A 55,261-nucleotide genomic window follows, 5' to 3' on the forward strand; every position below is an offset into this window, starting at 1 on the left:
CCGCTGAACGGCGGCGCGCTTTCCGACAGCACGGGAATACATATGATCAGCGTATTCGATATCTTTAAAATCGGCATTGGCCCTTCCAGCTCCCATACCGTTGGGCCGATGAAAGCGGGCAAACAATTCACTGACGACCTGATCGCGCGCGGCCTGCTGGCCGAGGTGAGCAAAGTGGTCGTCGACGTCTACGGCTCCCTCTCCCTGACCGGTAAAGGCCACCATACCGATATCGCGATTATCATGGGGCTTGCCGGCAACCTGCCGGACACCGTCGACATCGACGCTATCCCTGGCTTTATTCAGGACGTTAACACCCATGGTCGCCTGATGCTGGCCAACGGCCAGCACGAAGTGGACTTCCCGGTCGATCAGTGCATGAATTTCCATGCCGACAACCTGTCGCTGCATGAGAACGGCATGCGCATCACCGCCCTGGCCGGCGACCAGGCGCTCTACAGCCAGACGTACTACTCCATCGGCGGCGGCTTTATCGTCGATGAAGCGCACTTCGGCCAGACTACCGACGCGCCGGTGGCCGTCCCTTATCCTTATAAAAACGCCGCCGACCTGCAGCGTCACTGCCGCGAAACCGGGCTGTCGCTCTCCGGCCTGATGATGCAGAACGAACTGGCGCTGCACAGTAAAGAGGCGCTGGAGCAACACTTCGCCGCGGTGTGGGAAGTGATGAGCGCCGGTATTGAGCGCGGCATCACCACCGAAGGCGTCCTGCCGGGCAAACTGCGCGTTCCGCGCCGGGCTGCCGCGCTGCGCCGCATGCTGGTGAGCCAGGACACCACCAACAGCGACCCGATGGCGGTGGTCGACTGGATCAATATGTTCGCCCTCGCGGTGAACGAAGAGAACGCCGCCGGCGGCCGGGTGGTGACGGCGCCGACCAACGGCGCCTGCGGTATCGTGCCGGCAGTACTGGCCTATTACGACAAGTTTATCCGCAAGGTGAACAGCAACTCCCTGGCGCGCTATATGCTGGTGGCCAGCGCGATTGGTTCGCTCTATAAGATGAACGCCTCGATCTCCGGCGCCGAAGTGGGCTGCCAGGGTGAAGTGGGCGTCGCCTGCTCGATGGCGGCGGCCGGTCTGGCTGAACTGCTGGGCGGCAGCCCGGGCCAGGTGTGCATCGCGGCAGAGATCGCCATGGAGCATAACCTCGGTCTGACCTGCGACCCTGTCGCCGGCCAGGTGCAGGTGCCGTGCATCGAACGCAACGCTATCGCCGCCGTGAAAGCGGTCAACGCCGCGCGAATGGCGCTGCGCCGGACCAGCGAGCCGCGCGTCTGCCTCGATAAAGTCATTGAGACCATGTACGAAACCGGCAAAGACATGAACGCCAAGTACCGGGAAACCTCTCGCGGGGGGCTGGCGATGAAGATTGTCGCCTGCGATTAACCTGCTGGCCCGCCGCGCGTCGCCGCGGCGGGCTCTCCCCCCATTTTTGTTATATCAATTAAAATTTAGTTATTTAATGGTTATAAGCGCTGTTTGTTACCTTACGCAAAACGCTAAGGAGAACAGACAATGTCCAACCGATTCCGCCCCGCGTGGCTGCTGGTCCTCGCCGCCCTTTCCGCCTCCGCGCTGGCCAAAGCGCCGGAGACCGTCAACATCGGCTATCAAAAGGCGAACATCTTCGCGCTGCTGAAATATCGCGGCACCCTGGATGAAAGCCTGAAAAAACAGGGTATTGCCGTACGCTGGGTCGAATTCCCCGCCGGGCCGCAAATGCTTGAGGGGCTCAACGTCGGCAGTATCGATCTGGCCGCGACCGGCGATGCGCCTCCGGCCTTTGCCCAGGCGGCGCAAGCCGATCTGGTCTACCTTGCCCACTCCCCCGCTAACCCGAAAACGGAAGCCATTGTGGTGCCTGAACAGTCGGCAATCCACAGCGTGGCCGACCTGAAAGGCAAGCGCGTGGGGCTGAACAAGGGGTCTGACGTCAACTACCTGCTGGTCGCCGCGCTGGAAAAAGCGGGCCTCAGCTATAAAGACATCACCCCGGTCTATCTTCCGCCAGCGGACGCCCGCGCCGCTTTCCAGCGCGGGGCGATTGATGCGTGGGTGATCTGGGATCCGTTCCTCGCGGAAGTGGAAACCAACGCGAAAGCCCGACAAATACGCAACGCCGAGGGGCTGGTGCCGCACTACACCTTCTATCTCGCCAGCCGCAAGTTTGCGGATACCTACCCGGAGACGGCAAAACAGGTGGTGGATGAGCTGGGTAAACTCAGCGCGTGGGCGAACAGCCATCAGGACGAGGCCGCTGGCCTCCTGTCGACCTCAACCGGGCTGGATAAAGCCATCTGGCTGAAGACCCTGGCCCGCCTGCCCTACGGCGCCGAACGCATGACGCCGGCGGTGTATAACGAACAGCAGGCGCTGGCGGATACCTTTACGCGCATCGGCCTGCTGCCGGTGAAAGTCGACGTGCGCAGCGCCACCTGGTCGCTGGATAAACCTTAGTTTTCCCGGCGGCGGGAGGCATAGCCCCCCGTCGCCGACGGGCTTACCCCACCGTTTTCTCACCATTGCCAATCTGCCAGATAAAGGTCGGCGCTTCACCGTTCACCAGCCAGTTTCCGATATTGCGCGCCTTGTAAATCACCGGATTATGCGAGGCGACCGTCCGCGCATTACGCCAGTGACGGTCCAGCGCCAGTCGGCTTCGCGTATCCGACGCCCCAAGGGCATTGAACAGCTCCGTCGCTGCCCGCGGGATCCAGTCGCTGGCGATCACCTGCGCCTGCGCCGCTTCCACTTCCGCCAGCTGGTTACGCCGGGCAATCAACGCTTCGTCGTCGCTGACGTGCGCCACATAGGCCTGCTGCAGCGATTCCGCGGCCTGGAGGACCGCGGCCCGGGTCGCCCATGCCCAGCTGCTGATCTGCCCAACCACCTGCAGAACCTGGGCGTCATCGCGCGGTACGGCGGCGTTGCCGTGGCTGTACATCCGGGAGCGGTGTTTGACGCCCTGTGCGGCATCCCGCTCAACCGCCAGGCCAATGCCCGCGAGGGTCGCCAGCAGCACATGCTGGTAGAACGCGGTTTGATAGCGAAAGCGCTGGGCAAAATCGTAGACGTGGTCGGCTTCCACCCGGGCGCCGGTGAAGCGGGTGGTCCCGCTGCCGGTCAGCCGCTGGCCAAAGCCATCCCAGTCGTCTTCCCGCGCCACGCCGGGCTGTTGGGTGCTGACCAGGGCGATCACATCGCCACCGGTATCACTGCGCCGGGCAAACACATCGATCCAGTCGGCGTACAGCGCGCCAGTGCTGTAGAACTTCTCGCCGTCGAGTCGCCAGCCGTCCTCTGCCGGCGTCACCCGGGTGTTCACCTCCCCCAGCTTAACCGCGCCGATCTCCGTCCAGCCGCTGCCCACCAGCTCGCCGTCGAGGAAGCGACGAAACCAGCGGTCGCGCCCGGCGGAATCCGGCTGATTAAGCTGATCTTCCACAAAGGCAAAGTGCGCGCGCAGGGCCTGCGGCAGGTTAGAGTCCGCTTGCGCCAGCTCAATCAGCAGCGCGCTGAGCTGCGGCAGCGAAGCGCCCCAGCCGCCCTTCTCACGAGGAATACGCAGCGTGCCGAAGCCCGCCTCCTTTAGCCAGCGGATCGGCTCCTCGGGCAGAATGCGCTGCTGTTCGCGCTCCGCGGCGCCCTGGGCGATGCGGGTGAAAATCGGGCGGAAGGCGGCTGCCAGCGCGTCATAATCGGTGCCTGTGGAGAGCAAGGTCATTGTCGGTTCCTTATTCATTGATTGCGTCAATATCTTCTCGCGTCGGTTCATGACGGACCGCCAGCAGGAAGAAAATAGGAATAATGGCGGCAAGCGAGACCACCCAGAACATCTGCGTGCCGAGGGAGGCCTGCAGCAGCGGCAGAATAAACAACGCCAGCGCGCTGCCGATCCCGGAGAGTGCCCGGCTGAAACCGACCCCGGTGGCGCGAATGGCGGTGGGATAGGAGAGCGCCGGGTAGATCATCAGCTGCGCCCCCGGGCCAAACCCTTCGGCGAACAGCCACAGCCCCAGCATCGCGATAGCCAGCACGATACCTGCCGTCGCGTGCGGTTGCCCCACCAGCGCCAGCACAATCAGCGCCACAAACTGCAGGGCGAAGCCGGCTATCGCCACATGACGCGAAGGATATTTCCACGCCAGATGCATACCGAGCAGCCCACCGGTAAAAGCAAACAGGGCGTTCAGCCCCAGCGATGCCGAAATAGTTTCGAAGACGCCGGCCCCGAGGAACTGGGCAAGAATTGACGGCAGGAAAAAGGCAATCGCCGTGTACTCGAAGGAGATACAGATATTCATCACCCCGGCGACGATAGTCCGCTCGCGGTAGGGTTTTTCGAACAGCACGCGGAAGCTCACTTTCGGCGCCGGCGCCGGCTTCGCCGCCGGGACCTCATGGGCATGGATCCCCCAGGAGTCGCGTAAGATTCGCACCGCGGAGGTCAGATCGCCCTGGTTCGCCGCCCACAGCGGGGATTCGTTCATAAACCGGCTGCGGATGGCGATAATCAGCAGCGCCGGCACGGCGCCGAACAACAGGGAGGCGCGCCACAGCCAGTCCAGATGCTCCTGCGGCAGCAGAAAATAGAGGCCGAAGATAATGAGAAAGCAGACGGTCGAGGCGGCGTACCACATCGGGCACCACGCCGCGAGGCGAGCCGCTTTGTTGCCTTTGCCGGCAAAGCGGGAAAACTCGGCCAGATAGGACATCGCCACCGGCAGGTCGATGCCGACGCCGATGCCCATCAGGAAGCGGGCGCCAATCAACACCCAGACGTTCGGCGCCAGCCCGGCGGCGATAGCCGAAATAACAAAAAAGAACATATCGGCCATAAACACCGAATAGCGACCATATTTATCGGTCAGCCAACCGCCGATGATATTGCCGACGATGGTCCCGACCATAATGGAGGAGGTCACCAGGCCGGTCAGCAGCGGCGAGAGCCGAAATTCACGCACGACGTCATCAATACCGTAAGAGAGCGTGGTTAAGTCATAGGCGTCGAGAAAAACGCCGCCCAGCGCGAGGAACACAATCATCCGCGCATATTTCGCCTGTTCCCTGCCGGAATTAATTAGCCGCGCCACATCCCCGACGCTACTGACCGGTACCGAAGCGATACCGGGATTATCCACTGGTAATGTACTCATTTTTTCACCTTATTATTTTGTGCAGGTCATCAGCGGTTATAAACCTCGAGCGGCGACAATCAAAACAACAAATCATGCTATTAAAATCAACATAATCAATAAGTTAATTTAAAACACCAGCACAAAAAGGACGCGCTTTCGCGCATCCTCAAGGGAAATAAATAACAACGAAAATAGACGTCGTGCAGGACGATTATTCCGCCGATACCGGAACTAATACATCTTTTACCAGCGGGTCATCGGTGGTTTTTAACCACGTCTGGATCCGCGGGTCAGAAAAAGCCTGTTTTAATTTGACGATATTTTCCTGCGATAAATACGGCGTACCAATCACTAATTGCGAAGCAAAGGTACGCGGCGCCGGCGGGAATAATATGCCTTTCTCACGCGGTACTTTCCCGGCGTCAAATTGCGAGACATAGCCGATGGCGGCATCCACCGAATTTAACGCCCGCGGCATGGTCAGCAGATCCAGCTCTTTAAAGACAAACTGATGCGGGTTGCCGACAATATTTTTCAGCTTCGCCGTGCGCGGCTCCACCGCCGGGTCGAGTGAGATCAACCCAATGCGCTGCAGCAGCCACAGAGCCTGCCCCTGATTGGCGCCGTCGTCAGGCACGACGATGGTCGCGCCATTGGGCAACGCCTGTACCGACGAGAAGCGGTCGGAATAGATGCCGAACGCCCACTGGAACACCGGCACCGTAGTCGACAACGCAAAGCCGTTGGCGTCCACCACCTGCTTGAGCCACCACTGATGCTGATAGATCGTCCCGGCATACTGTCCTTCCGCTACCGCGCGGTCAGCTTGTACCGGATCCTGCACCCCCACCGCCTCCAGCTTCAGGCCGTAATCGGGCGCAATATGCTGATTAATATACTCAATGATCCGCTGCTCGCCGGCCATCGCCGGCTCGTAGTGAATTTTTAACGTGCTGCCGAAGACCACCTGCTGGCTTTGGGTATGCCCCCGCCACCACCAGAAAGCGATGGCGAGCAGGATAATCACCGCCAGCGCCGCCAGCCAGGGCCAGCGCCGTGCTTTACGTAACTCAAATTGCTCTGTTGTCATACAAGGTTCCCCTGCGTGTGGCGTAAACGGTTGACCAGGCGGTCACCCAAAAATTGAATCAACTGGATCGTGGCGATCAGGGCAACGATCGTCGCGATCATGATGTGGTTGTCGAAGCGCTGATAGCCGTACACCACGGCCAGGTAGCCGATGCCCCCGGCGCCGATGGTCCCGGCGATAGCCGAATACTCAATCATCGAGACCAGGTTTAGCGTCACCGCCGCCACCAGCGCGGGCAAGGCTTCACTGAGCTGCGCGCTAGCAATGATTTGCCAGCGCGACCCACCGCAAACGACGCCCACCGCGGTGACCTCCGCCGGCAGCTCGCGCAGCGCGTTCTCCACCAGACGGCCAAAGAACGGGACGCCGGCGGCAATCATCGGCACCACCGCGGCGGGGATGCCAATCGTGGTTCCGGTCAGCCAGTAAGTGAACGGGATAATGGCGGCCATCAGCACCAGAAACGGCAGCGAACGTCCCATGTTGACCACCCAGTTCAGTAGCCGGTACAGCAACGCGTGCGGAAATAACCCCCGCGGCGAGGCGTTAAACAACACTACCCCCACCAGTCCTCCCAGAGTGACGACAAACAGCATGACAATGGCCACCATCAGCAGGTTTCGCCATAGGCGGGGAGCAGCAGCGAAGGAATTTCGCCCCAGGGGGTGTCCTGGCTGATGACTGTCGGTTTCATACCGCCTCCCTGAGCAACGGCGCGCTGTCGAGGATCTCCGCCGTCATGCCGAGCTGCGCCAACAGGTCCTGCAGTCGCGCGGGCGACAGGCGTTCGCCCTGAAAGCGCACTCCGGCCTGCAGGCGACCGGCCAGCCGACCGTTAATCACCTCGACGTGGCCGCCAAGGAGATCGATCTGCAGCGCCCACTGCTGGCTCAGGCGGCTGATCCAGTCGGTAGCCACCGGTACATCCCAGCGGTAGCTCAGACGCAGCAGCAGATCGCTGTGGGCCGCTGCCGCCGGCGTCAGCGGCAACAGCTGCTGGCCAAGCAGAGAATCGGGACGCGCCAGCAGATCTTCGATCCGCCCGTACTGGACGATCGTCCCGTCGTGGATCTCCGCCACCGCATCCGCCGCCGTGCGCACGGCGTCCATTTCATGGGTGATCAGGACGATCGCCAGCTGGTACTCGTCGCGCAGTCGCTTGAGCAGGGCCAGCACCGAGGCCGTGGCCTGAGGATCGAGCCCAGAGGTGGCTTCATCCGCCAGCAGAACCGACGGGCGCAGCGCCAGGGCGCGGGCAATGCCGATCCGCTGGCGCTGGCCGCCCGAAAGCTGGGACGGCCAGGCATCTGCTTTGTGGCTAAGGCCGACGCTCTCCAGCAGCTCGCCAACCCGCGCCTGAATATCCCGCTCCACCACGCCAAGCCACGCCAGCGGCAGGGCGATATTCTGCCAGGCGGTCCGGCGGCTCAGCAGTGCGGAGGACTGGAATACGGTGCCAATCGCCCGCCGCTCCCGGCGCAGCGCCTCGCCGGACAGCGCCGACAGATCCTGGCCGTTGATACGAATGCTGCCGCTGTCCGGGCGCTCCAGCAGGCTGATGCAGCGCGCGAGAGTTGATTTACCGGCGCCGCTCGGCCCCACCACCGCGGTGATGGAGCGTTCAGGTACCTGCAGCGACAGCCCTTTCAGCACCGCGCTGAGCCGGCCATCCGCCGTGCGGTAGCTTTTATGCAGGTCATCGATAGCGATCATGTCACCTTCTCCTCTACCGAGGCCGCCGTGCGCGCATCGCGACGGTAGCTGACACCGGGGTGAGGCGCGGCCAGACGCGGACCGGCGCCGAATAGTTTTTCGCGCAGGGTCCCCTCGCGGTACTCTTGCTTAAAGACGCCGCGCTTTTGCAGCTCAGGCACCAGCAGCTCAACGACGTCGCGGAAGGTTTCGTGAGTGACGGCATAGGCGAGATTAAAGCCATCGACGTCCGTCTCTTCGACCCAGGACTGCAGTTCGTCGGCCACGGTTTGCGCGCTGCCGACCACCAGCGGACCGAAGCCGCCGATCCCCGCCCAATCGGCCAGGGCCTGCACCGTCCACTGCCGGTTCGGGTCCGCAGTGGAAAAGGCCTCCACCGCCGACTGAATAGCGTTGGTGTGCAGGTACTTCAGCACCTGATCCGGCTGATACTGGCCGAAATCGATCCCCGTCCAGCCGGAGAGCAGCGCCAGCGCGCCTTCATAGCTGACGTACTGCTTATATTCCTGCCACTTCGCCTGCGCCTCGCGGTCGGTGTCGCCGACAATCACCGTCTGCAGGTTAAAGATCAGAATGCTGTGCGGATCGCGCCCCGCCTCAGCCGCCCGGCGGCGAATATCCGCCACCGTCTTCTTCAGCAGCACCTTCGACGGCGCAGCCACGAAGACGCATTCAGCATGGCCGGCGGCGAACTGTTTGCCGCGGCTGGACGCTCCCGCCTGATAGAGCACCGGCGTGCGCTGCGGGGATGGCTCGCAGAGGTGGATCCCCGGCACGGAAAAGAACTGTCCCTGATGGTTAATGGGATGGATTTTCCGCGGATCGCTGAAGATCTTGCGCTCTCTGTCGCGCAGCACCGCCCCGTCCTCCCAGCTTCCCTCCAGCAGTTTGTAGATCACCTGCAAATACTCATCGGCATAGTCATAGCGGGTGTCGTGGTCGGTCTGGGTTTGCTGGCCGATATTGCGCGCCCCGCTCTCCAGATAGGAGGTGACGATGTTCCAGCCCACCCGCCCTTTGGTCAGATGGTCGAGCGTCGACAGACGACGGGCGAAGGGATAAGGATGCTCAAACGACAGCGAAGCGGTCAGGCCGAAGCCCAGATGCTCCGTCACCAGCGCCATCGGGGTGATCAGGGCCAGCGGATCGTTGACCGGGACCTGCGTCGCCTGGCGGATCGCCGCGTCGCCGCTGCCGTTCAGCACGTCGTAGACGCCAAGCACGTCAGCGATAAACAGTCCGTCGAACTTGCCGCGCTCCAGCAGTCGCGCCAGATCCACCCAGTACTCCAGATCTTTATACTGCCAGGAGCGATCCCGGGGATGCGCCCACAGGCCCGGCGACTGATGGCCGACGCAGTTCATATCGAAAGCGTTAAGACGAATTTCACGTTGTGATGACATAGCAATCTCCATAGCGCGGCCCGTCGCCGGGGCGCACGCGGCAAAATGAATCAGGGAAAAGAAAGAGAGGAATTCAGTACGCAGGACATCGGGAGTCCTGCGGGATCCCGAGCGTGAGTAACGCTTGCGCCGCCACGTCAGCGGCATGGTCGGCTACCTGCGGCAGGCCCATCAGTTCGCCAAAACGCCCGCGGGCGGCGGGACCGGCCACCAGCACCGGCGGCGCCTCAACGTACGGCTCAGCCACTGCCCGGGAACGGCTGTCCACCTCCAGGCCCATGCCGAGGGCATCGGCGCGAATAAGGCCGCGGCGGGCAAGGTCCTGTAAAAATGGCTGGCTGTCGGTCAGGTCGCGGTGCGCGGGTCCGGTCGTCAGGATCAGGTGATCGACCCTCAGCGTCTGCACGCCGCCGCCGCGCCGCGCCAGCGTCAGCCGCAGCGTCTCGCCTTCGCCGCTCATCGACAGTAGCCTGGCCGCCTGAACCTGCAGACAGCCCGTGCGCTGGCGCGCCTCCAGCACCTCGGCGACCTGCGGCGCCACGCGGTAGCGGTGGACATCCCAGTAATGGCGCAGATGGCGCAGAAAACGCTGGCGATCGGAGTCGCTGAGCGCCTGCCAGATCCGCTGCCCCTGTTGGCGGACCGCATCCAGCACCACCTGCCAGCTCAGCCCCTGCTGCGCCGCATACGCCACGTCGAGGCGGATCTGGCGCAGGCGCTGACGCAGGCTGCCCTGCTGATAGTCGCCAGGCCAGGCTGCTCCCGCGCCGCTGAGGTTGCCGCGCGATAGCAGGCCGTGGCGCGAAAAGGCGACGATACTGCCGCGGTGGCCCAACCGGTCCAGCGTCGCGACCGTATCGGCCATGGTTAATCCGGTGCCCATCACCGCCACCCGGGCGTGCGGGGCGATGGCGTCGAGCGCGCCGGGCTGCCACGGGTTGGCAATCAGCGCCGGATGGTGCCGCCAGGCTTCGGCCTCCGCCGGCAGCGAAGGCGGTGGATGACTGATCGCCAGTACCAGCAGGTCGGCCTTAAGCTGCAGGCCGCCGTCGGTGGTCACCGTCCCCTGATGAAAAGCGAGCGCCCGATCGCGCAGGTGGCGCAGCCGTCCGCCGCTGGCTGCCACTGTGTCAGCAAAACGTTGTGCCACATAGCGACCAAACTGGCCGCGCTGAGGATAGACGGAACCGTCCGGGCGCAGCGCCTGCGCATCGGCGGCAAAGGCAGGCTGACGTCGGTACCAGCGATCGAAGGCGCCCTCTTCATCACCGGTCAGCTGCATACGGGCGGCCGGGACGTTAATCCGGTGCGTCGGCTCCGCGGTGGAGTAGGCCACCCCGGCGCCGGGAGTCTGGCGCGGCTCCAGCAGCGTCACGCGCACCCCGTTCGGCGCCAGGCGCAGCAGCTCAATCGCCACCGCCGCGCCGCTGAAGCCGCCGCCGATAATCACGATATGCGGTTCTGCACTCATCGCAGCCCTCCTCCGGTATGCTGTCTCATGGTCGCGCTCCGGGCCATCAGCTGGCGCTGACCTGGCGCACCGGGCGCTTATCACCGCCGATGGTTTCGCCAAAGGGACCGGTGTTCACGCTGCGCGCCTTCGACGAGGCCGCGTTTTCCAGCGGCAGCAGAGGCATCACCAGCTCAGCAAAGCGGTGCGCCTCTTCCAGATGCGGATAGCCGGAAAAGATAAAGTTGCTGATGCCGAGCGCCTGATATTCGCGGATACGTTCCGCCACCTGCTGCGGATTACCCACCAGCGCGGTTCCGGCGCCGCCGCGCACCAGCCCGACGCCGGCCCACAGATTAGGGGCAATACGCAGATTATCGCGCGATCCCTGATGCAGAGCGCTCATCCGCGCCTGGCCGGCCGAGTCCATGCGGGCGAAGATCTTTTGCGCCTGGGCGATGGTGTCGTCGTCAAGATGGGCGATCAGCCGGTCGGCGGCGGCCCATGCCTCTTCTTCCGTTTCGCGCACGATGACGTGCAGACGAATGCCGTACTCGAGGGTGCGTCCGCGGGCCGCAGCGCGCTCGCGCACCACCGCCAGCTTCTCCGCCACCAGTTCCGGCGGTTCGCCCCACGTCAGATAACTGTCGATCTGTTCGGCCGCCACATCGATAGCTGCCTCAGAAGAGCCGCCGAAGTACAGCGGCGGGCCATTCTCCTGAACCGGCGGAAACAGCACCTCCGCCCCCTCGACATGAATATGCTCCCCGTGATAGTCCACTTTCTCCCCGCGCAGCAGGCGGGAGTAAACATCGAGAAATTCGCGAGTCACCTGGTAGCGTTCGCTGTGGCTGAGAAAAATGCCATCGCCTTTGTTTTCCACCGGGTCGCCGCCGGTGACGACGTTGATCAGCAGCCGCCCTTCCGATAAACGGTCGAGGGTGGCCGCCATCCGCGCCGCCAAAGTGGGCGGCTGCAGACCCGGTCTGACCGCCACCAGGTAGCGCAGACGGCGGGTCAACGGCGCCAGCGCCGAGGCCACCAGCCACGAATCCTCACAGCTTTTACCGGTGGGGATCAGCACGCCGTAATAGCCCAGGCTGTCGGCCGCCAGCGCCACCTGCTGCAGATAAGGTAAATCAACCGGACGTCCGCCCTCGGTAGTGCCCAGATAGCGGCCATCGCCATGGGTAGGTAAGAACCAGAAGACATTGATCTTGTCGGGAGCTTGCTGCGTCATTATCTATTTCCTATATAACCATATCCGATATTTATCGAAGAGATGTTTTAATTTAGTTATATGAGTGTTAGCGATAATCATGCCAATGGTGAATAAAAAATTAATTCTTTAAAATCAATGGACTGAAAAAGACTTCGCCGCGCCGCGCTGTTGCAAATCCCGCAGCCGCCGCGCATCCGCTGGCGCATTTGCAACAGCTGCCGACCTTTCCCCCTCTGGTTTCCGCCGCCGCCGCAGGATAAGTTCAGCAGGTCAACGACCGGAGGCCCGCCATGCTGAACCCAGAATCCCCTTCCACCGCGCCCGCGCTGATCGACCCGGCGTCGAAGGCTTTCCAGAGCCTGCTGGACAAGCTCGCGCCGACGGAGGCTACCGTGCTGATCGTGGGCGAAACCGGCACCGGCAAAGAGGTGGTGGCGCGCTATCTCCATCACCACAGCCCCCGCCGCCAGCAGCCGTTTCTGGCCGTTAACTGCGGCGCGCTGACTGAGAGTCTTGCCGAAGCCGAACTGTTCGGCCATGAGAAAGGCGCCTTCACCGGCGCGCAGCAGGGACAGCCCGGCTGGTTTGAAGCTGCGGAAGGGGGGACGCTGCTGCTGGACGAGATCGGCGAATTAAGCCTGCCGCTGCAGGTCAAGCTGTTGCGGGTGCTGCAGGAGCGCGAAATTACCCGCGTCGGCTCACGCAAAGCGATTAAAGTGAATGTCCGGGTGATTGCCGCCACCCACGTCGACCTGGCCCAGGCGATCCGCGAGCGCCGCTTTCGCGAGGATCTCTACTATCGGCTGAATATCGCGGTGGTGCCGCTGCCGCCGCTGCGCCAGCGTCGGCAGGATATCCCGCTGCTGGCGCACCACTTTTTATCGCTCTATGCCCGCCGGCTCGGCCGGCCAACCCTGCGTCTGGCGCCTGAGTCGCTGGCCCGGCTGATGGACTATGCGTGGCCGGGCAATATTCGCGAGCTGGAAAACACCCTGCACAACGCGGTGCTGCTCAGTAAAGAGGAGGAGATTAGCCCCGCCCAGCTGCGCCTGGCGACGCTCAACGACGCCCCGTCGCCGGCGAGCGATCATGAACTGGACGATTTTATTCGCCACCAGCTGGCGCTTCCCGGCGAGCCGCTGTGGCAGCGGGTGACCAGCGCCCTGATCCGCCACGCCATGGCGCATTGCGACGATAACCAGAGCCACGCGGCCGCGCTGTTGGGGATCAGTCGGCATACCTTGCGCACCCAGCTCGCTAACCTCGGGCTCATCAAAAGCCGTCGCCGTCCCCCTGCGCCGCCGCGGGCGTTCGCCAGCGCGGCCGGGGCCGATCGCGAACTGCGTATTGGCTACCAGCGCTTCGGCAGCCTCGGGATCCTGAAAGCCCGCCAGAGTCTGGAGACTGCCTTCGCCAGCCTCGGCGTCAACGTGCTATGGAGCGAGTTTCCCGCCGGACCGCAGCTCCTTCACGCCCTCGCCTGCAACGAGATCGACTTTGGCACCACCGGGGAAGCGCCGCCGGTGTTTGCCCAGGCCAACAACAGCGAACTGATGTACGTGGCGTGGGAGCCGCCGGCGCCGCGCAGCGTGGCGATGGTCGTCCCGCAGGAGAGCGACATCCGCCAGCTCAGCGATCTGCGCGGAAAACGCATCGCGCTCAATAAAGGGTCGAATGTCCACTGGCTGCTGCTGCAGATCCTCGAGGACGCCGGGCTGGGGCTGAACGACGTGCGGGTAGTCTATACCCCGCCGAAATACCCGCTGACCGCCAGCGACTACCTGGCGGTTGACGCCTGGATGATGTGGGACCCGCTGCTCAGCGACGCCGAACACACCGGCGAGCTGCGGGTGGTCGCCAGCGGCGAAGGACGGGTCAACAACCATCAGTTTTATCTTTCGCGACGGGACTACCTCGCTCAGCATGGCGATATCATGCGCCGTCTGCTGACGGAGCTGACCCACACCGGGCAGTTTATCGACTCGCATCGTGGCGAAGCGGCCCGCTTACTCTCAGCTGAGCTGGGGATTGACGCCCGGTCGCTACGCATCGCCCTCGCCCGCCGCAGCCATCGCCCGCGGCCGATGGATCTGTCGGTGATCCGCGCCCAGCAGACCATCGCCGATCGCTTTTATGCCCTCGGACTTATCGCCAAACCAGTCCCGGTGCGGGAGGCGGTGTGGTACGGCGAATCCGCGCCCGGCGTCATCAACCCGCTGATGGCGGTCAGTTAGCGAAATTTGCGCGTTATCTTCCTGATTGTTCAGGCGCAGATAGCCTCGATCCGATGGCGATGTTACCCTAAAGGCGCTGAGAATAAGGGGGTATCTGTGGCTGTTCATCTGTTAATCGTCGACGCGTTAAATCTGATCCGCCGTATCCACGCGGTACAGGGCTCGCCCTGCGTCGATACCTGCCTGCATGCGCTGGAGCAGCTGATCGTCCATAGTCAGCCCACCCACGCGGTGGCGGTGTTTGATGATGAGGATCGCGCCCACGGCTGGCGCCACCAGCGCCTGCCGGAGTACAAAGCCGGCCGCGCGCCGATGCCGGAGACTCTGGTCGCCGAGATGCCGGCGCTGCGGGCCGCCTTCGAGCTGCGGGGGATCCGCTGCTGGGCCTCGCCGGGCAGCGAAGCGGATGACCTCGCCGCCACCCTGGCGGTGAAGGTGGCCCAGGCGGGCCATCAGGCCACCATTGTCTCCACTGACAAAGGCTACTGCCAGCTGCTGTCGCCCACCATCCGCATCCGCGACTACTTTCAGAAGCGCTGGCTGGACGCCCCCTTCATCGCCAGCGAGTTCGGCGTCACCCCGGAGCAGCTGGCGGATTACTGGGGGCTGGCGGGGATCAGCAGCTCGAAGGTGCCGGGCGTAGCGGGCATTGGCCCCAAAAGCGCCGCCCAGCTGCTGAACGAGTTCCAGGACCTGGAGGGGCTGTATGCCCGCCTGGCCGAGGTCCCGGAAAAGTGGCGCAAAAAGCTGGCAACGCATCAGGAAATGGCCTTCACCTGCCGGGAAGTCGCCCGCCTGCAGACCGACCTACAGCTGGACGGCAATCTGCAGCAGCTGCGGCTGACGCGCTGACCCTACCCGAGCGCGGCGCCGGCGCGGCGGCACCGCCTGCTTCGGCCGGGCCGGCCCCTCACCAGGCCGCCTGATATAACCCGACGATATCGGCCAGGCTCGCCTCGCGCGGGTTGCCGCCGGTACACACATCCGCCAGCGCCGCCTGGGCCAGCGCCGGAATATCCTCTTTCCTGACGCCCACCTCGCGCAGATGGCCGGGAATACCGACATCGCGGTTGAGCTGGCAGACCGCCTCCACCGCCGCCAGGCGCGCGGCGGTCAGGCTTAACGCTTCCACCCTGACGCCCATCGCCCTGGCGATATCGCGATATTTTTCCCCGGTCGCCTCAGCATTAAAGCGCATCACGTGCGGCAGCAGGATGGCATTCGCCACACCGTGCGGCGTGTTGTAGAAAGCGCCGAGCGGATGCGCCATGCCGTGCACCAGGCCAAGCCCGACGTTGGAAAATCCCATCCCCGCCACATACTGGCCGAGCGCCATGGCTTCCCCCGCTCCGGCGTCTCCGGCAACCGAGCCGCGCAGCGCGCCGGCGATGATCTCGATGGCTTTGAGGTGCAGCGCATCGGTCAAAGCCCAGGCGCCGCGGGTGAGGTACCCTTCGATAGCGTGCGTCAGGGCGTCGACGCCGGTCGCCGCCTTCAGCGCCGGCGGCATGGCGTCCATCATATCGGCATCGATAAAGGCCACCTGCGGAATATCGTGCGGGTCGACGCAGACAAACTTACGCCGCTGTTCTTCATCGGTGATGACATAGTTAATCGTCACCTCCGCCGCGGTACCCGCGGTGGTCGGCACCGCGAAGATCGGCACGCTGGGCTGACGGGTGGGCGACAGCCCCTCCAGGCTGCGGACATCGGCGAACGCCGGGTTACGCTGAATAATACCGATCGCCTTACAGGTATCCTGCGGCGAACCGCCGCCGATGGCGATCAGGTAATCCGCCCCGCTGCGCTGAAAGGCCTGCAGCCCCTGCTGGACCACGGCGATGGTGGGATTGGGGATCACGTCGCTGAACATGTCCCATGCCAGCCCGGCGGCGTCCAGTTTGTCAGTGACTTTTGCCGCCACGCCGCACTGCGCGAGGGTGCTGTCGGTCACGATCAATGCCTTGCGATAACCGCGCCGCAGCACTTCATCGGTTAATGCGTTTATCGCCCCCCGGCCAAACCACGCCGTTTCGTTGAGGATCATTCGGTTTGCCATCGCGTCTCTCCTGTTAGCGTTGCGGCATCACTCTTCAATGCGTAATCCGTAGGTTTTGAACTTCTCCAGCACGATGGCGATCGCCTCGTCATCCAGCACCGGTACCGGGTCGGTAATCGCCAGCGTGCTGAGATAGAGCTGGGCCAGGACTTCCACTTCATGCGCCAGCCAGAGCGCTTTCTCCAGGCTGGCCTCGCAGGCGATCAGGCCATGATGCTGCAGCAGCGTGGCTTTGCGGTGCTTCAGCGCCACCGCGACATGCTCAGACAGTTCGCGGGTGCCGAAAGTGGCATAGGGCGCGCAGGGGATCGAATTCCCGCCCGCCGCGGCGATCATATAGTGGATGGCCGGAATGGGCCGGTTGAGGATCGACACCGCCGTACAATGCACAGCGTGATTGTGGACCACCGCCTGGGCATCGGGCCGCGTCTGGTAGGCCGCCTGATGGAAACGCCATTCGCTGGAGGGCAGTTTTCCCTGCTCATGCTGGCCGTCGGCATCAATAAAGACGATCTTGTCTTCCGTCAGTTTTTCATACGGGATGCCGGTGGGCGTGATCAGCATCCCCCCCTGATAGCGCACGCTGACATTGCCGGCGGTCCCCTGATTTAACCCCAGGCGGGTCATTTCCAGGCAGGTATCGATAATCTGCCGGGCCAGTCTGTTTCTTTCCATTGCTTTCCTCTTTTGGCGACTCATCATCCGTCAACGGCAGGGCAACGCAATTATTGTTGGCTACCGTGGGATAGGTTGAATAATGATCTCCATCTTCAGCCTGAATAATCACAGGGGAATTTTCATCGCCATATTTTGTGAACCACGTCAATTATTCCGCCCTAAAAAAAGGGATCAGACTGGTTAATCGACGATTTAAAATGCCCGTTCTTAAAAATATTCCATCAAGCGGGCATTTTATTTTCCTGTAACATTTGCCCGTTTTCCACGATATATATTCAATCGGTCATTAGCGTTGTGGTTTTGTGAATTTATTTTCTCAAACGGTCAGCGATTTTGAAAAATTAAAGTGACAATTATCACATAAAATGGTCCGCAGAGCGTTAAGTGTGACCCTCATCATATTAACAGGCGGTTTTTATTTGAAAATGAAGCCATGAGTTCCGCCGTGACTTTCATTTCACTCACCGGCGCGTCACCTGAGCTCACTTAATTTTGCGGTCTGCTGCAGCACCAGACTGCGCCCTGAATGCTGTTGTAACTGCTTCTGAACTGATGAGGACGCTATGGGAAACACAACGATACCAACGCAAAGTTACCGCGCCATGGAGAGCGGGCAGAGTAAGAGCTATATTATTCCTTTTGCTCTGCTGTGCTCCCTCTTTTTTCTGTGGGCCGTGGCCAATAATCTTAATGATATTTTATTACCGCAATTTCAACAGGCCTTTACGCTGACTAACTTTCAGGCCGGATTAATCCAGTCAGCTTTTTATTTTGGCTATTTTGTTATTCCCATCCCCGCCGGGATGCTGATGAAAAAATTCAGCTATAAAGCAGGCATTCTTACTGGTCTGTTTTTATATGCCTGCGGCGCCGCGCTGTTCTGGCCTGCCGCCGAAGTGATGAATTACACCCTCTTTCTGATTGGATTATTTATTATCGCCGCCGGGCTTGGCTGTCTGGAAACCGCGGCCAACCCGTTTGTCACCGTTCTCGGTCCGGAAAGCGGCGGTCACTTCCGTCTTAATCTGGCCCAGACCTTTAACTCATTTGGCGCCATTATCGCCGTGGTATTTGGCCAGAGCCTTATTTTGTCCAACGTGCCGCATCAGCCGCAGGAGGTGCTGGATAGCATGACCCCAGAACAGCTCGGCGCCTGGAAGCACAGCCTGGTCCTGTCGGTACAAACCCCCTATATGATTATCGTGGCCATCGTGCTGCTGGTCGCCCTGCTGATCGTCTGCACCCGCTTCCCGTCGCTGCAAAGCGATGACCACGGCGACAGCGCGCAGAGCACTTTTCTCGCCTCGCTGTCGCGCCTGATGCGCATCCGCCACTGGCGCTGGGCGGTTCTGGCCCAGTTCTGCTATGTCGGCGCGCAGACCGCCTGCTGGAGCTACCTGATTCGCTACGCTATCGAAGAGATCCCGGGCATGACGGCCGGTTTCGCCGCCAACTACCTCACCGGCACCATGGTCTGTTTCTTCATTGGCCGTTTCACCGGCACCTGGCTTATCCGCCGCTTCGCGCCGCATAACGTACTGGCTGTCTATGCGCTTATCGCCATGCTGCTCTGTTTGCTCTCCGCCTTCAGCGGCGGCCACGTCGGCCTGCTGGCCCTGACCCTGTGCAGCGCCTTTATGTCCATTCAGTACCCGACCATCTTCTCGTTGGGGATTAAGCAGCTGGGTCAGGACACCAAATATGGCTCGTCCTTTATCGTCATGACCATCATCGGCGGCGGGATCGTCACCCCGGTGATGGGCTTTGTCAGCGATGCCGCCGGCAATATCCCGACCGCTGAGCTGGTCCCGGCGCTGTGCTTCGCCATCATCTTTATTTTTGCCCGTTTCCGCTCGCAAGCGGCGACGAACTAAACCTGTTATCCGCATAACCTGAGGGATCTGTAATGAAAAAAATCAGCTTACCGAAGATCGGTATCCGCCCGGTAATCGATGGTCGTCGCATGGGGGTCCGCGAATCGCTGGAAGCGCAAACCATGAACATGGCGAAAGCCACCGCCGCGCTTATCAGCGAGAAGCTGCGCCATGCCTGCGGCGCCCGGGTGGAGTGCGTGATCGCCGATACCTGCATCGCCGGCATGGCCGAGTCGGCCGCCTGTGAAGAGAAATTCAGCAGCCAGAACGTTGGCGTCACCATCACCGTCACCCCCTGCTGGTGCTACGGCAGTGAAACCATCGACATGGATCCGCTGCGCCCGAAGGCCATCTGGGGCTTTAACGGCACCGAACGTCCGGGGGCGGTCTATCTGGCCGCCGCTCTGGCGGCCCACAGCCAGAAAGGGATCCCGGCGTTCTCCATCTACGGGCATGACGTGCAGGATGCCGATGACACCTCCATCCCGGCGGACGTCGAAGAAAAACTGTTGCGCTTCGCTCGCGCCGGCCTGGCCGTCGCCAGTATGAAGGGGAAAAGCTATCTGTCGCTGGGCGGCGTCTCAATGGGCATCGCCGGCTCCATCGTCGACCACAACTTCTTTGAATCCTGGCTCGGGATGAAGGTTCAGGCAGTCGACATGACGGAGCTGCGCCGGCGAATCGATCAGAAAATCTATGATGAAACCGAGCTGGAGATGGCGCTGGCGTGGGCGGATAAACATTTCCGCTACGGCGAAGATCAGAACGCCGAGCAGTATAAGCGCAATGAAACGCAGAGCCGCGCGGTGCTGAAAGAGAGCCTGCTGATGGCGATGTGCATCCGCGATATGATGCAGGGCAACGCGAAGCTCGCGGAAAAAGGGCTGGTGGAGGAGTCGCTGGGCTACAACGCCATCGCCGCCGGTTTCCAGGGCCAGCGCCACTGGACCGATCAATACCCCAATGGCGATACCGCCGAAGCGCTGCTCAACAGCTCTTTTGACTGGAACGGCGTGCGCGAGCCGTTCGTCGTCGCCACCGAAAACGACAGCCTCAACGGCGTGGCCATGCTGATGGGCCACCAGCTCACCGGCACTGCCCAGGTGTTTGCCGACGTGCGCACCTACTGGTCGCCGGACGCCGTTGAGCGCGTCACCGGGCAGCCGCTCACCGGCCGGGCGGAGCACGGCATTATTCACCTGATTAACTCCGGCTCCGCGGCGCTGGACGGCTCCTGCCAGCAGCGCGACGCGCAGGGCAACCCGACGATGAAACCTCACTGGGAGATTGAACAGAACGAGGCGGATGCCTGCCTCGCGGCCACCGAATGGTGCCCGGCGATCCATGAATACTTCCGCGGCGGCGGCTTCTCTTCCCGCTTCCTGACCGAAGGCGGCGTGCCGTTCACCATGACCCGGGTGAACATCATCAAAGGTCTGGGACCGGTGCTGCAAATTGCCGAAGGCTGGAGCGTGGCGCTGCCCAAAGCGATGCACGACCAGCTCGACGCCCGCACCAACTCCACCTGGCCCACCACCTGGTTTGCCCCGCGTCTGACCGGCAAGGGCCCGTTCAGCGATGTGTACTCGGTCATGGCCAACTGGGGCGCCAACCACGGCGTGCTGACCATCGGCCATGTCGGCGCGGATTTCATTACCCTCGCCGCCATGCTGCGCATTCCGGTCTGCATGCACAACGTGGAAGCGGCGAAAATCTACCGCCCCTCCGCCTGGGCCGCGCACGGCATGGACATCGAAGGCCAGGACTATCGCGCCTGCCAGAACTACGGGCCGCTGTATAAGCGTTAACAGGTGGGTTTAGCCCGGTGGTGCAGGCTTACCGGGCCTACAGACGCGCTGTTTGTAGGCCGGATAAGCGCCGCGCCATTCGGCAATGTTGTTTCGGGAGTCACTATGAAGCAAGACGTTATCCTGGTCCTCGACTGCGGCGCCACGAACGTGCGGGCGATGGCCGTTGACCGACAGGGGAACATTGTCGCCCGCGCCGCAACGGCAAACGCCAGCGACATCGCCGCCGAGCGCAGCGACTGGCACCAGTGGTCGCTGGAGGCCATTATGCAGCGCTTTGCCGATTGCTGTCGGCAGATCCACGACCCGCTGGCCTCCTGCACGGTACGCGGCATCGCCGTCACGACCTTTGGCGTCGATGGCGCGCTGGTGGATGAGCAGGGTGCGCTGCTGTATCCGATCATCAGCTGGAAATGCCCGCGCACCGCGGCGGTGATGGACACCATCAGCCGGTATATGCCCGCGCGCCAGCTGCAGCAAATCGCCGGCGTCGGCGCCTTTGCGTTCAACACCCTTTATAAGCTGATCTGGCTGAAAGAGAACCACCCGCAGCTGCTGGCGCAGGCCCATGCCTGGCTGTTCATTTCGTCGCTGATCAACCATCGGCTGACCGGGGAGTTCACCACCGACCTCACCATGGCGGGCACCAGCCAGATGCTCGATCTCCGGCAGCGCGATTTCAGCGCGCCGATCCTGCAGGCGACCGGCCTGCCGCGCCGCCTGTTCCCACGGCTGGTTGAAGCGGGCCAGCCGATCGGCGCCCTGCTGCCGAAGGCCGCTGCGCTGTTGGGCCTTCCCGTCGGGATCCCGGTTATCTCGGCCGGGCACGACACCCAGTTCGCCCTGTTTGGCGCCGGCGCCGGGCAGGATGAGCCGGTGCTCTCCTCCGGGACCTGGGAGATCCTGATGGTGCGCAGCGCGCAGGTCGACACCTCGCTGCTCGGCGACTACAGCGGCTCCACCTGCGAACTGGACAGCCAGCCGGGGCGCTATAACCCGGGGATGCAGTGGCTGGCCTCCGGCGTGCTCGAATGGGTGCGTAAGCTGCTGTGGAGCGCCGACACGCCGTGGCAAACTCTGATTGACGAAGCCCAGGCGATCCCGCCCGGCGCCGAGGGAGTCAGGATGCAGTGCGACCTGCTCGCCAGCCAGCACGCCGGCTGGCAGGGCGTCACGCTCAACACCACCCGCGGCCATTTTTACCGTGCCGCGCTGGAGGGGTTAAGCGACCAGCTGGCGCAGCATCTGCAAACCCTGGAAAACATCGGCCGCTTCCGGGCGAAAGAGCTGCTGCTGGTCGGCGGCGGCAGCCGCAACGCGCTGTGGAACCAGATCAAGGCCGACCGGCTGGGAATACCGATCAAAGTGCTCGACGATGCCGAAACCACGGTGGCCGGCGCGGCGATGTTTGGCTGGTATGGCGTGGGCGAGTTCTCTTCGCCGGAGCAGGCCAGGGCGCAGGTCGCGTACCGCTACCGCTATTTTTGGCCGCAAACTGAACCTGAATTCACAGAGGAAGCCTGAGATGCTCAAAACCATTTCCCCGCTGATATCGCCGGAACTGCTGAAAGTGCTGGCCGAAATGGGCCATGGGGATGAAATTATTTTTTCCGATGCCCACTTCCCGGCGCACAGCATGGGTCCGCAGGTGATCCGCGCCGACGGCCTGCGGGTCAGCGACCTGCTGCAGGCGATTATCCCGCTGTTTGAGTTAGACAGCTACGCGCCGCCGCTGGTGATGATGGCCGCCGTCGAAGGCGATGCCCTCGACCCGACGGTGGAACAGCGCTATCGGCAGGCGCTCTCGGCGCAGGCCCCCTGCCCGGACATCGTGCGGATTGACCGCTTCGCCTTCTACGAGCGGGCGCAAAAAGCCTTTGCGATCGTTATCACAGGAGAGTGCGCTAAGTACGGAAATATCCTTTTAAAAAAAGGAGTCACGCCGTAATCTCATGCCGGAGCGTCTGCCTGATGCAGACGCTCAATCAATGATGGGGTGAGAATAAATGAAAGCGGCCCGCCAGCAGGCGATCGTCGATCTCCTGATCAACCACAGCAGCCTGACCACCGAAACGTTGTCAAAACAGCTCAACGTCAGCAGGGAAACCATTCGCCGCGATCTCAGCGAGCTGCAGGCGCAGGGCAAAGTGCTGCGCAACCACGGCCGGGCCAAAGTGATCCACCAGCGCAGCCAGGACAGCGGCGACCCTTTCCACATGCGCCTGAAAAGCCATTACGCGCATAAAGCCGACATCGCCCGCGAAGCGCTGGCCTGGATTGACGAAGGCATGGTCATCGCCCTCGATGCCAGCTCCACCTGCTGGTACCTCGCCCGCCAGCTGCCGGACCGCCCGCTGCACGTTTTTACCAACAGCCAGCCCATCTGCCAGGAGCTGGCCAAACGCGACCAGATCGCCCTCACCTGCTCCGGCGGCACCCTGCAGCGGAAATATGGCTGCTACGTTAACCCGGCGCTGATTTCCCAGCTGAAATCGCTGGAGATCGATCTGTTTATTTTTTCCTGCGAAGGCATCGACCCGCAGGGCGCGCTGTGGGACTCCAATGCGTTCAATGCCGACTTCAAATCGATCCTGCTTAAGCGGGCGGCGCAGTCGCTGCTGCTGATCGATAAAAGTAAGTTCAACCGTTCCGGCGAGGCGAGAATTGGTCATCTGGATGACGTGACGCATATTGTGTCGGATGCGCCGCAGCCTTAAGCATGCGGCGAAGGCCGGAGGACAAGCACGCGTCTCCGGCCTGAGGGTGAGAGATTAACGCTCGTCGCGACGTCCGCCGACGGCGGCCCACAGGCGACGCACGTGAACGGTCACCTCTTCACGATCGTGATACAGCTGACGCGCCTGGATCTGGGCGTTAATGCCGTGCTCGTCCAGTTGGGCCTGAATGTAGGCCAGATTCTGCGACACCTCTTCGTAGCGCTTTTTCATCGGCAGCTTGAGGTTGAAGATGGTCTCCCGGCACCAGCCGTTGACCAGCCACTGCGCCATCAGCGCCGCCACTTTCGCCGGCTTCTCCACCATATCGCAGACCATCCACGAGATGTTGTTGCGGTTCGGACGATAGCGGAAACCGTCTTCGCGCAGCCAGGTCACCTGGCCGGTATCCATCAGGCTCTGGGCCATCGGACCGTTATCGACCGAAGAGACCCACATGTTGCGCTTCACCAGCTGATAGGTCCAGCCGCCCGGGCAGGCGCCAAGGTCGACGGCATACATGCCGTTCGCCAGGCGCTCGTCCCACTCGTCCGCCGGAATAAAGACGTGGAACGCCTCTTCCAGCTTGAGGGTGGAGCGGCTCGGGGCGTCGGACGGAAACTTCAGCCGCGGAATGCCCATATAGAACGGCGAGTTGTTGTTGCTGTACGAGTAGCCGGTATAGCAGCAGCCCGGGGCGATAAAGAACACATGCACCACCGGACGCTTCGGCGTTTCATAGCGGGTCAGGACGCCCGCTTCGCGCAGCGCCGCGCGCAGCGGCACGGTAAACTTGCGGCAGAACTTCATCAGCTCTTTGCTTTCGTTAGTGTCCGCCACCTCGACGCGCAGATCGCCGCCCTTCTCCACCACGCCCTGCAGCATGCCGACGATCGGCGTGATGCGATCCTCCGGCGGCAGGTCGCGCAGCAGTTCGCCGACCACAAACATCTGGCGGGCGAAGATCAGCGAGCTGAACGGCAGATCGCGCACCAGCTTCTCGCCATCATCCTGCTGATAGCCTTCAAAAATCACATAGCCAGAGTCTTCTTTGACCCGGGCAAAACCAAACACCTCAAGGCGGGCTGCCTTATCGGTAATTTCTGCTGCGCACTCTTTCTCAAACCCAGGGCGACAATAGAGGACAACCTTATTCATGAACAACGCCCTTACGTTTCAGACGAATTGCACCAATTAACATTAAAACCCAGCCGGCGAGGAAGCTCACGCCGCCCACCGGGGTCACGAACGCCCACAGGCGTAAATGAGAGAGCGCCAGGCAGTAGAGGCTGCCGCTGAACAGCACGGTCCCTAACGCCAGAAACACGCTGCTCCAGTAGAACCAGATACTGATCCGACGCTGCATCGCCACCGCCAGACCAAAAATCGCCAGGGTATGGAAGGCCTGATACTCCAGGCCGGTATGGATCCAGGCCATCTCCGCCGCGCCGAGCGATTGACTTAAGACATGCGCGCCGAAGGCACCCAGAGCCACAAAGATAAAGCCGCTAATCGCGGCGAATATCAGCATAAAACGGCTGGTCATGTTGTTACCCTACAAGTAATTATTGTTCATAACGAAAGCGGAATTTTTCTTGTTCACTTGCCGCTTTCGCCAGAATCCACTGCCGGAAAGCGGCTATTTTACCCAGTTCTGCCTGACTGTCATGGCAAACAAGGTAAAACGCATTCTTACTGACCAGAACATCATTAAACGGACACACCAGGCGACCGGCCTCAATTTCGGACTGGGCCATGACGTTGTTGGCCAGCGCCACGCCCTGCCCATGAATGGCCGCCTGCAGCACCATCGCGCTGTGGCTGAAAATCGGTCCCTGCTGCACATTAATATGGCTTAGACCCAGCTGGCGGGTATAAGTTTGCCAGTCGCGGCGGGACGCATCGTGAAGCAGCGTATGTTGCGCCAGATCGGCAGGCGTTTTCAATGCCTTGTCGCCGGTGAGCAGCAGCGGGGAACAGACCGGCAGCAGATACTCGGCGTACAGTTTTTCCACACGCAGGCCCGGCCAGTTGCCGCGACCGTAAAAAATCGCCACGTCGACATCGTCCGCCAGCTTATCCTCCTGACGGTCCACCGCCTGGATCCTGACGTCGATTCCCGGATAAGCTGAGTTAAAGCTTGTGAGTCTCGGCACCAGCCACTGGATGGCGAAACTTGGCAATAAACTGACCGTTAAGGCCCCTTTGGCGCTGCGCGCCTGCAGTTTACGCGTCGCTTCCGTCAGTTGCGAAAAAATCTCTTTAATATCCTGAAAATAGCTTTGCCCTTCTTCCGTTAACAGCAGCGAACGATTGCGCCGACGGAACAGCTTAAGGCCCAGAAAATCCTCGAGAGACTTGATTTGGTGGCTGACTGCGGCCTGCGTCACAAAAAGCTCATCGGCTGCCCGAGTGAAGCTGAGATGGCGTGCGGCTGCATCAAAAACACGTAATGCATTCAGAGGAGGTAATCGCTTCGACATGGTTATTCTGGCTTAGATGTTAACTCAATTTAACAAATAGGAAACAACGGTTAACCTATTAGTTTTTTTTATCTGAGCCATTATAAATTGTCCGTTGAGGTTCTACCAGCAAATACCTATAGTGGCGGCACTTCCTGAGCCGGAACGAGAAGCTTTTTTTGGAATGCGTGTTCCATCAAGCTTTTGGCTTACGGTTGTGATGTTGTGTTGTTGTGTTTGCAATTGGTCTGTCTTTGCAGACCCTGGTAGCAAGGCTACCCCTTTTCACTTCCTGTACATTTACCCTGTCTGTCCATAGTGATTTAATGTAGCACCGCAACGCGCGGTGCTTTTTTTTGCCTTTTTACTGCCTTACTCGTCCAGCTCACCCAGCTGTTTCACGTCAGAGCGATTGATCTGCTGTTTGTTGCCCCACGCGTCCTTATACGAGATCATGCCAGTATCATTATCGGTTTGCGGTTTCCCGTCGGTGACGATGGTCCGCCCATCATTGGTATGCATCACATAGTTAGAGGAACAGGCGCTCAGGCCCAGAGTCAGCATACAGGCAGAGATAATCGCAGCGGCCTTAGTCATTTTCATTTTTCTCTCCTTACGGCTATTTATACTATTCGTGACTCGTTAAGTAATAGGTTAAAACACAAACCCAACACTTTTCAGCATAACCCTCTTTGCCCCATGTGGAGTCACATTCGGACAATTCCACAGGACGCAGAGGCCTTGTCACGCCCGGCAAATTGCGCGACGATCGCGGTATTGATACGAGGAATTCCATGAACGCATTCAACCCTGCGCACTTTCGCGCGCAGTTTCCGGCTCTGGCCGACGCCGGCGTCTATCTCGACAGCGCGGCGACGGCGCTCAAACCGCTGGCGGTGATCGACGCCAGCGACCAGTTTTATCGCCTGAGCGCCGGCAACGTCCACCGCAGTCAATTCGCCGCCGCCCAGCGGCTGACCGAGCGCTATGAGGCGGCCCGCGAGCGCGTGGCGGCGTGGCTGAACGCCCCCTCCGGCAAAGATATCGTCTGGACGCGGGGGACCACGGAGGCCATCAATATGGTGGCGCAGAGCTACGTCCGGCCGCGCCTGCAGCCTGGCGATGAAATTATCGTCAGCGAAGCCGAGCATCATGCCAACCTCGTGCCCTGGCTGATGGTGGCCGGGCAGACCGGCGCCAGAGTGGTCAAGCTGCCGCTTGGCGCCGACCGCCTGCCGGATATCGCCAGCCTCGGCGCGCTCATCACCCCGCGCAGCCGGGTGCTGGCCATCGGGCAGATGTCCAACGTCACCGGCGGCTGCCCGGACCTGGCGCAGGCCATCCGCCTTGCTCACGCCGCCGGAATGGTGGTGATGGTCGATGGCGCCCAGGGGGCGGTGCATTTCCCCGCGGACGTGCAGGCGCTGGATATCGATTTTTACGCCTTTTCCGGCCATAAGCTGTATGGCCCGACCGGGATCGGCGCCCTGTACGGTAAAAGCGAACTACTGGCGGCGATGTCGCCCTGGCTCGGCGGCGGGAAGATGATCGCCGAGGTCAGCTTTGACGGCTTTACGCCGCAGCCGGCGCCCTATGGCCTTGAGGCCGGTACGCCCAATGTCGCCGGGGTGATTGGCCTGAGCGCCGCGCTGGAGTGGCTGGCGCAGAGCGATATCGGACAGGCGGAAAACTGGAGCCGCAGTCTGGCGAGCCTGGCGGAAGAGGCGCTGGCGAAACGGCCGGGCTTCCGCTCTTTCCGCTGCCAGCAGTCAAGCCTGCTCGCCTTTGAGTTCGACGGTATTCATCACAGCGATCTGGTGACGCTGCTGGCGGAGTCCGGCATTGCCCTGCGCGCCGGGCAACACTGCGCCCAGCCGCTGCTGGCGGCCTTAGGGGTCAGCGGCACGCTGCGGGCCTCTTTCGCCCCCTACAATACCCAAGACGATGTTGCGGCGCTGGTCCACGCGGTGGATCGCGCTCTGGAAATTCTGGTGGATTAATGACAACTCTGCATCCCTTCGGCACGACCATTACCGACGCCACGCTGCGCCAGACCTTTGCCCCGCTGAACCAGTGGGAGGATAAATATCGGCAGCTGATTTTATTGGGCAAAAAGCTGCCGACGCTGACCGATGAGCGCAAAGCGCAGGCCCGGGAGATTGCCGGGTGTGAAAACCGCGTCTGGCTGGGCTATGAGGAGGATGCCGAAGGCAGGCTGCACTTCTTTGGCGACAGCGAAGGACGGATTGTGCGCGGTCTTTTGGCCGTACTCTTAACCGCCGTGGAAGGAAAAACCCGCGCCGGGATCCTGGCCGAGGATCCGCTGGCGCTGTTCGACGAGCTGGGGCTGCGCGGCCAGCTGAGCGCCTCGCGCAGCCAGGGGCTCAGCGCCCTGAGCGAAGCGGTGCTCGCCGCCGCCCGCGAGGTTGAGGTTTAAGCTCATCCCGGGGGCGGCGCTTGACGCGCCTTGCCCGGGCTACGGGTTCGTGCGGTTTTGTCGCCCGGACAGGTGCCTCCGGGGAATTGTCTTGTAGCCCGGGTAAGGCGCCTGCGCCGCGACCCGGGAATTTACGCCGTCTGCCGCTCCGCCTTCGCCAGCATTTTCTTCAGCGCATGGGATACCGCGACAAAGCCAAAGGTCGCAGTCACCATCGTCGCCGCGCCAAACCCGGATGCGCAGTCCATCCGCTTCGGCCCTTCCGCCGTGCTCTTCATCGCGCAGACGCTGCCGTCCGCCTGCGGGTAGACCAACGCTTCGGTAGAGAAGACGCAGTCCACGCCGAGCTTGCCTTTGCTGTTTTTCACCACCCCAAACTGGCTTTTCAGCCGCTCGCGCAGTTTGGCCGCCAGCGGATCCTGGATGGTTTTCGCCAGATCGGCGACCTGGATTTGCGTCGGATCGATTTGTCCGCCCGCGCCGCCGGTGGTGACCAGCGGCACCTTATGGCGACGACAGTAAGCGATTAACGCCGCTTTCGGCCGGACGCTATCGATGGCGTCGATGACGTAGCTGAAGCCGGCGCCCAGGTATTCCGCCACGTTTTCCGGGGTCACGAAATCATCCACTACCGTCACCCGACACTCCGGGTTGATCAGGCGAATACGCTCCGCCATCACTTCGGCTTTCGCCAGCCCGACGTTGCCGCTGAGGGCGTGGATCTGGCGGTTGGTATTGGTGACGCAGACATCGTCCATATCGATAAGGGTGATTGCCCCGATGCCGGTTCGCGCCAGCGCTTCCGCCGCCCACGAGCCGACCCCGCCGATGCCGACCACGCAGACGTGGGCGTCGGCAAAACATTGCAGCGCTTTTTCACCATATAAACGTGCCGTACCGCCAAAACGCTGGCGCCAGGCATCGCTGATTACAACAGACATATAACCTCAGAATTAGTGGACATTCCCGGGTCGCGGCGCAAGCGCCTTACCCGGGCTACCGTAGCCCCGGTAAGCGCAGCGCGACCGGGGAAAAGAACGTGAGTACTAGCCGCTAAAGACGTTGCCCGCGCCCGGGGCGTTTTTCAGCACCCATACGCGGCCATAGTGGTTATACCAGCCGGCACGGTGGCCTGCGTCAGGCCCAATGCCCTGATAGATGTCGAAATGCTGGCCTTTGATGGCCCCGCCGACATCGAGGGCGACCATCAGTCGCAGTTCGTATTGGCCGTTAAACTTGCCGTTATTATCCAGCAGAGGCACCTCGGCCAGCAAGGTGGTTCCCGGCGGAATAATCGACCGGTCGGAGGCCACCGAGGCGCGGCCGATCAGCGGCACGGCGCTGGCCCCTTTCACCGGCGCGAAAGACTGCGGTTTAAAGAACACGAACGACGGGTTCTGCTCCAGCAGCTCACGCACTTCCGCTTCGCTGTGCTTTTCACCCCACTCGCGGATCGCCTGCATCGACATATCTTCTTTCTTCACTTCCCCGCGGTCGATCAGCACTTTGCCGATGCTGCGATAGGGCCAGCCGTTTTTCCCGGCATAGCTAAAGAAGTTGAGCGGCGAACCATCGCCAAAGTCGATATAACCGCTGCCCTGCACGTCCATGATGAAGTTATCCATCAGCGAATTGCTGTACGCCAGCACATAGTTATCGCTCAGCGCGCCGGCATAAATGCTGGCGCGGGACGGCAGCTTGCCGCGCTTCGGCGGCATCCGGTAAATGGGGTACTGGAATTCGCCCTGGCGGGTGTGGCGCGCCTGCACCACCGGCGTGTAGTAGCCGGTAAACTGGACGTTGCCATAGTTGTCGGTACCCTGCATCTGCCAGGCGTCGATGCCAAACTGGCGCAGCGTACGGGTGTCGCCGCCGGCGCGCAGCCACTCCTGCAGCGCGTTATAGACGTTGCTTTGGCTGTTATAGAGGCGCGGCGAAGCGTTACGAATTTGATTAACCTGCTCGGAGAAGTCGCCGGCATTGATCGGCGCCCCGACGGCATCCGGCTGGTTTACCAGTGAAAACGGCTGGGTGAACTTGCCATCGCTATATTGCTGACCGCGGTCGGTCGGTTTTGAGGAACAGGCGGCGAGCATGGCCAGCATTGCCCCCGTCGCTACATATTTTGCCCAACGTCCTTTCATGGTGTCTCATCTTTTGCTGCGAAGCCTTAGTGCGTGTTGAAGATAACAAAGCGCCGGGGCTATTGAAATGCGCGATCTCATCGATGGCACAGATTTGTGTAAAAAAACACCACAACATGGCGTTTTATAAGCCAATTCTTACAAAAATGTCGATTTGGTCGAAAAAAGGTTGCATCATCTCGCTAGCGGAGTATAGTGCGCTTCCACGGACGCGGGGTGGAGCAGCCTGGTAGCTCGTCGGGCTCATAACCCGAAGGTCGTCAGTTCAAATCTGGCCCCCGCAACCAATTAAAATTTGATGAAGTAAAGCAGTACGGTGACGCGGGGTGGAGCAGCCTGGTAGCTCGTCGGGCTCATAACCCGAAGGTCGTCGGTTCAAATCCGGCCCCCGCAACCAACATTACAAACACCCTCCAGGGTGTTTTTTTGTTTCTGCGCTCCGCGAATCTGCTACAGAATTCCGGGAACGGCGCAGCGCCGCTCCCCCACCTTCTCAGCCCTTCGGCAACACAATATTGCTCGCCGCCAGCATCCCCATTTCGTGATACATCGCGCAGGCCGCTTCCACGATCGGCATCGCCAGCGCCGCGCCGCTGCCTTCGCCCAGGCGCATCCCCATGTTGAGATACGGCTCCAGCTCCAGGTGCGCCAGCGCGATACGCGCCCCCTTCTCCGCCGAATAGTGCGACGGGATAAGATAGGGTTTCACCTGCGGCGCCATTCGGCACGCCGCCAGCGCCGCGGCGTAGGAGAGGAAGCCATCGAGCACCACCGGCAGACCGCAGGAGGCCGCGCCCAGCATTACCCCCGTCATCCCCAATAAATCAAAACCGCCCACTTTCGCCAGCACGTCCAGACCATCATGCGGATCAGGGCGGTTAACGGCGATGGCTCGTCGTACCACCTCAACTTTATTGCCGACCTTCGCCAACGGCAGATTAGCGCCAATGCCCACCACCTCCTGGGCATCGCTGCCGGTCAGGACGCTGACGATTGCCGCCGCCGGGGTGGTATTGGCCATTCCGAGCTCCCCGACGCCAAACAGCGTGACGCCATCCTCCGCCAGCCCCCGGGTATAGCGCATCACCTCCAGCAGCAGCTCTTCCGCCTGGCTGCGGCGCATTGCCGGACCAACGGCGATATTGCCGCAGCCGCGCGCCACGCGCATGTTGATGACGCCCGGTATCAGCTCGGCATCGATTCCAACATCAATCACGTGCATCTTCGCGCCCGCCTGCGCCGCCAGTACGCAAACGCCGGTTTTGCCCAGCGTCATATTCGCCGCCTGAATCGCGGTCACCGCTTTTGGCGAAATGGCGACCCCTTCGTCCCACACGCCGTGGTCGGCGCACATCACCAGCAGCGCCTTTTTTTTCACCTGCGGCACACCTTCAAGACCGGGCATGCCCGCCAGCTGCACGGCAAGATCTTCAAGGCGTCCAAGGCTTCCGGGCGGTTTCAGCAGACCATCAATATGAAGCCGGGCGCGCGCCATCGCGTTTTCATCAGGCGCCGGGATCGCACCCAGTAGAGAGGTTAAGCTTTGCATAGAGGTTCTCGTCTTGTTGGCTGACTCATAGCAGAGCCAGCAGGAAGAATAACGCCCGTTACGGCGCGCCTGGCCTATTTGATTTTTACGCCAATGCCCGACACCACCAGCCACACCTCGTCTGCCGCCGCCGCCAGGCGCTGGTTGACACGTCCGGCGATATCGCGGAAATGGCGGGCCAGACGGTTTTCCGGCACAATCCCCATCCCTACCTCGTTGGTCACCAGCACCACGCGGGCCGGGCAGCGCTGGCAGGCGGCAATCAGTACAGCGATTTCGGCGTCGATCGCCCGCTCCATCGCCGCATAATCCCAGCCGTCCGGCGAGCTGTCGCCCCCCAGCGCAAACAGCAGGTTGGTCACCAGGGTGGTGATGCATTCCAGCAAAATCGCCTCCTCCGGGGCGATATCCGGGGTGATCAGCTCATCAAGCTGCCGCCAGCGCTCGGCGGTGCGCCAGTGCGCGGGCCTGCCGTCGCGGTGGTGCTGGATCCTCGCCGCCATCTCGTCATCAAAGACCTGCGAGGTGGCGATATACAGTACCTGCGGCGCATGGGCGATCAGCGCTTCGGCATGGCGGCTTTTACCGCTGCGCGCCCCGCCGGTCACTAAAGTCAGCATACGGGCTCCTGATGTTGACGCATGATGGCGTAGATTTTTTCGATATCGATATGCTGACGCATCGCGTCCGCCAGCAGATCGAACTGGCGCGATTTATACTGTGCATACTCGAAATCGCTATCCAGCGCCGCCAGCCCTTTACGCTGGCGCAGGCCGTTAACCAGCGCGCGGGTAAAGGCATCGCTATCGAACAGGCCGTGCAGATAGGTGCCAAACGCCAGGCCGTCATCGCTGACCGCGCCGTCCGCCACGCTCAGGCCGCCTTTATGTAATTGCATCAGCGAACGACAGCCGTCGCGCAGCTCGGTTTCGCCCATATGAATTTCGTAGCCGCTTACCGCCAGCCCCGCCGTTGCCGCCAGCCACGCCGGCAGCGCCGGAGCCAGAGTCGCCGTGACCTGGGTCGTCGTTTTGCTGTGCGCAAAGTGGGTGACGGTATTAAGCAATCCCAGCCCCGGCTGGGTGCCAAGCCCCGACTCCACCTCATCGATTATGGTTTCGCCGAGCATCTGATAGCCGCCGCAGATCCCCAGCACCGGTACGCCCTGACGCCGGGCCTGCAGTACCGCATGCGCCATGCCGCTCTCGCGCAGCCAGCCCAGGTCGCCGAGCGTATTTTTACTGCCCGGCAGGATCACCATATCCACGCCCGCCAGCTCCTGCGGCTGGCGAACATAGCGGACGCGGACGTCCGGCTGCGCCGCCAGCGCGTTGAAATCGGTAAAATTAGAGATGTGCGGCACCTGAATCACGGCAATCTCAATATCGCGCCTGTCGGTGCGCAGATATTTCCCTTTTTGCAGCGCGACGCCGTCCTCATCTTCAAGATCGACGTCCAGCCACGGCATGACGCCGAGCACCGGGACGCCGGTGAGCGCTTCTATCTGCTCGATCCCGGAATACAGCAGCGCCACGTCGCCGCGAAATTTATTGATAATCACGCCCTTGACCCGCGCGCGCTCGCGATCGTGCAGCAGCGCGAGCGTGCCGTAGATAGAGGCGAAGACGCCGCCGCGATCGATATCCGCCACGAGGATCACCGGGCACTGGGCCATCTCGGCCATGCCCATATTGACGATATCGCGATCGCGCAGGTTGATCTCCGCCGGACTGCCCGCCCCTTCCAGCACCAGCACATCATGTTCGGCGGCCAGGCTGTTATAAACCGCGAGGATCTGTTCGCGCAGGCGCGGTTTATATTCGTGATAGCTCACCGCGTCCATATCGGTCGCCACCTTGCCCATCAGCACCACCTGCGCTTTGCGGTCGCTGGTCGGCTTAAGCAGCACCGGGTTCATGCGCACGTCCGGCGCGATCCCCGCCGCTTCGGCCTGGAAAATCTGCGCGCGGCCCATCTCTTTGCCATCCGGCGTAATACCGGAATTGAGCGCCATATTCTGCGATTTAAACGGCGCGGTGCGCTGTCCGTCCTGATAAAAGATGCGGCACAGCCCCGCGACCAGCACGCTTTTGCCGACGTCAGAAGCGGTGCCCTGTAACATAATTGCCAGCGTCATGACGCCTCCTTCATCGCGTTGCTTCGCATCCGCGTAAAAAATTCTTCTTCGGTTTTACACAGCGGCAGCCCGAGCTGCCCGTGCAGTTTCACCAGCCACGGCTGGGTGAGCCCGGCCCGGGCCATCAGTTCGCTGCGGGCAAACACCGCCCCGGGTTCGCCGTGCGCCAGCACTTCGCCGCGGCGTAACACGTAAACCGCATCGCTGATTTCATAGATCAGATCGATATCGTGGCTGGAGATCGCCACGTGGTTGCCCCGATCGGCAATACGCTTAATGATGTCGATCATCTGCGCGCGTCCCGAAGGATCGAGACCCGCCGTCGGCTCGTCGAGCAGTAAATAGCGCGCCTGCAGCACCAGCGCGCCGGCTATCGCCACGCGCTTTTTCTGCCCGTGGCTCAGGCACTGAATCGGCTGGTGACGAAACCCCTGGGCATCGACGAGAGTCAGGGCATCGTCCACCCGGCGAGCAATTTCCTCTTCCGCAACCCCCAGGTTCCGCAGGCTAAAGGCGATATCGCTGTCGATATCGGTATAGAAAATCTGCTGGTCCGGGTCCTGGAAAACGGTCGCCACCTGCTGACGCAGCGCCAGCAGGCCGCACTTGCTGTAGTCCAGCGGTTTTCCCTGCCATAGCACCGCCCCGCTCTGCGGGCGCAGCAGACCGCTCAGGTTCATAAACAGCGTGGATTTTCCGCAGCCGTTCGCCCCAACCAGTCCGGTCACGGCGTGATGGGAAAAATCCAGCGTCAGCCCCTTCAGCACCGGCTCGTCCTGATAGCGAAACCAGAGATCGGTCGTGGCAAGCATACTTATCCTTAAAGGTGAAAATCACCCTGATACAGTTTGATATCCAGCGTGGTGCTCATCTGCTGGTAGCGGATCATCACCCGGGTAAACAGCAGTCCTACCAGCATCGCCAGCGAACGATAGCCCTTCGGCACGCTACGGTAGCCAAAACGTAATGTTTGCGCACGGTGAATCGCCAGCGCTTCGTCTAACAGAATAAAAATAAAACGCCAGGTTAGCAGGATTTGCTCGGTCAGCAGCCGCGGCACCCGCCCACGCTTGAGCAGCACAATAAGCTGCGGGAACGGCAGATTCAGCACCAGCCAGAAGGTGGACGCCAGCGCCGCCAGGCTGCGCCAGAAGGTCTGATTGGCGGTCGTCAGCCCCTCCGATGTGATCCCCAGCCAGACGCTGCCCAGCGGCAGGCTCACCAGCAGATCCTGCGGATTGCGGCTGACGCTAAACAGAATGGTCAGCACACCGATCAGCAGGAAGCCAAACGGCAGCGCCATCCAACGGCACCAGCGCCACGGCGAGACCCGCAGCAGCCAGCAGGTTAAGGCGGCAATCAGCGCCATTTCGATACCCTGCCCCAGCGGAGGCAGGGTAAAAGCCAGCACCATCAGCAGCAGCCAGAACAGGAGCTTGCGCTCCGGCGCGACGTGAAACCAGCGGCTCTGATAGCTGAGTCGGTCAAACCCGGTCATCACGGCGCTGTCTGCCTTTGCTGTAGCCCAGAATATAGAAAATGACCGCCGCGCCGAGGGAGCCCTGAAGCGTAAACAGCAGGCTCTCAATTTCTCCGCTCGCCGGTTCGTACAGCGGCTGGAACCACGGCTCATAATGCGGCGCGACCACCTGAATCTGGCTCTCCGCCTCGCCGTCCGAACCGCCGAATTCGCCGCCGTGATCGACAAAGAACGGCAGGATCACCAGCGCCACCACCATGGCGAACAATATCAGCGTCTTTTTCATGTTAATGCCCCTGTGCGGTAATCAGCTGACGTTTGGTCAACTGGTCGTAGATCATGACGGTTAACAGCCCTTCAGCAATGGCGATCGGGATCTGCGTCAGGCAGAAGATCCCCATAAACTTGACGATCGATCCGCTCGCGCCGGCGGCGGGATCCGGGAAGGCCACGCCGAGCTGTACGGAGGTGACAAAGTAGGTCACCAGATCCGCCAGCATCGCGCAGAGAAACACCCCGACGTCGCGGCGAATGCCCGCGCGGCAGGCCATTTTCCACACCATATAGCCGACCACCGGCCCGATGACCGCCATCGACATGCCGTTCGCGCCGAGCGTCGTCAGCCCGCCGTGCGCCAGCAGCAGCGCCTGGAACAGCAGCACGATGGCGCCAAGGATCGCCACCACGCCGGGCCCGAAGAGAATCACCGCCAGGCCGACGCCGGTCGGGTGGGAACAGCTGCCGGTTACGGAAGGAATTTTCAGCGCCGAGAGGACAAAAATAAACGCCCCGCACAGCGCCAGCAGCACCTTCTGATTGTTATCTTCCTGCACAATGCGGCGCAGGCGCACCAGCCCGTACCACAGGCAGGGTAAAAACAGCAGCCACCATGCCAGGGCCCACATCGGCGGTAAAAACCCCTCCATGATGTGCATCGCGAAAGCCTTTTCGGGAACCACTATCAGCAATAGCGCCGCAGCTAACCCGCTGAAAGACAGCTGTTTTAGCTGTTGTTCACGTTTCATTCTGCATACTCCCACTGTTTATTGACCAGAATGGTCGAGAAATAGGGCAGCGGCTGGTCGTCGCTGACGTCACGGAGATGGCGCCAGCACTGCTCGCCCGGCAGCGTGGCTTCAGACATCATCAGCGCGGCATCCAGCAGACCGTTTTTCGCCAGCAGCGCTTTGATGCGGGGAAATCGCCCGTACACTTTCATCAGCACCAGGCTTTCATGCTGGCGCAGCGCCTGCTCGATTTCCGTTTCCGGCGCGGTGCAGGAGATCACCGCCAGCGATTGCTGCTCCATGGCCAGCGGCGTTTTTGAACGCGCGGCAATGGCGGCGAAAGAAGTGACGCCGGGAACAATCTCCAGCCACTCCGGGCAGCCGATACGCTGGAGTAAGAACACCCAGGTACTGAACAGCATGGCGTCGCCGAGGGTAATAAATCCGACCTGCTTGCCCGCTTCCACTTCCTGAACCAGCGCCGCGGCAACCTCATCCCACACCGCCTCTTTTTCCGCGCTGTCGGCGCTCATCGGGAAATAGCAGCAGCGTACTTCGGTCCGTTCGCCGATATACTCGCGCACGATGGAGAGCGCGAGGCTGTCGCCGCCTTTACGTCCGGCGGGCGCGTAGAGAATGTCCAGCGTGCCCAGCACCCGCGCCGCGCGCACGGTGATCAGGTCGGCGGCGCCAGGGCCGGTACTTAAGGCATACAGTTTGCCGCTCATGCCGCCTCCTCCATTGCCAGGCTCAGCGCCTGCTGCAGGTGAGCGACGAACATTGCGCGCACCGCCGGATTCTCTCCCAGCCCGTTCAGCCACGGCGTCGCCGTGATACCGGCGGCGTTGAACAGCGTTTTCCAGGAGTCCTCTTCGTCCGAGGCCATATCGTTAATGGCGTGATCGCCGGCCACCAGCATCAGCGGCATCAGGTGCACGCCCTTCACCCCCTGCCGACGCAGGCTGTCGATAAGAATATCGACTTCCGGATAGCTCTCGACCGCGCCGACCCGCGCCGGAAATCCCTTCGCCGTCATCATATGATCCAGACAGGCGTAGGCGGCGAAAGCGTGATGGCTGGCGCCGTGGCCCATAAAGACCACCGTTTCATCGGCAGCAAGCGGCGGCATCTGCTGGCGCAGCGCCTGCATCAGCTGGACATAATCGTTATGGCTGCTCAGCAGTGGCGCCCCCAGCGTCAGGCGGAGGAACAGCGGGCGCAGGCTTTGCACTTCGCGGACGATCTTTTCATACTCATCGCCGTTGATAATGTGCAGCGACTGAATCGCCACATCCTGGTAGCCCTGCTCGGCCAGCTTCTGCAATGCCTGTAGCGGCGTATCAATCTCGATACCGTCGCGCTGCTTGAGCTTGCGGATAATCATCCCGGAGGTGAAGGCGCGAAAGGTGTCGCGGTCCGGGCAGCTGGCCGCCAGCTCGCGCTCGCAGGCGACGATATTCTTTTCACAGGTGTCGTGATAGCTGGTGCCAAAACTGACCACCAGAAGCGCTTTTTTCATTTCGGACTCCTTAAGCAGCGGCCAGCCAGCGCGCTAAGCGCCGGGCAAAGGCAGCCTGACTTTCCAGTAACTCTTCACCCGTCACCAGCGGCGCCGGGCGCGTAATCACGATGCAGGGGATACCGGCATCCAGACAGGGTTGTACTTTTTCCTGATAGCCGCCTTCGGCGCCGGAGGCTTTGGTGATCACCACGTCGGCCCGGCACTGGCGGTAGAAAGCGGCGTTGAATTCGGCGCTGAACGGCCCGCACAGGGCGAAAATCTCGCCAACGCCAAACCCCAGCGCGGCGCATTGGGCGATGACATCGGCGACCGGCAACACCCGGGCCAGCAGCGTTTTGTCGCCTAATCCCGCCCGCCAGCGCGCCAGATCTTTACTTCCCGTGGTGAGTAGCACGCGCTGGCCGAAATGCCGCGCCACCTCGCAGGCTTGTTCAATGCTCTCCACGGTATAGAGCAGCGGATGCGTCAGGCCGCTCAGCTGCTCCGGGCGCTGATAGCGGCTCAGCAGCACGCCGGCGGTTTCACAGGCCCGGACGATATTGCGGCTTACCGCTTCGGCGTAGGGGTGCGAAGCATCGATCACCCAGCGGGTCCGGTTAGCTTTCAGCCAGGCGATCATCTCCTCCAGCTCGAGGCGCCCGCAGCGCACCTGGCCGCGAATATCCCCCGCCAGCTGCTGGCCGGTGGGGGTCGCCACCGACAGGGTGTAGGGGACCTGCGCCGCGTCAAGCTGCTGACACAGCGCCCTCGCGTCGCTGGTTCCGCCCATCACCAGCACCTCGCCGTGGCTCACAGCACGTAGCCTCGCGGGGTGATCATCAGGCCATCCTGGATATACGTCGCTTTGTTGCCGACGATCACCAGGCTGGTCATATCGACCGGTGCAAAATCCATCTCCCCCAGGGTGGTCAGCCATTTCTCCTGTTTTTTACGTCCGGCGGATTTCACGACTCCCACCGGGGTCTGCGCGCTTTTACTGGCCGACAGCAGCTCAAAGGCGCGCGCCAGATGGCCCTCGCGGCCGCGGCTGCGCGGGTTGTAAAAACAGATCACGAAGTCGGCTTCCCCGGCGGCGACAATGCGCTTTTCAATCACCGGCCACGGGGTCAGCAGATCGCTGAGGCTGATATGGCAGAAGTCGTGCATCAGCGGCGCGCCCAGCAGCGAGGCGGCGGCAATGCTGGCGGTCATTCCCGGGATCAGGCGGACTTCCACATCCAGCTTCTGCTTGCTGACCAGTTCGAGCACCAGTCCGGCCATGCCGTAAATACCGGCATCGCCGCTGCTGATCAGCGCCACGTTATGCCCGGTCTGCGCCAGCTCAATCGCCGCCTGGCAGCGCTCAATCTCTTTGCACATTCCGGTTTTGATCACCTGCTTATCGCCGGTAAAGGCTTTCACCAGGTGCGTGTAGGTCTTATAGCCAACGACGATTTCCGCCGCCTGCAGCGCTTCAATGGCCTCCATGGTCATCATGGACTGCGAGCCAGGGCCGATTCCGATTACGCTTAACATCAGTGTGAAACTCCCAAAGTAATAGTGACGCCCTGTTCGCGCAGGGTTTCGCCTAACAGTTGCCCATGGCTCAGCAGCCAGGCCGCCGGACCGGATACGCTCCCCACGCCGACGGTTTTTCTGACGAACGATGAAGCGGGAAAGTGATGCTCATGCTCGCGCAGGGCATCAGCGGGAAAGGTTTCGAACGGTACGCGACAGCAGGAAGCCAGCTGAATCAGCCCCTGCTCGTGCTTCTTCAACGTGACGCTGCCGATAGCTTTCAGCGCCAGCGGATCCAGGCGCTGCGCCTCAAGCTGGCGCGCCAGCAGCGCCGCTAATAGCGGGAATGGCGTATCGCGGCGGCAGCCAATTCCGGCGACCACCCGCTGCGGCACCAGTTTCCAGTGCGGCACGGCGATCGGCGGCAGTTCGTTGCGCAGCGTGACGCAGACCAGCGCGTCCAGCTCGGGAAGCTGGTGCAGATCGGTCACGGTGATAAACCCCCGCCGGTCGCAGTGGCGGACGTCTTCATCCAGTTCGTCGTCCCACCACAGGCCGACGCGGTGATGGCTGACCAGCATCTGGTTGACGGTTTTCACCGCCGCGCGGAAGTCGCTCATCCGGGCATTAAGCTGGAATGCCAGGGTATCCAGGGCCGCCATCTCGTTGACGTCGGTGGCGGTGGTGATCACCGGGTCGGCGCCGAGCATCCCGGCCAGATAGCGGCTGAGGGCATTCGCGCCCCCCGCATGGCCGGAAAGCAGGCTAATGACGTGCTGGCCGCGTTCGTCGATCACCACCACGGCCGGATCGCTGAACTTATCATTGACCAGCGGGGCCAGCACGCGTACCGCGATCCCGGTGGCGCCGATGAAAATCAGCGCCGAATAGCTGCTGAAGGCCTCGCGCGCGGCGCTGGCAAAACCGTTTTCAAAGGGGAGAAAACCCTCTTCCAGCAGCTTCTCGCTGGTAAAGCAGGTTAACGGCAGCATCGCCGCCAGCCGTTTCGCCAGCCGAACGCCCCCTGGCGTCAGGCAGAAAAGTGCGATTGATTCAGGCTTTACGGTATTCATGGCTAAAGTCCGCCGCGTAGAGTTTTGAGTAGTGATACTCAGAGCCCAGGAAATTCCCGACCAGAATGAGCGCCGTTTTGCGGATCCCCGCCTCGCGTACCTTGTCGCCGATATCCGCCAGCGTACCGCGTACGGTCTGGCTTTCCGGCCAGGTCGCTTTATAGATCACCGCCACCGGCGTGGTTGCCGGATAGCCGCCTTCAATCAGGCGCTCCGCTACCCGGTGAATGCGCTGCACGGAAAGGTAAATCGCCATTGAAGTCTGGTGGCTGGCAAATGATTCAAGCTGCTCGCGCTCCGGCACCGGCGTGCGCCCTTCAAGGCGGGTGATGATCAGGCTCTGGGAGACTTCCGGCACGGTGTACTCGACGCCCAGCTCCGCCGCCGCGCCCAGAAACGCGCTGACGCCCGGCACCACCTGCCAGTCGATACCGCGTTTGGTCAGCTCTTCGCCCTGCTCGCGGACCGAGCCATACAGCGACACGTCCCCGGTCTGTAAACGCACTACCGTTTTCCCGGCTTTAACGCCGGCTTCCATCAGGTCGAGAATTTGCTCCAGATGCAGTTCGGCGCTGTCGTGACACTCGGCGCCGGGCGGACAATACTCCAGCAGCTCGGTGTTTATCAGCGACCCGGCGTAGATCACCACCTGGGCCTGCTGCAGCAAGCGGTAGCCCTTGAGGGTAATTAGCTCACGGTCGCCCGGCCCTGCGCCAACGAACCACACACTACGGGGGTCAAATGTCTCAGCCATGGTTTTCTTCCTTCTGACAGGCGATAACAAAAACGGGATTATTCGGTTTGAAATAGTGGCCGCTGCCCAGCGCGGTCAGCGATGAAACGTTCAGCAGCAGGCAATCAATCTGTGTAATCCCCCGCTGCTGCAGATAGTCGAGAGCCGCGTTCAGGTTCTCCTGCAGGATAAAAGTCATCACCAGACGGCCGCCGGGATAGAGCTGCTGCCACGACCAGTCAATCAGTTCGTCGAGACGGCCGCCGCTGCCGCCCATAAAAATGGCGTCGGCCCGCCCGGTAATCACCATCGGCGCTTCGCCGGGCAGGATCTCAATATTGCCGCAGGTGAAATGCTGGCGATTTTCGTCCAGCAGCCGGAGAGCCGCGGGGTTGCGTTCGATGGCGGTTACCTGCAAAGAGGGATACTGCAGCGCCGCCTCAATCGACACGCTGCCGGTACCGGCGCCGATATCAATCAGGTGGCTTGCCCGGTGCAGTTCAAGTTTGGCCAGCGCCAGCGCGCGAACCGCTTCTTTGGTCATCGGCACCTTCTCGCCGCGCAGAAAAAGCTCATCTTTCATCGAGGATCACCACCGCGTTCATCTCATATTCGGCATCGACCTCACTGACCGGTAGCCAGTGGATCCGCTCGTTATCCATCGCCAGATTTTCGCCAATCACCATCCAGCGATACCCTTTACCCCGCGCCGCCAGCTGGGCGGCGATTTCCCGCGGCCCGCAGCGCCCGTCGGTCACCATCGCCACCTTGCGCTGACGCGCCAGCTCATCAAAACAGACGTCTCGCCCGTGGCTGCTGGTCAGCCAGATATCGTTCATATCGATACCGGCCTTCGCGCAGAGATACTGCACCGCGCTGATGCCGGGAATAATGCGCACGCGATCGATGCCAAAGTGGGCTATCAGCCGCGTGCCGATCCCGTAAAAGAGCGGGTCGCCTGAGGCCAGCACCACCACCTTCTGCGCTGCGCGTTCGCCGAGCCAGACCAGCAGTTCGGCGATATTGGCGCCTAGCGCAAACCGTTCGCCGCGAAATCCGGGGAACTGCTGCAAATGCCGCTTACCGCCGACCAAAGCGTCTGCCGTCGCCACCTCCTCACGCGCCGCCGGCGTCATCAAATGCAGGCCTGACGGGCCCATGCCGACAACCGTTAACATGACATCTCCCGCGCAATCTCGGCCACCGGGCGATTGCTGCCGAGGACCTTGTTATCAAAGGAGAACATGATGGCGTCGCAGACGGGCGGCGTTTTGGTAAAGCGCAGCATCTGCATCACCCGCAGGCAGATGCGTTCGGCAAGATGGTGATAGATATGCTGAAAACCGTACGCGTCGATGTGCTCCATCGCCGCTTCGGTGGTATCGCATTCGCTTACCAGCTGCAGCAGCGCCAGCGGCGCGCCCAGCAGCGCCAGATGCGCGACCAGGGTTTCCATCCGCGCATCGGCGATATGGCTGTGGGTGTGGAAGATCCCGGCGGCGACTTTAATCAGCTTGCCGGGATGGCCAATCAGCACAATCTGACGGAACCCGAGGCGCACGGCCTCTTCAATCATGTAGCCGACGAAGTTGCTCATGGTGACCACCACCTGCGAGTCGATGCCCATCTGCTCGCGTACGAAGCGCTCGCCGTGGTTGCCCGGCACCAGCACCACCCGCTCCAGCCCCGCCGCGCGCTTAATTTCCAGCTCCAGCGACAGCGAACGCTTCCAGCTCTCTTCCGACATCGGCGTCACGATACCGGTGGTGCCGATAATCGAGATGCCGCCCAGGATCCCGAGCCGCGAGTTATAGGTTTTCTGCGCCCGCGCCTCGCCCTCCGGGGCGAAAATCTCTACCGTCGCCCCACGCGACGGGCCTATCGCTTCGCGCACCGCCGACTCAATGGTGTGGCGCGGGGTGCGGTTTATCGCCGGGCTGCCGATAGGCAGGCCGATTCCTTTACGGGTGATGGTGCCGATACCTTCGCCGCCGCGCAGGGTTATCTCGCCGGAGTCGTCGAGCGTCACGCGGGCGAAAATCAGCATCCCGTGGGTGGCGTCAACGTCATCGCCGCCGTCTTTACGGATGGCGGCGATCGCCTGGAGCCCTTCAACGTGCGGCGATTCGACGTTAAGGCACAGGGTGACGCCGGAAGGAGTCACGATGGAGACCTGATGAATGAGGTGCTGGCGCATCACCATCAGCGCCGCGACCTTTGCCGCCGCCGTCGCGCAGGATCCGGTGGTATAGCCTTTACGCAGCGCCTTGCCGTTGTGCCACACCGGGGCGTCAAAGGATTGCTCGCTCATCGCGCCCCCTGTAAGTGATACAGAATGGCGTTGACGATAGCGGCGGCGACGTTGCTGCCGCCTTTACGACCCAGCGCGGCAATGCCCGGCAGGCCGCTCTGCGTCAGGGCCTCTTTCGACTCCGCTGCACCGACGAAGCCGACCGGCACGCCAATCACGCCGTTGACCGCGACATCATGCTCCAGCAGACGAAACAGCGCGGTGGGCGCATTGCCGAAAACAAACACCTTCTCGCCCTCTTCGGCAACCGCAATATCGACCGCCGCCATCGAGCGGGTCATCCCCTGCGCTTTTGCCTCCGCCACCACCCGCGGATCGCTGATATAGCAGCGGCACTCGCCGCCGAATTTCGCCAGCAGGGTTTTATTGATCCCGGAAAGGGCCATGGTGGTATCGGTATAAAGCGTGCAGGGCTGGCTCAGGGCGGCGCTTAAGCGAGGAAGCACGTCGGGCGAAAACCACAGAATATCCAGCCAGTCAAAATCAGCGGTGGTGTGGATCACCCGCTTGATAATGGCTTCGTGTAGCGGGCTGGCAAAGCGGTAGTCCGGGCGGGTCTGCGCAATAATGTCGCCAATAATGTCGAAGCTTTTCGCCTCAATCGCCTGCGGTTGCTGGATATAGTGCATTCATTTGTCCTCAGGCAGCGCCGACCAGCCAGAACCGGACCGCCATAAACAGCGCCAGCGCCAGGGTCGAAGACACCCACATCAGTCGAATCGTTCGGGAAATATCGTCTACGGAAATATCGCGCGTCGCCTCGCCAATCCACGGCTTCTCCACGCGCTGTCCAAAGTAATCGTTAGGGCCGCCAAGCCGGATGCCGAGCGCCCCGGCGACGGTGGCCTCCGACCATCCGCAGTTTGGGCTGCTGTGGTTGTAGCGGTCGCGCCAGCCGATGCGCAGCGCGCGGCCGCCCGCTTCACCGCAGAGGAAAGCGGCGAGGCTGATAAGCAGCCAGCTCAGGCGAGCGGGGATAAAGTTGGCGACATCATCGAGGCGGGCGCTGACCATGCCGATGGCCCGGTATTTTTCGTGCTTATAGCCGACCATCGAATCCAGGGTGTTGACCGCTTTATAGGCCATCGCCAGCGGCGCGCCGCCGAGCAGCAGGAAGAAGAGCGGCGCGATAATCCCGTCAACGGTGTTCTCCGCGACGGTTTCCACCACCGCGCGATTAATCTGCTGCGGCGCAAGCTGCGTCGTGTCGCGGCCGACAATCCATGAGAGTTTGACGCGGCTTTCCGCCAGATCCCCCGCGCGCAGCGGGCGCTCGACGTCCCGCGCCGACTGCGCCAGGCAGCGTCCGGCCAGCACGGTGAAAATCATCCAGACCTCAACCAGCCAGCCAAGCCACGGATGAATCCTCTGCGCCAGCGTCAGCACGCCCCAGCAGACGCTCCACGTTAGTCCGACCACAACTATCCACATCACCCCGCCGCCGACGCGCAGGGCGACATCGCTGCGGCAATAGCGGCGCACGCCGCGCTGAACGGCGGCGATCAGGCTGCCAATCCAGCGCACCGGATGCGGCCAGCTCTGCGGATCGCCGATGATAAAATCGAGGAGCCAGGCAACGCCCCATGCCAGCAGCGTCATAGCGCGCTCCTTGCCGCAGCCAGCCAGTGGTTGAGCATGGTGGGGCGCTGCGCAAAGTGCAGGTGCAGATAGCTGGCGAACGTGTTGCCCACCTGCCAGCCGCCGGACCACTGCTGAAGGGTCATACCGTCGCGGACCTTGCGGCAGGCCAGAACCGCCGGGGACTCGGGAGTAAAATCCGAGTAGTGAAATTCATGTCCGCGCAGGGTTTCGCCCGGCGCCGCCAGCAGCGTTTTGCGCATAGCTCGCGCCTCGCAGTAGCCAAAGCGGGTAAGCCGTTTGCCCATCTTGCTGTGGCCGGGAATAAGGTTGGCCATCGGGTAGATATCACCGTTGGCGTCTTCCAGGGAGCTGCCGAGATACATCAGACCGCCGCATTCAGCGTAAATCGCCACCCCGCGCCGGTGCGCCTCCCGCAGCTGCGCCAGCATCGGCGTATTGGCCGCCAGCGCGGCGGCATGAATTTCCGGATAGCCGCCGCCGAGCCAAATCATCTGGCACGGTGGCAGCTCGCTATCGCGCAGCGGGCTGAAGCGCACGATATTCACTCCGCAGCGTTCAAGCAGCGAGAGGTTATCCGGGTAGTAAAAGTTGAAGGCCTCGTCGTCGGCCAGCGCCAGCGTCAGGCCCGCGCCGGCGTCGGGCGACGGCAGCGCCGGCCACTCCCCGGCGGGCAGGGTGGTGAGCTGGCTAAGAGCAAGGAGCCGTTCAATATCCAGGGTTCGCGCCAGCGTGTGGGCAAAATCGCGCCACGGCTGCTGATTGACCAGCGACTCGCGGGCGGTAACCAGCCCCAGATGGCGTTCGGGTAACGCCACCCCTTCCATTCGCGGTACGTAGCCGAGCGCCGGCAGCCCGCAATAGCGTTCAATAGCGCCTTTGAGAAGCTGATAATGGGATTCGCTGTTGACGCGGTTGACGATAACGCCGGCAATGTTGAGGCTGGGGTCGAAGTGTTGAAATCCCATCACCGTGGCGGCGATGGAGGTGGAAACCGCTTTGCCATCTACCAGCAAAATGACCGGACAGCCGAGCTGTTTAGCCATCGCGGCGGTGCTGCAGTAGCCAGGGTCGGTACCGAAGCCGTCATACAGCCCCATCACGCCCTCAATGACCGCGATATCCGCCCGCTGCATCTGTTCGCAAAATAGCGCGTTAAGCACCGGCTCCGGGAGCATAAAGCTGTCGAGGTTGCGGGAAGCGACGCCGCTGACGGCGGTGTGCCAGCCGGTGTCGAGGTAGTCCGGGCCGACTTTGCAGGGCTGAACCCGCATGCCGCGCTGCTTCAACAGGCTGAGCAGGCCAAGCGTAACGGTGGTTTTACCACAACCGCTGCCGGTACCTGCGAGAATAAATGCGTGCTGCCTGGCTGCCATACCCCGATCCTGTGCCGGGTGGTAGGGCTGCGTGCATTCCCAGTCTTTCGACTGTACGCATCTGAGCAACCCACTTCCCACCGAAGTTGTTGATTATTACCGACAGGCAGGTCTTCTGGCTTAGCGTCGTCCTCTCCCATCCTTCCCAATCCGGTAAACAGATCAGTGGCTAAATATGGGTTCGTCAGCATCACAGCAGCGGGGGCTGCGGGGGATTTACACCCCCTTCCCTGGCGCCTGTCGGTTTAGTCCGTCATGATTCGAGCGGGATGAAACCCACTCGAATGATTCCCGGAACATCTTACGGAAGCAGGATGGCTTCCGTCGTGTTTAATTTTTAAATACCAAAGCTATTTCATTACGCCGATGGCGCGCTGAAAGCCATTTCGGATATCACTCTATCCCATCAAATAAATAAAAACTGGTGCAGTTTATCGTTCTCTCATTATTATTTTGTTGCGCTATGACAATTTATTGCTGTGAATGAGATATTTTCATTTTAGAATGAGCAGGATACGCGGGTATAACAAAAACCGGCGATAACAAATTATTGTCATTTAAACTGACTCAGTTTGTGATCTGGCGTTAATTTGCTGACGATAGGCCTGCGGAGTCACCTGATAGGCCTGGCGAAAAACTTTGCAAAAATAGCTGGTTTGCGAAAATCCTAAATTCCGCGCAATGCTGGCGATGCTCCAGTCGCTGTGGCAAAGCAGCTCTTTGGCGCTCACCATCCGCTGATGGTTCACCCAGGCATTAAAGCCGATACCCTGATATTTTTTGAACAGCTTACTGAAGTAATAGGGGCTGAGATAAACGTGAGCGGCGACGTCTTCCAGGCGAAGCTCGTCGGATAAATGGGCGTCAATGTAGCGCAGCGCCTTCTTCATTTTGCTGTCATGAGGGCTGGCGACCCGGCTGGCGCGCGCAGGTTCCGGCTGCTGGGGATTATCTTTAATCACCACAAAGTTGAGCTGTTTTTTCAGGCAGTTTTCGACGATAAGCTTCAGTAAATCAGCAGAAGCAATCACTCTGGCGTAGTCCATTTCCGGCACGTCGCGAAACGCTTTAAGCAGCTCAGGGTCGGCCTGCCAGCGGTCATCCACGTTGAGGATATCGACCAGTTCAACATCGTTGCTTAAGCGCACCTGGCCGCAAAGTACAAAGCCCACAAGGTGACCGGCAATGACCAGAGGAATGGAGAAATCGGTTAACCCGGCGTGGCAGCGGTAGATACAGAGCTGATCGGTTTTAGACGCCTCAAGCCCGCCGCAGCGGTCACTCATTCGACAGCGGGTGCTGTGCTGGGGATGCTGGCGCATCAGCTGGCAAAAAGGGGTGAAGTTAAACAGTTCAGATATTTCATCACCATGAATATTGACGACCACCACCGCCAGACTGGTGGCCTGCGCAAAATCCTGTGCGATTTTATTAATGAGTTCTGAGTTCAGTGTGCTCGCAGAAATCATGATAAAACCTCTCAGTTAATTTTTTGTTATAAATAAAACATTTCTTTAATATTTACTTCCTTTCATCATCCATTGCCGCCAACGATAAAAGAATAATACGATAGCAAAAGTCTCCCATCCGTGGGAGACGTTTTTGGCGAGTTCGTGATACCGGTTCATGAAAATTTTTGGCTATTTCAGCCGTGACCTTAATCCTCTAATTTACAGGTATTACACGGTAGATTATTACCAATCAGATAACGATAGATGGCCGCGCCGAGACAGGCGCCGATCAGTGGCGCAATAATCGGCACAATAAAGTACGGAATATCCCTTCCGCCGGTCATCGCGATATCGCCCCAACCCGCCATCCACGTAAACAGCTTCGGCCCAAAATCACGCGCCGGATTCATCGCAAAGCCGGTCAGCGGCCCGGTTGAAGCGCCAATGACCGCCACCAGCAGGCCGATCAGCAGCGGAGCCAGCGGCCCTTTCGGTACGCCGTTGCCGTCGTCGGTCAGCGCCATAATCATCCCCATCAGCATGGAGGTGATCACCACTTCAACCAGCGCCGCATGCCAGATGCTCAGCGATGCCGCCGGGTAGGTGCTGAAAATACTCGCCAGCTGCAGGCTCTCTACGCTGCCGCGCGCGATATGGTGGGCGGATTCAAACTCGGTAAACATCGTGCTGTACAGCACATAGGCCAGCACCGCGCCGCCAAAGGCGCCGGCAACCTGTGAAACGATATAGGGGAAGACTTTTCGGCCGGGAAAGCAGGCAAACAGCCATAACGCGACGGTCACCGCCGGGTTGAGATGCCCGCCGGAGATCCCCGACGTCAGATAGACGGCAAGCGAGATCCCCAGCCCCCAGATAATGCATATCTCCCACAGTCCGAGGCTGGCGCCCGCCACCTTTAACGCGCTCAGGCAGCCGATGCCGAAAAACAAAAACAGCCCGGTGCCCAGAAACTCGGCGGTACATTGCGCTTTTAACGAATCATTCATGGTGACACCTTCTTAGCAGAGTTCGTGTCCTGACCAGCCAACATCCTGCTGGCAGTAGAGTACAACGCGCACCACTATATGAACTCCCGTCCGCAAATTGTTGGCAACCTGCTGACGGCAGCCTCCGGAAAATTCGGGTATCAATAACAAATTATTGTCATTAAATAACGCAGAATTGCATTGCTCACGCGCGGCTTTCGCCATTATGCCAACGCCATGGCATGCAAAAATATTGCTAAAACCAGCTTATCGTTTTCCAACAAACATCACAAATCAGTTTCTCGCGCATAGCAGATAAAATTAAAATCGTCATGAACAAATTTGTAAATATGGAATATACAAAACAAGATAATCACATCAGCGAAAATAAAAAAAACAAATAACATCAAACACTTAAATAAATAAACGACAATTTTATCTTATCCAATACCCACTATTTTTTCACCATCACATTGAAGTCAGCCATTCTTTTTCCTCGCATCTTCTTATAGTCCCCACTATCGGAACACTTCATGCGAGGTCTTTATGCAACAAGAAGCACTAGGAATGGTAGAAACCAAAGGCTTAACCGCAGCCATAGAGGCCGCTGATGCAATGGTTAAGTCAGCCAATGTGATGTTAGTGGGCTATGAAAAGATTGGCTCCGGGCTGGTAACCGTCATCGTGCGCGGCGACGTTGGCGCAGTAAAAGCGGCCACCGATGCGGGCGCCGCCGCCGCACGTAACGTGGGTGAAGTGAAAGCCGTACACGTCATCCCACGCCCTCACACCGATGTAGAAAAAATCTTACCGAAGGGAATTAGCCAATGAGCAGCAATGAGCTGGTTGAACAGATCATGGCTCAGGTGATTGCCCGCGTGGCAACGCCGGAACAGCAGGCCATCCCTACTGAAAACCATCCAATACGAGAGACGGCTATGGCAGAAAAAAGCTGCAGTTTAACGGAATTTGTCGGGACCGCTATTGGCGACACCCTGGGTCTGGTTATCGCCAACGTCGATACCGCCCTGCTGGACGCGATGAAGCTTGAAAAGCGCTATCGCTCCATCGGCATTCTCGGCGCCCGCACCGGCGCTGGCCCGCACATTATGGCGGCGGACGAAGCGGTGAAAGCCACCAACACCGAAGTGGTTAGCATTGAGCTGCCGCGCGATACCAAAGGCGGCGCGGGCCACGGTTCGCTGATTATTTTAGGCGGCAACGACGTTTCCGACGTTAAGCGCGGGATTGAAGTTGCGCTGAAAGAGCTCGACCGCACCTTCGGCGATGTTTACGGCAATGAAGCCGGACATATCGAGCTGCAGTACACCGCCCGCGCCAGCTACGCCCTGGAAAAAGCCTTCGGCGCGCCGATTGGCCGCGCCTGCGGCATTATCGTCGGCGCACCGGCCTCCGTGGGCGTGCTGATGGCCGATACCGCCCTGAAGTCAGCCAACGTGGAAGTCGTGGCGTATAGCTCTCCGGCGCACGGCACCAGCTTCAGTAACGAAGCCATCCTGGTGATTTCCGGCGACTCCGGCGCGGTCCGCCAGGCAGTCACCTCCGCGCGCGAAATCGGTAAAACCGTCCTTGCGACCCTCGGTTCTGAACCGAAAAACGATCGCCCGTCCTACATCTGATACCCACGAGGCTGATTCATGAGATCGAAAAGATTTGAAGCACTGGCGAAACGCCCTGTGAATCAGGACGGCTTCGTTAAGGAGTGGATCGAAGAAGGCTTTATCGCGATGGAAAGCCCGAACGATCCGAAACCGTCGATAAAAATCGTTAACGGCGCGGTGACCGAGCTGGACGGGAAACCGGTGAGCGATTTTGACCTGATCGACCACTTTATCGCCCGCTACGGTATCAACCTGAATCGCGCCGAAGAAGTGATGGCGATGGATTCGGTTAAGCTGGCCAACATGCTGTGCGATCCGAACGTTAAACGCAGCGAAATCGTCCCGCTGACCACCGCGATGACGCCGGCAAAAATTGTCGAAGTGGTTTCGCATATGAACGTCGTTGAGATGATGATGGCGATGCAGAAAATGCGCGCCCGCCGCACCCCATCCCAGCAGGCGCACGTCACCAACGTCAAAGATAACCCGGTACAGATTGCCGCCGACGCCGCCGAAGGCGCATGGCGCGGATTTGACGAACAGGAAACCACCGTTGCGGTAGCGCGCTACGCGCCGTTCAACGCCATCGCGCTGCTGGTCGGCTCGCAGGTAGGCCGTCCGGGCGTACTGACTCAGTGCTCGCTGGAAGAAGCCACCGAGCTGAAGCTCGGCATGCTGGGCCACACCTGCTACGCCGAAACCATCTCTGTCTACGGTACCGAACCGGTCTTTACCGACGGCGACGACACGCCGTGGTCGAAGGGTTTCTTAGCCTCCTCCTACGCCTCTCGCGGTCTGAAAATGCGCTTCACCTCCGGCTCCGGCTCCGAAGTGCAGATGGGCTATGCCGAAGGCAAATCCATGCTTTACCTGGAAGCGCGCTGCATCTACATCACCAAAGCCGCGGGCGTACAGGGGCTGCAAAACGGCTCCGTTAGCTGCATCGGCGTGCCGTCTGCGGTGCCTTCCGGCATTCGCGCGGTGCTGGCGGAAAACCTGATCTGTTCGTCGCTGGATCTGGAGTGCGCCTCCAGTAACGACCAGACCTTCACCCACTCCGATATGCGTCGTACCGCGCGCCTGCTGATGCAGTTTCTGCCGGGGACCGACTTTATCTCTTCCGGTTATTCCGCGGTGCCGAACTACGACAACATGTTCGCCGGTTCCAACGAAGATGCCGAAGACTTTGACGACTACAACGTCATCCAGCGCGACCTGAAGGTGGACGGCGGTCTGCGTCCGGTTCGCGAAGAAGATGTTATTGCCATCCGTAATAAGGCTGCCCGCGCGCTGCAGGCCGTTTTTGCCGGAATGGGGCTGCCGCCGATTACCGATGAAGAAGTGGAAGCCGCAACCTACGCCCACGGTTCGAAAGATATGCCGGAGCGCAACATCGTCGAAGACATCAAGTTCGCCCAGGAAATCATCAATAAAAACCGCAACGGCCTGGAAGTAGTGAAAGCGCTGGCGCAGGGCGGGTTCACCGACGTGGCCCAGGACATGCTCAACATCCAGAAAGCCAAGCTGACCGGAGACTATCTGCATACCTCCGCAATTATCGTCGGCGATGGGCAGGTGCTGTCAGCCGTCAACGACGTTAACGACTATGCCGGTCCGGCAACGGGCTATCGCCTGCAGGGCGAACGCTGGGAAGAGATTAAAAACATCCCTGGCGCTCTTGATCCCAACGAGATTGATTAAGGGGTGAGAAATGGAAATTAATGAAAAATTGCTGCGCCAGATAATTGAAGACGTGCTCAGCGAGATGAAGGGCAGCGATAAACCCGTCTCGTTTACTGCGCCAGCGGCCTCCGCGGCGCCCCAGGCCACGTCGCCCGCCGGCGACGGCTTCCTGACGGAAGTGGGCGAAGCGCGTCAGGGAACCCAGCAGGACGAAGTGATTATCGCCGTCGGCCCGGCTTTCGGCCTGGCGCAGACCGTCAATATCGTCGGCATACCGCATAAGAGCATTTTGCGCGAAGTCATTGCCGGTATTGAAGAAGAAGGCATTAAGGCGCGCGTGATTCGCTGCTTTAAATCCTCCGACGTGGCCTTCGTCGCCGTTGAAGGCAATCGCCTGAGCGGTTCCGGCATCTCTATCGGCATCCAGTCAAAAGGCACCACGGTGATTCACCAGCAGGGGCTGCCGCCGCTCTCTAACCTGGAGCTGTTCCCCCAGGCGCCGCTGCTGACCCTGGAAACCTATCGCCAGATTGGTAAAAACGCCGCCCGCTATGCGAAACGCGAATCGCCGCAGCCGGTCCCGACGCTGAACGACCAGATGGCGCGGCCAAAATACCAGGCGAAATCGGCCATTTTGCACATTAAAGAGACCAAGTACGTGGTGACGGGCAAAAACCCGCAGGAACTGCGCGTGGCGCTTTGATAAAGGATAACTCCATGAATACCGACGCAATTGAATCGATGGTGCGCGACGTATTAAGCCGCATGAACAGCCTGCAGGGCGAGGCGCCGACGGCGGCTCCGGCGGCAGGCGGCGCGTCCCGTAGCGCAAAGGTCAGCGACTACCCGTTGGCGAACAAGCACCCGGAATGGGTGAAAACCGCCACCAATAAAACGCTGGACGACTTTACGCTGGAAAACGTGCTGAGCAATAAAGTTACCGCCCAGGATATGCGTATCACCCCGGAAACCCTGCGCTTACAGGCCTCTATCGCCAGGGACGCGGGCCGCGACCGGCTGGCGATGAACTTCGAGCGCGCCGCCGAGCTGACCGCGGTACCGGACGATCGCATTCTTGATATCTACAACGCCCTCCGGCCCTATCGCTCGACGAAAGAGGAGCTGCTGGCGATCGCCGACGATCTCGAAAGCCGCTATCAGGCGAAGATTTGCGCCGCTTTCGTTCGCGAAGCGGCCACGCTGTACGTCGAGCGTAAAAAACTCAAAGGCGACGATTAATTACAGGGGTATGTGATGCGATATATAGCTGGCATTGATATCGGCAACTCATCGACGGAAGTCGCCCTGGCGACTCTGAATGAGGCTGGCACGCTGACAATCACCCACAGCGCGCTGGCGGAAACCACCGGGATCAAAGGCACGTTGCGTAACGTGTTCGGTATTCAGGAGGCGCTCGCCCTCGTCGCCAGAGGCGCCGGGATCGCTGTCAGCGATATTTCGCTCATCCGCATTAATGAAGCGACGCCGGTGATTGGCGATGTGGCGATGGAAACCATTACCGAGACCATCATCACCGAATCGACCATGATCGGCCATAACCCGAAAACACCCGGCGGCGCGGGGCTTGGCGTGGGCATCACCATTACGCCGCAGGAGCTGTTAACCCGCCCGGCGGACGCGCCCTATATCCTGGTGGTGTCGTCGGCGTTCGATTTTGCCGATATCGCCAGCGTGATTAACGCTTCCCTGCGCGCCGGATATCAGATTACCGGCGTCATTTTGCAACGCGACGATGGCGTACTGGTCAGCAACCGGCTGGAAAAACCGCTGCCGATTGTTGACGAAGTGCTGTACATCGACCGCATTCCGCTGGGAATGCTGGCGGCAATTGAGGTCGCCGTCCCGGGGAAGGTCATCGAAACGCTCTCTAACCCCTACGGTATCGCCACCGTATTCAACCTCAACGCCGAGGAGACGAAAAACATCGTCCCGATGGCTCGCGCGCTGATTGGCAACCGTTCCGCCGTGGTGGTCAAAACGCCATCCGGTGACGTCAAAGCGCGTGCGATACCCGCCGGTAACCTTGAGCTGCTGGCCCAGGGCCGGAGCGTACGCGTAGACGTTGCCGCTGGCGCCGAAGCCATCATGAAAGCGGTCGACGGCTGCGGCAAGCTCGATAACGTCACCGGCGAGTCGGGGACCAATATCGGCGGCATGCTGGAACACGTGCGCCAGACCATGGCCGAGCTGACCAACAAGCCCAGCAGCGAAATATTCATTCAGGACCTGCTGGCCGTCGATACCTCGGTGCCGGTGAGCGTCACCGGCGGTCTTGCCGGGGAGTTCTCGCTGGAGCAGGCCGTGGGCATCGCCTCAATGGTGAAATCGGATCGTTTGCAGATGGCGATGATTGCCCGCGAAATCGAGCAGAAGCTCAATATCGACGTGCAGATCGGCGGCGCCGAGGCCGAAGCCGCCATTCTGGGCGCGCTGACCACGCCGGGTACCACCCGACCGCTGGCGATCCTCGACCTCGGCGCAGGCTCCACCGATGCCTCCATCATCAACCCCAAAGGCGAAATCATCGCCACTCACCTCGCCGGAGCTGGCGATATGGTGACGATGATTATTGCCCACGAGCTGGGGCTGGAAGACCGCTATCTGGCGGAAGAGATCAAGAAGTATCCGCTGGCCAAGGTGGAAAGTCTGTTCCATTTACGCCACGAGGACGGCAGCGTGCAGTTCTTCTCCACGCCGCTGCCCCCCGCCGTATTCGCCCGCGTCTGCGTGGTGAAACCGGACGAACTGGTGCCACTACCCGGCG

The 55,261-nt window shown here is 60.8% G+C and carries 54 protein-coding genes, 2 tRNA genes, 1 pseudogene and 1 riboswitch (1 of these 58 cut by a window edge); of the genes and pseudogenes, 19 read left to right on the forward strand and 38 right to left on the reverse strand.

Annotation, left to right across the window (positions count from 1 at the left end):
- Window positions 1-42 precede the first annotated feature (42 nt).
- Both ABLV04_RS11550 and ABLV04_RS11555 read left to right on the forward strand, forming a co-directional pair.
- Window positions 43-1,410 carry an L-serine ammonia-lyase gene (locus ABLV04_RS11550; protein ID WP_023290842.1) on the forward strand — a complete coding sequence of 456 codons (1,368 nt, stop codon included), beginning with the start codon at window positions 43-45 and terminating at the stop codon, window positions 1,408-1,410.
- A gap of 129 nt (window positions 1,411-1,539) precedes the next feature.
- Window positions 1,540-2,481: an aliphatic sulfonate ABC transporter substrate-binding protein gene (locus ABLV04_RS11555; RefSeq protein WP_044524545.1), complete on the forward strand. Its 942-nt coding sequence runs from the start codon at window positions 1,540-1,542 to the stop codon at window positions 2,479-2,481.
- A 43-nt stretch (window positions 2,482-2,524) separates the two neighbouring features.
- On the opposite strand, the gene ABLV04_RS11560 is transcribed toward ABLV04_RS11555, so the two are convergent.
- The 9 genes and pseudogenes from ABLV04_RS11560 to ABLV04_RS11600 all read right to left on the reverse strand — a co-directional run bounded on the left by ABLV04_RS11560 (window position 2,525) and on the right by ABLV04_RS11600 (window position 12,252).
- Window positions 2,525-3,748, reverse strand: coding sequence for an acyl-CoA dehydrogenase family protein (locus ABLV04_RS11560; RefSeq protein ID WP_110243434.1), 1,224 nt, complete (start codon window positions 3,746-3,748; stop codon window positions 2,525-2,527).
- A gap of 10 nt (window positions 3,749-3,758) precedes the next feature.
- Window positions 3,759-5,180, reverse strand: coding sequence for an MFS transporter (locus ABLV04_RS11565; RefSeq protein ID WP_180265186.1), 1,422 nt, complete (start codon window positions 5,178-5,180; stop codon window positions 3,759-3,761).
- Window positions 5,181-5,373: 193 nt separating this feature from the next.
- Complete coding sequence (locus ABLV04_RS11570) at window positions 5,374-6,252, reverse strand: MetQ/NlpA family ABC transporter substrate-binding protein (RefSeq protein WP_023290846.1); 879 nt, start codon at window positions 6,250-6,252, stop codon at window positions 5,374-5,376.
- A pseudogene (locus ABLV04_RS11575) lies at window positions 6,249-6,946 on the reverse strand (methionine ABC transporter permease). Before ABLV04_RS11575 ends, ABLV04_RS11570 begins: the two are co-directional and overlap by 4 nt.
- Window positions 6,943-7,965, reverse strand: a complete 1,023-nt coding sequence (locus ABLV04_RS11580; protein ID WP_180266094.1) for a methionine ABC transporter ATP-binding protein — start codon at window positions 7,963-7,965, stop codon at window positions 6,943-6,945. Before ABLV04_RS11580 ends, ABLV04_RS11575 begins: the two are co-directional and overlap by 4 nt.
- Window positions 7,962-9,368: an LLM class flavin-dependent oxidoreductase gene (locus tag ABLV04_RS11585; RefSeq protein ID WP_023290849.1), complete on the reverse strand. Its 1,407-nt coding sequence runs from the start codon at window positions 9,366-9,368 to the stop codon at window positions 7,962-7,964. The genes ABLV04_RS11580 and ABLV04_RS11585 overlap by 4 nt, the downstream gene beginning before the upstream one ends.
- Window positions 9,369-9,441: 73 nt before the next feature.
- Window positions 9,442-10,839, reverse strand: a complete 1,398-nt coding sequence (locus ABLV04_RS11590) for an FAD-dependent oxidoreductase (RefSeq protein WP_180266095.1) — start codon at window positions 10,837-10,839, stop codon at window positions 9,442-9,444.
- Window positions 10,840-10,885: 46 nt separating this feature from the next.
- On the reverse strand, window positions 10,886-12,058 hold the full coding sequence (ssuD, locus tag ABLV04_RS11595) for an FMNH2-dependent alkanesulfonate monooxygenase (RefSeq protein ID WP_023290851.1): 1,173 nt from the start codon (window positions 12,056-12,058) through the stop codon (window positions 10,886-10,888).
- Window positions 12,059-12,135: 77 nt separating this feature from the next.
- Window positions 12,136-12,252: a hypothetical protein gene (locus tag ABLV04_RS11600; RefSeq protein WP_032428970.1), complete on the reverse strand. Its 117-nt coding sequence runs from the start codon at window positions 12,250-12,252 to the stop codon at window positions 12,136-12,138.
- 78 nt (window positions 12,253-12,330) lie between these two features.
- On the opposite strand from ABLV04_RS11600, the gene ABLV04_RS11605 reads away from it, so the two are divergent.
- Both ABLV04_RS11605 and xni read left to right on the forward strand, forming a co-directional pair.
- The gene (locus tag ABLV04_RS11605) at window positions 12,331-14,274 is read left to right on the forward strand and encodes a sigma-54-dependent Fis family transcriptional regulator (RefSeq protein ID WP_135718961.1); all 1,944 of its coding nucleotides are present in this window, start codon (window positions 12,331-12,333) and stop codon (window positions 14,272-14,274) included.
- Between the two features lie 96 nt (window positions 14,275-14,370).
- The gene (xni, locus tag ABLV04_RS11610; protein ID WP_147733554.1) at window positions 14,371-15,126 is read left to right on the forward strand and encodes a flap endonuclease Xni; all 756 of its coding nucleotides are present in this window, start codon (window positions 14,371-14,373) and stop codon (window positions 15,124-15,126) included.
- Between the two features lie 58 nt (window positions 15,127-15,184).
- Here xni and fucO read toward each other — a convergent pair whose 3' ends face one another.
- Window positions 15,185-16,333, reverse strand: coding sequence for a lactaldehyde reductase (gene fucO, locus ABLV04_RS11615; protein ID WP_032453922.1), 1,149 nt, complete (start codon window positions 16,331-16,333; stop codon window positions 15,185-15,187).
- Window positions 16,334-16,360: 27 nt separating this feature from the next.
- Entirely contained in the window at window positions 16,361-17,008 is a 648-nt protein-coding gene (gene fucA / locus ABLV04_RS11620; RefSeq protein WP_002915470.1) for an L-fuculose-phosphate aldolase, read from the reverse strand.
- A 566-nt stretch (window positions 17,009-17,574) separates the two neighbouring features.
- Between fucA and fucP the strand changes: the two genes are divergently transcribed.
- The 5 genes from fucP to fucR all read left to right on the forward strand — a co-directional run bounded on the left by fucP (window position 17,575) and on the right by fucR (window position 23,410).
- Window positions 17,575-18,885: an L-fucose:H+ symporter permease gene (gene fucP / locus ABLV04_RS11625; RefSeq protein ID WP_180266096.1), complete on the forward strand. Its 1,311-nt coding sequence runs from the start codon at window positions 17,575-17,577 to the stop codon at window positions 18,883-18,885.
- A 32-nt stretch (window positions 18,886-18,917) separates the two neighbouring features.
- Window positions 18,918-20,693: an L-fucose isomerase gene (gene fucI / locus ABLV04_RS11630; protein ID WP_023290857.1), complete on the forward strand. Its 1,776-nt coding sequence runs from the start codon at window positions 18,918-18,920 to the stop codon at window positions 20,691-20,693.
- Window positions 20,694-20,798: 105 nt separating this feature from the next.
- Entirely contained in the window at window positions 20,799-22,217 is a 1,419-nt protein-coding gene (fucK, locus tag ABLV04_RS11635) for an L-fuculokinase (RefSeq protein WP_060591982.1), read from the forward strand.
- 1 nt (window position 22,218) lies between these two features.
- Window positions 22,219-22,641, forward strand: a complete 423-nt coding sequence (fucU, locus tag ABLV04_RS11640) for an L-fucose mutarotase (protein WP_023290859.1) — start codon at window positions 22,219-22,221, stop codon at window positions 22,639-22,641.
- Between the two features lie 58 nt (window positions 22,642-22,699).
- Window positions 22,700-23,410 (forward strand): L-fucose operon activator, encoded by a 711-nt coding sequence (gene fucR / locus ABLV04_RS11645; protein ID WP_023290860.1) that lies wholly within the window; start codon window positions 22,700-22,702, stop codon window positions 23,408-23,410.
- A gap of 54 nt (window positions 23,411-23,464) precedes the next feature.
- On the opposite strand, the gene rlmM is transcribed toward fucR, so the two are convergent.
- The 4 genes from rlmM to ABLV04_RS11665 form a co-directional block, all read right to left on the reverse strand.
- A complete protein-coding gene (rlmM, locus tag ABLV04_RS11650; protein ID WP_023290861.1) occupies window positions 23,465-24,565 on the reverse strand; it encodes a 23S rRNA (cytidine(2498)-2'-O)-methyltransferase RlmM in 1,101 nt (366 codons plus the stop codon).
- A complete protein-coding gene (locus tag ABLV04_RS11655) occupies window positions 24,558-24,953 on the reverse strand; it encodes a DUF423 domain-containing protein (RefSeq protein ID WP_002915543.1) in 396 nt (131 codons plus the stop codon). Before ABLV04_RS11655 ends, rlmM begins: the two co-directional genes overlap by 8 nt.
- A 19-nt stretch (window positions 24,954-24,972) precedes the next feature.
- Window positions 24,973-25,890, reverse strand: a complete 918-nt coding sequence (gene gcvA, locus ABLV04_RS11660) for a glycine cleavage system transcriptional regulator GcvA (RefSeq protein WP_002915545.1) — start codon at window positions 25,888-25,890, stop codon at window positions 24,973-24,975.
- Window positions 25,891-26,241: 351 nt separating this feature from the next.
- The gene (locus ABLV04_RS11665; protein ID WP_002915549.1) at window positions 26,242-26,466 is read right to left on the reverse strand and encodes a YgdI/YgdR family lipoprotein; all 225 of its coding nucleotides are present in this window, start codon (window positions 26,464-26,466) and stop codon (window positions 26,242-26,244) included.
- 197 nt (window positions 26,467-26,663) lie between these two features.
- Here ABLV04_RS11665 and csdA point away from each other — a divergent pair, with 197 nt between their 5' ends.
- Together csdA and csdE are read left to right on the forward strand one after the other, a co-directional pair.
- Window positions 26,664-27,869, forward strand: a complete 1,206-nt coding sequence (gene csdA / locus ABLV04_RS11670; protein ID WP_023290862.1) for a cysteine desulfurase CsdA — start codon at window positions 26,664-26,666, stop codon at window positions 27,867-27,869.
- Window positions 27,869-28,306 (forward strand): cysteine desulfurase sulfur acceptor subunit CsdE, encoded by a 438-nt coding sequence (gene csdE, locus ABLV04_RS11675; RefSeq protein ID WP_023290863.1) that lies wholly within the window; start codon window positions 27,869-27,871, stop codon window positions 28,304-28,306. The genes csdA and csdE overlap by 1 nt, the downstream gene beginning before the upstream one ends.
- Window positions 28,307-28,437: 131 nt before the next feature.
- Here the strand turns inward: csdE and tcdA are convergent, their stop codons facing one another.
- A complete protein-coding gene (gene tcdA, locus ABLV04_RS11680) occupies window positions 28,438-29,247 on the reverse strand; it encodes a tRNA cyclic N6-threonylcarbamoyladenosine(37) synthase TcdA (RefSeq protein ID WP_049013567.1) in 810 nt (269 codons plus the stop codon).
- A gap of 105 nt (window positions 29,248-29,352) precedes the next feature.
- Window positions 29,353-30,450, reverse strand: coding sequence for a murein transglycosylase A (gene mltA / locus ABLV04_RS11685; protein WP_008806279.1), 1,098 nt, complete (start codon window positions 30,448-30,450; stop codon window positions 29,353-29,355).
- Window positions 30,451-30,660: 210 nt separating this feature from the next.
- Here mltA and ABLV04_RS11690 point away from each other — a divergent pair.
- Together ABLV04_RS11690 and ABLV04_RS11695 are read left to right on the forward strand one after the other, a co-directional pair.
- Window positions 30,661-30,737, forward strand: a tRNA-Met gene (locus tag ABLV04_RS11690).
- Between the two features lie 33 nt (window positions 30,738-30,770).
- Window positions 30,771-30,847: transfer RNA gene (locus ABLV04_RS11695), tRNA-Met, on the forward strand.
- Between the two features lie 96 nt (window positions 30,848-30,943).
- On the opposite strand, the gene cobT is transcribed toward ABLV04_RS11695, so the two are convergent.
- The 21 genes from cobT to pduF all read right to left on the reverse strand — a co-directional run bounded on the left by cobT (window position 30,944) and on the right by pduF (window position 49,192).
- Complete coding sequence (cobT, locus tag ABLV04_RS11700; protein WP_101991969.1) at window positions 30,944-31,999, reverse strand: nicotinate-nucleotide--dimethylbenzimidazole phosphoribosyltransferase; 1,056 nt, start codon at window positions 31,997-31,999, stop codon at window positions 30,944-30,946.
- Window positions 32,000-32,073: 74 nt separating this feature from the next.
- Window positions 32,074-32,619 (reverse strand): bifunctional adenosylcobinamide kinase/adenosylcobinamide-phosphate guanylyltransferase, encoded by a 546-nt coding sequence (gene cobU, locus ABLV04_RS11705; RefSeq protein WP_064155017.1) that lies wholly within the window; start codon window positions 32,617-32,619, stop codon window positions 32,074-32,076.
- Complete coding sequence (locus tag ABLV04_RS11710) at window positions 32,613-34,136, reverse strand: cobyric acid synthase (RefSeq protein WP_065812357.1); 1,524 nt, start codon at window positions 34,134-34,136, stop codon at window positions 32,613-32,615. The genes cobU and ABLV04_RS11710 overlap by 7 nt, the downstream gene beginning before the upstream one ends.
- The gene (locus ABLV04_RS11715) at window positions 34,133-34,948 is read right to left on the reverse strand and encodes an energy-coupling factor ABC transporter ATP-binding protein (protein WP_180266098.1); all 816 of its coding nucleotides are present in this window, start codon (window positions 34,946-34,948) and stop codon (window positions 34,133-34,135) included. Before ABLV04_RS11715 ends, ABLV04_RS11710 begins: the two co-directional genes overlap by 4 nt.
- A gap of 8 nt (window positions 34,949-34,956) precedes the next feature.
- Entirely contained in the window at window positions 34,957-35,634 is a 678-nt protein-coding gene (locus tag ABLV04_RS11720; protein ID WP_180266099.1) for an energy-coupling factor ABC transporter transmembrane protein, read from the reverse strand.
- On the reverse strand, window positions 35,621-35,902 hold the full coding sequence (locus ABLV04_RS11725; RefSeq protein ID WP_004105092.1) for an energy-coupling factor ABC transporter substrate-binding protein: 282 nt from the start codon (window positions 35,900-35,902) through the stop codon (window positions 35,621-35,623). The genes ABLV04_RS11720 and ABLV04_RS11725 overlap by 14 nt, the downstream gene beginning before the upstream one ends.
- A 1-nt stretch (window position 35,903) precedes the next feature.
- Window positions 35,904-36,641 carry a cobalt ECF transporter S component CbiM gene (cbiM, locus tag ABLV04_RS11730; protein ID WP_048335175.1) on the reverse strand — a complete coding sequence of 246 codons (738 nt, stop codon included), beginning with the start codon at window positions 36,639-36,641 and terminating at the stop codon, window positions 35,904-35,906.
- Complete coding sequence (locus ABLV04_RS11735) at window positions 36,638-37,351, reverse strand: cobalt-factor II C(20)-methyltransferase (protein WP_180266100.1); 714 nt, start codon at window positions 37,349-37,351, stop codon at window positions 36,638-36,640. Before ABLV04_RS11735 ends, cbiM begins: the two co-directional genes overlap by 4 nt.
- Window positions 37,348-38,142: a sirohydrochlorin cobaltochelatase gene (locus ABLV04_RS11740; protein WP_032453943.1), complete on the reverse strand. Its 795-nt coding sequence runs from the start codon at window positions 38,140-38,142 to the stop codon at window positions 37,348-37,350. The genes ABLV04_RS11735 and ABLV04_RS11740 overlap by 4 nt, the downstream gene beginning before the upstream one ends.
- 10 nt (window positions 38,143-38,152) lie before the next feature.
- Complete coding sequence (locus tag ABLV04_RS11745) at window positions 38,153-38,938, reverse strand: cobalt-precorrin-6A reductase (protein WP_044524586.1); 786 nt, start codon at window positions 38,936-38,938, stop codon at window positions 38,153-38,155.
- On the reverse strand, window positions 38,935-39,660 hold the full coding sequence (locus ABLV04_RS11750) for a precorrin-3B C(17)-methyltransferase (RefSeq protein ID WP_180266101.1): 726 nt from the start codon (window positions 39,658-39,660) through the stop codon (window positions 38,935-38,937). The genes ABLV04_RS11745 and ABLV04_RS11750 overlap by 4 nt, the downstream gene beginning before the upstream one ends.
- On the reverse strand, window positions 39,660-40,715 hold the full coding sequence (gene cbiG / locus ABLV04_RS11755) for a cobalt-precorrin 5A hydrolase (protein ID WP_049013369.1): 1,056 nt from the start codon (window positions 40,713-40,715) through the stop codon (window positions 39,660-39,662). Before cbiG ends, ABLV04_RS11750 begins: the two co-directional genes overlap by 1 nt.
- The gene (locus tag ABLV04_RS11760) at window positions 40,696-41,469 is read right to left on the reverse strand and encodes a cobalt-precorrin-4 methyltransferase (protein WP_023321550.1); all 774 of its coding nucleotides are present in this window, start codon (window positions 41,467-41,469) and stop codon (window positions 40,696-40,698) included. Before ABLV04_RS11760 ends, cbiG begins: the two co-directional genes overlap by 20 nt.
- Window positions 41,462-42,031 carry a decarboxylating cobalt-precorrin-6B (C(15))-methyltransferase gene (locus tag ABLV04_RS11765; RefSeq protein WP_064155010.1) on the reverse strand — a complete coding sequence of 190 codons (570 nt, stop codon included), beginning with the start codon at window positions 42,029-42,031 and terminating at the stop codon, window positions 41,462-41,464. The genes ABLV04_RS11760 and ABLV04_RS11765 overlap by 8 nt, the downstream gene beginning before the upstream one ends.
- Window positions 42,021-42,626, reverse strand: coding sequence for a cobalt-precorrin-7 (C(5))-methyltransferase (locus ABLV04_RS11770; RefSeq protein ID WP_180266102.1), 606 nt, complete (start codon window positions 42,624-42,626; stop codon window positions 42,021-42,023). Before ABLV04_RS11770 ends, ABLV04_RS11765 begins: the two co-directional genes overlap by 11 nt.
- Window positions 42,620-43,759, reverse strand: a complete 1,140-nt coding sequence (cbiD, locus tag ABLV04_RS11775; RefSeq protein ID WP_180266103.1) for a cobalt-precorrin-5B (C(1))-methyltransferase CbiD — start codon at window positions 43,757-43,759, stop codon at window positions 42,620-42,622. Before cbiD ends, ABLV04_RS11770 begins: the two co-directional genes overlap by 7 nt.
- Window positions 43,756-44,388 (reverse strand): cobalt-precorrin-8 methylmutase, encoded by a 633-nt coding sequence (locus tag ABLV04_RS11780; protein ID WP_004133657.1) that lies wholly within the window; start codon window positions 44,386-44,388, stop codon window positions 43,756-43,758. The genes cbiD and ABLV04_RS11780 overlap by 4 nt, the downstream gene beginning before the upstream one ends.
- A 10-nt stretch (window positions 44,389-44,398) precedes the next feature.
- Window positions 44,399-45,358 (reverse strand): adenosylcobinamide-phosphate synthase CbiB, encoded by a 960-nt coding sequence (cbiB, locus tag ABLV04_RS11785; RefSeq protein WP_180266104.1) that lies wholly within the window; start codon window positions 45,356-45,358, stop codon window positions 44,399-44,401.
- Window positions 45,355-46,734, reverse strand: coding sequence for a cobyrinate a,c-diamide synthase (locus ABLV04_RS11790; protein ID WP_180266105.1), 1,380 nt, complete (start codon window positions 46,732-46,734; stop codon window positions 45,355-45,357). The genes cbiB and ABLV04_RS11790 overlap by 4 nt, the downstream gene beginning before the upstream one ends.
- A gap of 87 nt (window positions 46,735-46,821) precedes the next feature.
- Window positions 46,822-46,990, reverse strand: a riboswitch (cobalamin riboswitch).
- A 301-nt stretch (window positions 46,991-47,291) separates the two neighbouring features.
- The gene (gene pocR / locus ABLV04_RS11795) at window positions 47,292-48,203 is read right to left on the reverse strand and encodes a regulatory protein PocR (protein WP_023290877.1); all 912 of its coding nucleotides are present in this window, start codon (window positions 48,201-48,203) and stop codon (window positions 47,292-47,294) included.
- Between the two features lie 188 nt (window positions 48,204-48,391).
- Window positions 48,392-49,192 carry a propanediol diffusion facilitator PduF gene (gene pduF / locus ABLV04_RS11800; protein WP_004105118.1) on the reverse strand — a complete coding sequence of 267 codons (801 nt, stop codon included), beginning with the start codon at window positions 49,190-49,192 and terminating at the stop codon, window positions 48,392-48,394.
- 525 nt (window positions 49,193-49,717) lie between these two features.
- On the opposite strand from pduF, the gene pduA reads away from it, so the two are divergent.
- The 6 genes in view from pduA to pduG are tightly spaced (at most 18 nt apart) and all read left to right on the forward strand, a layout consistent with a single transcriptional unit that may run on beyond the window.
- Complete coding sequence (gene pduA / locus ABLV04_RS11805; protein WP_001183618.1) at window positions 49,718-50,002, forward strand: propanediol utilization microcompartment protein PduA; 285 nt, start codon at window positions 49,718-49,720, stop codon at window positions 50,000-50,002.
- Complete coding sequence (pduB, locus tag ABLV04_RS11810) at window positions 49,999-50,811, forward strand: propanediol utilization microcompartment protein PduB (protein WP_004105122.1); 813 nt, start codon at window positions 49,999-50,001, stop codon at window positions 50,809-50,811. The genes pduA and pduB overlap by 4 nt, the downstream gene beginning before the upstream one ends.
- Window positions 50,812-50,829: 18 nt before the next feature.
- Window positions 50,830-52,494, forward strand: a complete 1,665-nt coding sequence (gene pduC, locus ABLV04_RS11815; RefSeq protein WP_004105132.1) for a propanediol dehydratase large subunit PduC — start codon at window positions 50,830-50,832, stop codon at window positions 52,492-52,494.
- Between the two features lie 10 nt (window positions 52,495-52,504).
- Entirely contained in the window at window positions 52,505-53,179 is a 675-nt protein-coding gene (gene pduD, locus ABLV04_RS11820) for a propanediol dehydratase medium subunit PduD (RefSeq protein ID WP_180266106.1), read from the forward strand.
- Window positions 53,180-53,193: 14 nt separating this feature from the next.
- Window positions 53,194-53,715: a propanediol dehydratase small subunit PduE gene (pduE, locus tag ABLV04_RS11825; protein ID WP_180266107.1), complete on the forward strand. Its 522-nt coding sequence runs from the start codon at window positions 53,194-53,196 to the stop codon at window positions 53,713-53,715.
- Window positions 53,716-53,730: 15 nt separating this feature from the next.
- Window positions 53,731-55,261, forward strand: partial view of a propanediol dehydratase reactivase alpha subunit PduG gene (gene pduG / locus ABLV04_RS11830; protein WP_348815762.1) — the 5' portion only. The gene runs 302 nt beyond the window's last position; only the first 1,531 of its 1,833 coding nucleotides appear in the window; its start codon is at window positions 53,731-53,733; its stop codon lies off the right edge, out of view.

Source organism: Klebsiella sp. JN_Kp127 (assembly GCF_040062505.1).
Classification (GTDB): domain Bacteria; phylum Pseudomonadota; class Gammaproteobacteria; order Enterobacterales; family Enterobacteriaceae; genus Klebsiella; species Klebsiella quasipneumoniae.

Excerpts from the sequence above, each read along its gene's own strand:
- ABLV04_RS11550 (WP_023290842.1), top strand. The coding sequence starts at position 43 with ATGATCAGCGTATTCGATATCTTTAAAATCGGCATTGGCCCTTCCAGC.
- ABLV04_RS11555 (WP_044524545.1), top strand. The coding sequence starts at position 1,540 with ATGTCCAACCGATTCCGCCCCGCGTGGCTGCTGGTCCTCGCCGCCCTT.
- ABLV04_RS11560 (WP_110243434.1), bottom strand. The coding sequence starts at position 3,748 with ATGACCTTGCTCTCCACAGGCACCGATTATGACGCGCTGGCAGCCGCC.
- ABLV04_RS11565 (WP_180265186.1), bottom strand. The coding sequence starts at position 5,180 with ATGAGTACATTACCAGTGGATAATCCCGGTATCGCTTCGGTACCGGTC.
- ABLV04_RS11570 (WP_023290846.1), bottom strand. The coding sequence starts at position 6,252 with ATGACAACAGAGCAATTTGAGTTACGTAAAGCACGGCGCTGGCCCTGG.
- ABLV04_RS11580 (WP_180266094.1), bottom strand. The coding sequence starts at position 7,965 with ATGATCGCTATCGATGACCTGCATAAAAGCTACCGCACGGCGGATGGC.
- ABLV04_RS11585 (WP_023290849.1), bottom strand. The coding sequence starts at position 9,368 with ATGTCATCACAACGTGAAATTCGTCTTAACGCTTTCGATATGAACTGC.
- ABLV04_RS11590 (WP_180266095.1), bottom strand. The coding sequence starts at position 10,839 with ATGAGTGCAGAACCGCATATCGTGATTATCGGCGGCGGCTTCAGCGGC.
- ssuD (WP_023290851.1), bottom strand. The coding sequence starts at position 12,058 with ATGACGCAGCAAGCTCCCGACAAGATCAATGTCTTCTGGTTCTTACCT.
- ABLV04_RS11605 (WP_135718961.1), top strand. The coding sequence starts at position 12,331 with ATGCTGAACCCAGAATCCCCTTCCACCGCGCCCGCGCTGATCGACCCG.
- fucO (WP_032453922.1), bottom strand. The coding sequence starts at position 16,333 with ATGGCAAACCGAATGATCCTCAACGAAACGGCGTGGTTTGGCCGGGGG.
- fucA (WP_002915470.1), bottom strand. The coding sequence starts at position 17,008 with ATGGAAAGAAACAGACTGGCCCGGCAGATTATCGATACCTGCCTGGAA.
- fucP (WP_180266096.1), top strand. The coding sequence starts at position 17,575 with ATGGGAAACACAACGATACCAACGCAAAGTTACCGCGCCATGGAGAGC.
- fucI (WP_023290857.1), top strand. The coding sequence starts at position 18,918 with ATGAAAAAAATCAGCTTACCGAAGATCGGTATCCGCCCGGTAATCGAT.
- fucK (WP_060591982.1), top strand. The coding sequence starts at position 20,799 with ATGAAGCAAGACGTTATCCTGGTCCTCGACTGCGGCGCCACGAACGTG.
- fucU (WP_023290859.1), top strand. The coding sequence starts at position 22,219 with ATGCTCAAAACCATTTCCCCGCTGATATCGCCGGAACTGCTGAAAGTG.
- fucR (WP_023290860.1), top strand. The coding sequence starts at position 22,700 with ATGAAAGCGGCCCGCCAGCAGGCGATCGTCGATCTCCTGATCAACCAC.
- rlmM (WP_023290861.1), bottom strand. The coding sequence starts at position 24,565 with ATGAATAAGGTTGTCCTCTATTGTCGCCCTGGGTTTGAGAAAGAGTGC.
- ABLV04_RS11655 (WP_002915543.1), bottom strand. The coding sequence starts at position 24,953 with ATGACCAGCCGTTTTATGCTGATATTCGCCGCGATTAGCGGCTTTATC.
- gcvA (WP_002915545.1), bottom strand. The coding sequence starts at position 25,890 with ATGTCGAAGCGATTACCTCCTCTGAATGCATTACGTGTTTTTGATGCA.
- ABLV04_RS11665 (WP_002915549.1), bottom strand. The coding sequence starts at position 26,466 with ATGACTAAGGCCGCTGCGATTATCTCTGCCTGTATGCTGACTCTGGGC.
- csdA (WP_023290862.1), top strand. The coding sequence starts at position 26,664 with ATGAACGCATTCAACCCTGCGCACTTTCGCGCGCAGTTTCCGGCTCTG.
- csdE (WP_023290863.1), top strand. The coding sequence starts at position 27,869 with ATGACAACTCTGCATCCCTTCGGCACGACCATTACCGACGCCACGCTG.
- tcdA (WP_049013567.1), bottom strand. The coding sequence starts at position 29,247 with ATGTCTGTTGTAATCAGCGATGCCTGGCGCCAGCGTTTTGGCGGTACG.
- mltA (WP_008806279.1), bottom strand. The coding sequence starts at position 30,450 with ATGAAAGGACGTTGGGCAAAATATGTAGCGACGGGGGCAATGCTGGCC.
- cobT (WP_101991969.1), bottom strand. The coding sequence starts at position 31,999 with ATGCAAAGCTTAACCTCTCTACTGGGTGCGATCCCGGCGCCTGATGAA.
- cobU (WP_064155017.1), bottom strand. The coding sequence starts at position 32,619 with ATGCTGACTTTAGTGACCGGCGGGGCGCGCAGCGGTAAAAGCCGCCAT.
- ABLV04_RS11710 (WP_065812357.1), bottom strand. The coding sequence starts at position 34,136 with ATGACGCTGGCAATTATGTTACAGGGCACCGCTTCTGACGTCGGCAAA.
- ABLV04_RS11715 (WP_180266098.1), bottom strand. The coding sequence starts at position 34,948 with ATGCTTGCCACGACCGATCTCTGGTTTCGCTATCAGGACGAGCCGGTG.
- ABLV04_RS11720 (WP_180266099.1), bottom strand. The coding sequence starts at position 35,634 with ATGACCGGGTTTGACCGACTCAGCTATCAGAGCCGCTGGTTTCACGTC.
- ABLV04_RS11725 (WP_004105092.1), bottom strand. The coding sequence starts at position 35,902 with ATGAAAAAGACGCTGATATTGTTCGCCATGGTGGTGGCGCTGGTGATC.
- cbiM (WP_048335175.1), bottom strand. The coding sequence starts at position 36,641 with ATGAAACGTGAACAACAGCTAAAACAGCTGTCTTTCAGCGGGTTAGCT.
- ABLV04_RS11735 (WP_180266100.1), bottom strand. The coding sequence starts at position 37,351 with ATGAGCGGCAAACTGTATGCCTTAAGTACCGGCCCTGGCGCCGCCGAC.
- ABLV04_RS11740 (WP_032453943.1), bottom strand. The coding sequence starts at position 38,142 with ATGAAAAAAGCGCTTCTGGTGGTCAGTTTTGGCACCAGCTATCACGAC.
- ABLV04_RS11750 (WP_180266101.1), bottom strand. The coding sequence starts at position 39,660 with ATGTTAAGCGTAATCGGAATCGGCCCTGGCTCGCAGTCCATGATGACC.
- cbiG (WP_049013369.1), bottom strand. The coding sequence starts at position 40,715 with ATGAATACCGTAAAGCCTGAATCAATCGCACTTTTCTGCCTGACGCCA.
- ABLV04_RS11760 (WP_023321550.1), bottom strand. The coding sequence starts at position 41,469 with ATGGCTGAGACATTTGACCCCCGTAGTGTGTGGTTCGTTGGCGCAGGG.
- ABLV04_RS11765 (WP_064155010.1), bottom strand. The coding sequence starts at position 42,031 with ATGAAAGATGAGCTTTTTCTGCGCGGCGAGAAGGTGCCGATGACCAAA.
- ABLV04_RS11770 (WP_180266102.1), bottom strand. The coding sequence starts at position 42,626 with ATGTTAACGGTTGTCGGCATGGGCCCGTCAGGCCTGCATTTGATGACG.
- cbiD (WP_180266103.1), bottom strand. The coding sequence starts at position 43,759 with ATGAGCGAGCAATCCTTTGACGCCCCGGTGTGGCACAACGGCAAGGCG.
- ABLV04_RS11780 (WP_004133657.1), bottom strand. The coding sequence starts at position 44,388 with ATGCACTATATCCAGCAACCGCAGGCGATTGAGGCGAAAAGCTTCGAC.
- cbiB (WP_180266104.1), bottom strand. The coding sequence starts at position 45,358 with ATGACGCTGCTGGCATGGGGCGTTGCCTGGCTCCTCGATTTTATCATC.
- ABLV04_RS11790 (WP_180266105.1), bottom strand. The coding sequence starts at position 46,734 with ATGGCAGCCAGGCAGCACGCATTTATTCTCGCAGGTACCGGCAGCGGT.
- pocR (WP_023290877.1), bottom strand. The coding sequence starts at position 48,203 with ATGATTTCTGCGAGCACACTGAACTCAGAACTCATTAATAAAATCGCA.
- pduF (WP_004105118.1), bottom strand. The coding sequence starts at position 49,192 with ATGAATGATTCGTTAAAAGCGCAATGTACCGCCGAGTTTCTGGGCACC.
- pduA (WP_001183618.1), top strand. The coding sequence starts at position 49,718 with ATGCAACAAGAAGCACTAGGAATGGTAGAAACCAAAGGCTTAACCGCA.
- pduB (WP_004105122.1), top strand. The coding sequence starts at position 49,999 with ATGAGCAGCAATGAGCTGGTTGAACAGATCATGGCTCAGGTGATTGCC.
- pduC (WP_004105132.1), top strand. The coding sequence starts at position 50,830 with ATGAGATCGAAAAGATTTGAAGCACTGGCGAAACGCCCTGTGAATCAG.
- pduD (WP_180266106.1), top strand. The coding sequence starts at position 52,505 with ATGGAAATTAATGAAAAATTGCTGCGCCAGATAATTGAAGACGTGCTC.
- pduE (WP_180266107.1), top strand. The coding sequence starts at position 53,194 with ATGAATACCGACGCAATTGAATCGATGGTGCGCGACGTATTAAGCCGC.